The 57,671-nt window shown below is 68.0% G+C and carries 45 protein-coding genes and 5 tRNA genes (2 of these 50 cut by a window edge); 23 read left to right on the top strand and 27 right to left on the bottom strand.

The window, feature by feature from the left end; translation table 11 throughout:
- The 19 genes from rpoC to trpE all read right to left on the bottom strand — a co-directional run.
- A protein-coding gene (rpoC, locus tag N4G63_RS03020) for a DNA-directed RNA polymerase subunit beta' (RefSeq protein ID WP_314599331.1) crosses the window boundary here: on the bottom strand, positions 1-249 show its 5' end (the start). The gene continues 3,987 nt to the left of window position 1, outside the view; 249 of the gene's 4,236 nt are visible here — the first part of the coding sequence; its start codon is at positions 247-249; its stop codon lies beyond the left edge, outside the window.
- Positions 250-280: 31 nt separating this feature from the next.
- Complete coding sequence (gene rpoB / locus N4G63_RS03015) at positions 281-4,402, bottom strand: DNA-directed RNA polymerase subunit beta (protein WP_260788838.1); 4,122 nt, start codon at positions 4,400-4,402, stop codon at positions 281-283.
- 319 nt (positions 4,403-4,721) lie between these two features.
- Positions 4,722-5,099, bottom strand: a complete 378-nt coding sequence (gene rplL / locus N4G63_RS03010) for a 50S ribosomal protein L7/L12 (protein WP_260788839.1) — start codon at positions 5,097-5,099, stop codon at positions 4,722-4,724.
- A 57-nt stretch (positions 5,100-5,156) separates the two neighbouring features.
- Positions 5,157-5,681, bottom strand: a complete 525-nt coding sequence (gene rplJ, locus N4G63_RS03005) for a 50S ribosomal protein L10 (RefSeq protein WP_260788840.1) — start codon at positions 5,679-5,681, stop codon at positions 5,157-5,159.
- Between the two features lie 314 nt (positions 5,682-5,995).
- Positions 5,996-6,694, bottom strand: a complete 699-nt coding sequence (gene rplA / locus N4G63_RS03000) for a 50S ribosomal protein L1 (RefSeq protein ID WP_260788841.1) — start codon at positions 6,692-6,694, stop codon at positions 5,996-5,998.
- Position 6,695: 1 nt separating this feature from the next.
- Positions 6,696-7,127 (bottom strand): 50S ribosomal protein L11, encoded by a 432-nt coding sequence (gene rplK / locus N4G63_RS02995; protein WP_260788842.1) that lies wholly within the window; start codon positions 7,125-7,127, stop codon positions 6,696-6,698.
- 119 nt (positions 7,128-7,246) lie between these two features.
- On the bottom strand, positions 7,247-7,834 hold the full coding sequence (nusG, locus tag N4G63_RS02990; RefSeq protein WP_260788843.1) for a transcription termination/antitermination protein NusG: 588 nt from the start codon (positions 7,832-7,834) through the stop codon (positions 7,247-7,249).
- Between the two features lie 15 nt (positions 7,835-7,849).
- A complete protein-coding gene (secE, locus tag N4G63_RS02985; protein WP_260788844.1) occupies positions 7,850-8,236 on the bottom strand; it encodes a preprotein translocase subunit SecE in 387 nt (128 codons plus the stop codon).
- Between the two features lie 177 nt (positions 8,237-8,413).
- A tRNA-Trp gene (locus tag N4G63_RS02980) sits at positions 8,414-8,489 on the bottom strand.
- Between the two features lie 13 nt (positions 8,490-8,502).
- On the bottom strand, positions 8,503-9,693 hold the full coding sequence (gene tuf / locus N4G63_RS02975) for an elongation factor Tu (protein ID WP_260788834.1): 1,191 nt from the start codon (positions 9,691-9,693) through the stop codon (positions 8,503-8,505).
- 47 nt (positions 9,694-9,740) lie between these two features.
- Positions 9,741-9,815 (bottom strand) — tRNA-Thr (locus N4G63_RS02970).
- A gap of 66 nt (positions 9,816-9,881) precedes the next feature.
- A tRNA-Gly gene (locus tag N4G63_RS02965) sits at positions 9,882-9,955 on the bottom strand.
- Positions 9,956-10,016: 61 nt separating this feature from the next.
- Positions 10,017-10,102, bottom strand: a tRNA-Tyr gene (locus tag N4G63_RS02960).
- Positions 10,103-10,189: 87 nt separating this feature from the next.
- Complete coding sequence (locus tag N4G63_RS02955; RefSeq protein WP_260788845.1) at positions 10,190-10,990, bottom strand: uracil-DNA glycosylase; 801 nt, start codon at positions 10,988-10,990, stop codon at positions 10,190-10,192.
- A 53-nt stretch (positions 10,991-11,043) separates the two neighbouring features.
- Entirely contained in the window at positions 11,044-11,841 is a 798-nt protein-coding gene (trpC, locus tag N4G63_RS02950; protein WP_260788846.1) for an indole-3-glycerol phosphate synthase TrpC, read from the bottom strand.
- Positions 11,842-11,860: 19 nt separating this feature from the next.
- Positions 11,861-12,895: an anthranilate phosphoribosyltransferase gene (gene trpD, locus N4G63_RS02945; RefSeq protein WP_260788847.1), complete on the bottom strand. Its 1,035-nt coding sequence runs from the start codon at positions 12,893-12,895 to the stop codon at positions 11,861-11,863.
- Positions 12,896-12,924: 29 nt separating this feature from the next.
- Entirely contained in the window at positions 12,925-13,989 is a 1,065-nt protein-coding gene (gene ltaE / locus N4G63_RS02940; RefSeq protein ID WP_260788848.1) for a low-specificity L-threonine aldolase, read from the bottom strand.
- A complete protein-coding gene (locus N4G63_RS02935) occupies positions 13,989-14,579 on the bottom strand; it encodes an aminodeoxychorismate/anthranilate synthase component II (protein WP_260788849.1) in 591 nt (196 codons plus the stop codon). The genes ltaE and N4G63_RS02935 overlap by 1 nt, the downstream gene beginning before the upstream one ends.
- Before the next feature lie 18 nt (positions 14,580-14,597).
- Positions 14,598-16,073, bottom strand: coding sequence for an anthranilate synthase component I (gene trpE / locus N4G63_RS02930; RefSeq protein WP_260788850.1), 1,476 nt, complete (start codon positions 16,071-16,073; stop codon positions 14,598-14,600).
- 518 nt (positions 16,074-16,591) lie between these two features.
- Between trpE and N4G63_RS02925 the strand changes: the two genes are divergently transcribed.
- Positions 16,592-17,206: a chalcone isomerase family protein gene (locus N4G63_RS02925; protein ID WP_443112034.1), complete on the top strand. Its 615-nt coding sequence runs from the start codon at positions 16,592-16,594 to the stop codon at positions 17,204-17,206.
- 36 nt (positions 17,207-17,242) lie between these two features.
- On the opposite strand, the gene gph is transcribed toward N4G63_RS02925, so the two are convergent.
- Positions 17,243-17,902, bottom strand: coding sequence for a phosphoglycolate phosphatase (gene gph, locus N4G63_RS02920; RefSeq protein WP_260788852.1), 660 nt, complete (start codon positions 17,900-17,902; stop codon positions 17,243-17,245).
- Positions 17,903-18,030: 128 nt separating this feature from the next.
- Between gph and N4G63_RS02915 the strand changes: the two genes are divergently transcribed.
- Entirely contained in the window at positions 18,031-19,173 is a 1,143-nt protein-coding gene (locus N4G63_RS02915; protein WP_260788853.1) for a hypothetical protein, read from the top strand.
- A 66-nt stretch (positions 19,174-19,239) separates the two neighbouring features.
- Positions 19,240-21,786 (top strand): serine/threonine-protein kinase, encoded by a 2,547-nt coding sequence (locus N4G63_RS02910; RefSeq protein WP_314599330.1) that lies wholly within the window; start codon positions 19,240-19,242, stop codon positions 21,784-21,786.
- 65 nt (positions 21,787-21,851) lie between these two features.
- Here N4G63_RS02910 and N4G63_RS02905 read toward each other — a convergent pair whose 3' ends face one another.
- The gene (locus tag N4G63_RS02905) at positions 21,852-22,655 is read right to left on the bottom strand and encodes an alpha/beta fold hydrolase (RefSeq protein WP_260788856.1); all 804 of its coding nucleotides are present in this window, start codon (positions 22,653-22,655) and stop codon (positions 21,852-21,854) included.
- Between the two features lie 218 nt (positions 22,656-22,873).
- Here N4G63_RS02905 and N4G63_RS02900 point away from each other — a divergent pair, with 218 nt between their 5' ends.
- The 6 genes from N4G63_RS02900 (at position 22,874) to N4G63_RS02875 (ending at position 30,457) form a co-directional block, all read left to right on the top strand.
- Entirely contained in the window at positions 22,874-23,809 is a 936-nt protein-coding gene (locus N4G63_RS02900; RefSeq protein WP_443111995.1) for a helix-turn-helix transcriptional regulator, read from the top strand.
- Between the two features lie 186 nt (positions 23,810-23,995).
- Complete coding sequence (gene boxC, locus N4G63_RS02895) at positions 23,996-25,654, top strand: 2,3-epoxybenzoyl-CoA dihydrolase (protein WP_260788858.1); 1,659 nt, start codon at positions 23,996-23,998, stop codon at positions 25,652-25,654.
- A 164-nt stretch (positions 25,655-25,818) separates the two neighbouring features.
- The gene (boxB, locus tag N4G63_RS02890) at positions 25,819-27,246 is read left to right on the top strand and encodes a benzoyl-CoA 2,3-epoxidase subunit BoxB (protein WP_260788859.1); all 1,428 of its coding nucleotides are present in this window, start codon (positions 25,819-25,821) and stop codon (positions 27,244-27,246) included.
- A gap of 110 nt (positions 27,247-27,356) precedes the next feature.
- Positions 27,357-28,625 (top strand): benzoyl-CoA 2,3-epoxidase subunit BoxA, encoded by a 1,269-nt coding sequence (gene boxA / locus N4G63_RS02885; RefSeq protein WP_260789526.1) that lies wholly within the window; start codon positions 27,357-27,359, stop codon positions 28,623-28,625.
- Between the two features lie 146 nt (positions 28,626-28,771).
- On the top strand, positions 28,772-30,082 hold the full coding sequence (locus N4G63_RS02880; RefSeq protein WP_260788860.1) for a patatin-like phospholipase family protein: 1,311 nt from the start codon (positions 28,772-28,774) through the stop codon (positions 30,080-30,082).
- 6 nt (positions 30,083-30,088) lie between these two features.
- Positions 30,089-30,457 (top strand): DUF805 domain-containing protein, encoded by a 369-nt coding sequence (locus N4G63_RS02875; protein ID WP_260788861.1) that lies wholly within the window; start codon positions 30,089-30,091, stop codon positions 30,455-30,457.
- Positions 30,458-30,490: 33 nt separating this feature from the next.
- Here N4G63_RS02875 and N4G63_RS02870 read toward each other — a convergent pair whose 3' ends face one another.
- Complete coding sequence (locus N4G63_RS02870) at positions 30,491-32,530, bottom strand: protein kinase domain-containing protein (RefSeq protein ID WP_314599329.1); 2,040 nt, start codon at positions 32,528-32,530, stop codon at positions 30,491-30,493.
- A 227-nt stretch (positions 32,531-32,757) separates the two neighbouring features.
- On the opposite strand from N4G63_RS02870, the gene N4G63_RS02865 reads away from it, so the two are divergent.
- The 3 genes from N4G63_RS02865 (at position 32,758) to N4G63_RS02855 (ending at position 41,076) form a co-directional block, all read left to right on the top strand.
- Positions 32,758-34,443, top strand: coding sequence for a ShlB/FhaC/HecB family hemolysin secretion/activation protein (locus tag N4G63_RS02865; protein WP_314599328.1), 1,686 nt, complete (start codon positions 32,758-32,760; stop codon positions 34,441-34,443).
- A gap of 40 nt (positions 34,444-34,483) precedes the next feature.
- Entirely contained in the window at positions 34,484-40,348 is a 5,865-nt protein-coding gene (locus tag N4G63_RS02860; protein WP_314599327.1) for a YDG domain-containing protein, read from the top strand.
- Between the two features lie 95 nt (positions 40,349-40,443).
- Positions 40,444-41,076: an OmpA family protein gene (locus N4G63_RS02855; protein WP_260788866.1), complete on the top strand. Its 633-nt coding sequence runs from the start codon at positions 40,444-40,446 to the stop codon at positions 41,074-41,076.
- Positions 41,077-41,175: 99 nt separating this feature from the next.
- On the opposite strand, the gene N4G63_RS02850 is transcribed toward N4G63_RS02855, so the two are convergent.
- Positions 41,176-41,251 (bottom strand) — tRNA-Gly (locus N4G63_RS02850).
- A gap of 376 nt (positions 41,252-41,627) precedes the next feature.
- On the opposite strand from N4G63_RS02850, the gene N4G63_RS02845 reads away from it, so the two are divergent.
- From N4G63_RS02845 to N4G63_RS02805, 9 genes are all read left to right on the top strand, one after another.
- Positions 41,628-41,912: a type II toxin-antitoxin system HigB family toxin gene (locus N4G63_RS02845; protein ID WP_260788867.1), complete on the top strand. Its 285-nt coding sequence runs from the start codon at positions 41,628-41,630 to the stop codon at positions 41,910-41,912.
- A gap of 29 nt (positions 41,913-41,941) precedes the next feature.
- Positions 41,942-43,183, top strand: coding sequence for a transcriptional regulator (locus tag N4G63_RS02840; protein ID WP_260788868.1), 1,242 nt, complete (start codon positions 41,942-41,944; stop codon positions 43,181-43,183).
- Between the two features lie 172 nt (positions 43,184-43,355).
- The gene (locus N4G63_RS02835; protein ID WP_314599326.1) at positions 43,356-43,478 is read left to right on the top strand and encodes a hypothetical protein; all 123 of its coding nucleotides are present in this window, start codon (positions 43,356-43,358) and stop codon (positions 43,476-43,478) included.
- 352 nt (positions 43,479-43,830) lie between these two features.
- Positions 43,831-46,212: a type I restriction-modification system subunit M gene (locus N4G63_RS02830; protein WP_314599325.1), complete on the top strand. Its 2,382-nt coding sequence runs from the start codon at positions 43,831-43,833 to the stop codon at positions 46,210-46,212.
- Positions 46,212-47,648: a restriction endonuclease subunit S gene (locus N4G63_RS02825; protein ID WP_260788871.1), complete on the top strand. Its 1,437-nt coding sequence runs from the start codon at positions 46,212-46,214 to the stop codon at positions 47,646-47,648. Before N4G63_RS02830 ends, N4G63_RS02825 begins: the two co-directional genes overlap by 1 nt.
- On the top strand, positions 47,626-50,682 hold the full coding sequence (locus N4G63_RS02820; RefSeq protein WP_314599324.1) for a type I restriction endonuclease subunit R: 3,057 nt from the start codon (positions 47,626-47,628) through the stop codon (positions 50,680-50,682). The genes N4G63_RS02825 and N4G63_RS02820 overlap by 23 nt, the downstream gene beginning before the upstream one ends.
- Positions 50,683-50,689: 7 nt before the next feature.
- Positions 50,690-52,426, top strand: coding sequence for an RNA-directed DNA polymerase (locus N4G63_RS02815; protein ID WP_314599323.1), 1,737 nt, complete (start codon positions 50,690-50,692; stop codon positions 52,424-52,426).
- Positions 52,427-52,838: 412 nt separating this feature from the next.
- Positions 52,839-53,060 carry a helix-turn-helix transcriptional regulator gene (locus N4G63_RS02810; RefSeq protein WP_260788874.1) on the top strand — a complete coding sequence of 74 codons (222 nt, stop codon included), beginning with the start codon at positions 52,839-52,841 and terminating at the stop codon, positions 53,058-53,060.
- A 72-nt stretch (positions 53,061-53,132) separates the two neighbouring features.
- Positions 53,133-53,387 (top strand): hypothetical protein, encoded by a 255-nt coding sequence (locus tag N4G63_RS02805; RefSeq protein WP_260788875.1) that lies wholly within the window; start codon positions 53,133-53,135, stop codon positions 53,385-53,387.
- A gap of 43 nt (positions 53,388-53,430) precedes the next feature.
- On the opposite strand, the gene N4G63_RS02800 is transcribed toward N4G63_RS02805, so the two are convergent.
- Together N4G63_RS02800 and N4G63_RS02795 are read right to left on the bottom strand one after the other, a co-directional pair.
- Entirely contained in the window at positions 53,431-53,934 is a 504-nt protein-coding gene (locus N4G63_RS02800) for a hypothetical protein (RefSeq protein WP_260788876.1), read from the bottom strand.
- A 336-nt stretch (positions 53,935-54,270) separates the two neighbouring features.
- The gene (locus N4G63_RS02795; protein ID WP_260788877.1) at positions 54,271-55,170 is read right to left on the bottom strand and encodes a MobA/MobL family protein; all 900 of its coding nucleotides are present in this window, start codon (positions 55,168-55,170) and stop codon (positions 54,271-54,273) included.
- 178 nt (positions 55,171-55,348) lie between these two features.
- Between N4G63_RS02795 and N4G63_RS02790 the strand changes: the two genes are divergently transcribed.
- Complete coding sequence (locus tag N4G63_RS02790; protein WP_314599322.1) at positions 55,349-55,645, top strand: hypothetical protein; 297 nt, start codon at positions 55,349-55,351, stop codon at positions 55,643-55,645.
- Positions 55,638-56,231: a hypothetical protein gene (locus N4G63_RS02785; RefSeq protein ID WP_314599321.1), complete on the top strand. Its 594-nt coding sequence runs from the start codon at positions 55,638-55,640 to the stop codon at positions 56,229-56,231. The genes N4G63_RS02790 and N4G63_RS02785 overlap by 8 nt, the downstream gene beginning before the upstream one ends.
- Before the next feature lie 2 nt (positions 56,232-56,233).
- Here N4G63_RS02785 and N4G63_RS02780 read toward each other — a convergent pair whose 3' ends face one another.
- Positions 56,234-57,637: an AAA family ATPase gene (locus N4G63_RS02780; protein WP_314599320.1), complete on the bottom strand. Its 1,404-nt coding sequence runs from the start codon at positions 57,635-57,637 to the stop codon at positions 56,234-56,236.
- Positions 57,634-57,671, bottom strand: partial view of a hypothetical protein gene (locus N4G63_RS02775; RefSeq protein WP_314599319.1) — the end only. The gene runs 289 nt beyond the window's last position; only the last 38 of its 327 coding nucleotides appear in the window; its start codon lies off the right edge, out of view; its stop codon occupies positions 57,634-57,636. The genes N4G63_RS02780 and N4G63_RS02775 overlap by 4 nt, the downstream gene beginning before the upstream one ends.

Below are 57,671 nucleotides of genomic sequence, written 5' to 3'. Positions count from 1 at the left end.
CACGCCACGGTGCTTCAGGCGCTTGTACTTGCCGCACAGGCACTCGTAGTCCTTGATCGGGCCAAAGATCTTGGCGCAGAACAAGCCGTCACGCTCAGGCTTGAACGTACGGTAGTTGATGGTCTCCGGCTTCTTCACCTCGCCAAACGACCACGACCGAATCTTCTCCGGCGACGCGATGCCGATACGGATCGCGTCGAAGTGCTCGTCGGGGGTGAATTGCTTGAACAGGTCCAGCAAACCCTTCATGTGATTTCTCCTGTGTTCCTGTGTCGGCCGATCAGTTGCGCTCGAGTTCCATGTCGATGCCCAGCGAGCGGATTTCCTTCACCAGCACATTGAAGGATTCCGGCATGCCGGCCACGATGGCGTGCTCGCCCTTGACGATGTTCTCGTAGACCTTGGTACGGCCATTCACGTCGTCGGACTTCACGGTCAGCATTTCCTGCAGCACGTAGGCGGCGCCGTAGGCTTCCAGCGCCCAGACTTCCATTTCGCCGAAGCGCTGGCCGCCGAACTGCGCCTTGCCGCCCAGCGGCTGCTGGGTGACCAGGCTGTACGGGCCGGTGGAACGGGCGTGCATCTTGTCGTCGACCAGGTGGTGCAGCTTGAGCACGTGCATGTAGCCCACGGTGACCGCGCGCTCGAAGCGCTCGCCGGTGCGGCCATCGCTCAGGTAGGCCTGGGTGCGCGTGGGCGTCAGGCCCTTGCGCGCGGCGATGTCCTCGGGGTACGCCAGGTGCAGCATGGCGCGGATCTCTTCTTCCTTGGCGCCATCGAACACCGGCGTGGCAAACGGCACGCCCTTGGACAGGTTGGCGGCCATCTCCAGCACCTCGTCGTCCGACAGCTCGTCCAGGCTTTCGGTCTTGCCGCCCGACTGGTTGTAGAGCTGGTCGAAGAACTTGCGCAGCTCGGCCACGCGGGCCTGCTGCTGCAGCATGTCGCCGATGCGCTGGCCGATGCCCTTGCCGGCCCAGCCCAGATGGACCTCGAGCACCTGACCCACGTTCATCCGTGAGGGCACGCCCAGCGGGTTGAGCACGATGTCGCAAGGCGTGCCGTCGGCCATGTAGGGCATGTCCTCGACCGGCACGATCTTCGACACCACACCCTTGTTGCCGTGGCGGCCGGCCATCTTGTCGCCAGGCTGCAGGCGGCGCTTGACGGCCAGGTACACCTTCACCATCTTCAGCACGCCCGCGGGCAGCTCGTCGCCCTGGGTGAGCTTCTTGCGCTTCTCTTCGAAGGCCAGGTCGAAGTTGTGGCGGGTCTGCTCGAGCGAGTTCTTGATGCTCTCGAGCTGGTTGGCCACGTCGTCATCGGCCGGGCGCACGTCGAACCAGTGGAACTTCTCGACCGACGAGAGGTAGTCCTTGGTGATGACGGTGCCCTTGGCGATCTTCTGCGGGCCGCCGTTGGCGGTCTTGCCCACCAGCAGCTTCTCGATCCGGTCGAAGGCGTCGGCCTCGACGATGCGCAGCTGGTCGTTCAGGTCGAGGCGGAAGCGCTTGAGTTCATCGTCGATGATCTGCTGGGCGCGCTTGTCGCGCTGGATGCCTTCGCGGGTGAACACCTGCACGTCGATGACCGTGCCCTGCGTGCCCTGGTCGACGCGCAGCGAGGTGTCCTTCACGTCGCTGGCCTTCTCGCCGAAGATGGCGCGCAGCAGCTTTTCTTCCGGCGTCAGCGTGGTCTCGCCCTTGGGCGTGACCTTGCCCACCAGCACGTCGCCGGGGTTGACCTCGGCGCCGATGTAGACGATGCCCGATTCGTCCAGGCGGGCCAGTTGCTGCTCGCTCAGGTTCGGGATGTCGCGGGTGATTTCTTCCGAGCCCAGCTTGGTGTCGCGGGCCATCACCACCAGCTCCTCGATGTGGATCGAGGTGTAGCGGTCTTCGGCCACGACGCGTTCGCTGATCAGGATCGAGTCTTCGAAGTTGTAGCCGTTCCAGGGCATGAACGCGACCAGCATGTTCTGGCCCAGGGCCAGCTCACCCAGGTCGGTCGAGGCACCGTCGGCCACCACGTCGCCAGAGCCCACCACATCACCGCGGCGCACGATGGCGCGCTGGTGGATGTTGGTGTTCTGGTTCGAACGCTGGTACTTGATCAGGTTGTAGATGTCGACGCCGACTTCGCCAGCCATCGTTTCAGCGTCGTTCACGCGGATCACGATGCGGTTGGTGTCGACGTAGTCCACGATGCCGCCACGGCGGGCGGTGACCACGGTGCCCGAGTCGACCGCGGCCACGCGCTCGACGCCGGTGCCCACCAGCGCCTTTTCGGGGCGCAGGGTCGGCACGGCCTGACGCTGCATGTTGGCGCCCATCAGCGCGCGGTTCGCATCGTCGTGCTCCAGGAAGGGCACCAGCGAGGCGGCCACCGACACGATCTGCGCCGGTGCCACGTCCATGTACTGGATGCGCTCGGGCGAGGTCAGCACCGATTCGCCGTGCTCACGCGCCGAGACCAGCTCGTCGGTCAGCGCGCCATCCTCGCTGAGCGAGGCGTTGGCCTGGGCGATGACGTACTTGCCTTCCTCGATGGCCGACAGGTAGTCGATCTGGTCGGTCACGCGGCCGTCGCCCACGCGGCGGTACGGCGTCTCGAGGAAGCCGTACTCGTTCAGGCGCGCATACAGCGACAGCGAGTTGATCAGGCCGATGTTCGGGCCTTCCGGCGTCTCGATCGGGCACACGCGGCCGTAGTGGGTGGGGTGCACGTCGCGCACCTCGAAGCCGGCACGCTCGCGGGTCAGACCGCCCGGGCCCAGGGCCGAGACACGACGCTTGTGCGTGATCTCGGACAGCGGGTTGGTCTGGTCCATGAACTGCGACAGCTGCGAGGCACCGAAGAACTCCTTCAGCGCCGCGGAGATCGGCTTGGAGTTGATCAGGTCATGCGGCATCAGCGCGTCGGTCTCGGCCTGGCCCAGACGCTCCTTGACGGCCTTCTCGATGCGGGCGAGGCCCGAGCGGTACTGGTTCTCGGCCAGTTCGCCCACGCAGCGCACGCGGCGGTTGCCCAGGTGGTCGATGTCGTCGACCTCGCCGCGGCCATTGCGCAACTCGACGAGGATCTTCACCACGTCGAGGATGTCCTCGTTGCTGAGGGTCATCGGGCCTTCGGGCGCATCGCGGCCCACACGGGCGTTGAACTTCATGCGGCCCACGCGCGACAGGTCGTACGTGTCGGCGTTGTAGAACAGGCGGCCGAACAGGGCCTGCACGGCGTCTTCGGTCGGCGGCTCGCCGGGGCGCATCATGCGGTAGATGGCCACGCGGGCGGCCAGCTCGTCGGCGGTCTCGTCCGAGGCCAGCGTCTGGCTGATGTAGGCGCCCTGGTCCAGTTCATTGGTGAACAGGCACTGCAGGTCCTTGATGCCGGCCGCGCGCAGCTTCTTCATCAGCGCTTCGGTCAGCTCGTCATTGGCCTTGGCAATGATCTCGCCGGTGTCGCCGTCGACCATGTTGCGGGCAATGATGCGGCCCACCAGGAAGTCTTCGGGCACCGAGATGAACTGCGTGCCGTTGGCCTCGAGCTGCTTGACATGGCGCGCGGTGATGCGCTTGTCCTTCTCGACGATGACCTTGCCTTCCTTGTCGGTGAGGTCAAAGCGCGCCACTTCGCCCTTCAGGCGCTCGGCCACGAACTCCATCTGCGCACCCGCGTCCATCAGGCGGAAGGTGTCGAAGTCGAAGAAGTGGGCGAGGATCTGCTCCGGCTTCATGCCGATGGCCTTGAGCAGGATCGTCACCGGCATCTTGCGGCGGCGGTCGACGCGGAAGTACAGCACGTCCTTCGGGTCGAACTCGAAGTCGAGCCACGAGCCACGGTAGGGAATGATGCGGGCGCTGAACAGCAGCTTGCCGCTGGAGTGCGTCTTGCCCTTGTCGTGCTCGAAGAACACGCCCGGCGAGCGGTGCAGCTGCGACACGATCACGCGCTCGGTGCCGTTCACGATGAACGAGCCGTAGTCGGTCATCAGGGGCACCTCGCCCATGTAGACCTCCTGCTCCTTGATCTCCTTGACCACCTTGGCCGGCGAGGCCTCACGGTCATAGATGATCATCTGCAGCTTGGCGCGCACGGCGGCCGCAAACGTGAGACCACGCTGCTGGCACTCGCGCACGTCGAACGGCGGCTTGGCAATGTTGTATTCGATGAACTTCATCTCGACCATGCCGTTGTGCGACACGATCGGAAACGCCGACAGGAACGCGGCCTGCAGGCCTTCGGGCCGACGCTTTTGCGGCGGCAGATCCTTTTGCAGGAAGGCGACATACGCCTCGCGCTGCATGGTCAGCAGATAGGGAACCTTGAGCACGCTCACGCGCTTGCCGAAGCTCTTGCGGATACGCTTGCGTTCGGTGTAGCTGTAGGGGGTTGCTTGCGCCATGGAAACTCCGTGTCGACGACGCACACCGGGGCCGAAGGTGTGCGTCACGTCGGCGACTGGCTCTCGCGGGGTGGCGTCGCGACGATTGCGACGGCCCGAAAGCTTGGTGGCTGGCCACTACCAGCCGCTGGCGGACAACCCCGGCATTGCACCGGAGCCCGACCAAACCGGTTCTCTGCAGTCGGATCAGAGAACACTTGGAAAAGCCTTGCAGGATAACCTGCCCGGCGTTTCCAGGTGCTCTCCGGGGAAAACCCGGAAAGCGCGAAAAGCCGGCCCGGGTTGCCCCGGGGCCAGCCTGTCGACGGATGGGCCGTGATTACTTCACTTCGGCCTTGGCGCCGGCTTCCACCAGCTTCTTCACAGCGGCTTCGGCGTCGGCCTTCGGCACGGCTTCCTTGACGTTCTTCGGAGCGCCGTCCACCAGGTCCTTGGCTTCCTTCAGGCCCAGGCCCGTCAGTTCGCGCACGGCCTTGATGACCGAAACCTTCTGGGCGCCGGCTTCGAGCAGCACGACGTTGAATTCGGTCTTCTCTTCCACGGCAGCAGCAGCGCCACCGCCACCGCCGGCGGCCGGGGCGGCCATCGCAGCGGCGGACACGCCGAACTTCTCTTCAATGGCCTTCACCAGGTCATTGAGTTCCATGACGGTCATGCTGTCCATCGCGGCCAGGAAAGCGTCTTTGTCGAATGCCATTTTGGTCTTCCTTCAGTCGGAAAAAATTGGGTAGGTTCAGTAGCGGTGTGGCGCGATTCAGGCGGCCGGAGCTTCGGCTGCCGGCGCTTCGGCGCCGCCACCCTTCTGCTCGGCGACAGCGGCGATGACGCCGGCCATGCGCTGAATCGGCGACTTCAACAGGCCGGCCACCTGGGCGATCAGCACTTCGCGGCTCGGGATGGAAGCCAGGGACTTGAGCCCGTTGACGTCCAGTGCCTTGCCGGCGTACGCGCCGCCCTTGATGATCAGCTTGTCGTTGCCCTTGGCAAAGTCGGCGATGACTTTCGCCGCGGCCACCGGATCAGCGGAAAAACCGTAGATCAGGGGACCGGCCATGGTCTCCGCGGCCACCTCGAACGGGGTGCCGGCGACGGCGCGACGGGCCAGGGTGTTCTTCAGCACGTGAAGATACACACCCTTGGCACGCGCTTCGACGCGCAGCTTGTTCAGGTGTTCGACGGTGAGGCCACGGTACTCGGCCAGCGCGAGCGTCTGGGACTTGGCGGCCTGGGCCGACACGTCCGCGACCACGGCCGCTTTCTCGTTGCGATTGAGACTCAAAGGTCTGCTCCTCACTAAAACGCACCGGTGGCAGGGCTTGATTCGACCCACCCCCGGCGCACCCGGGTTGCAGCGACCAAACCTTCCGGCATCCGACCTTCACCTTGCCCGGGGGCATGGCCAAGACCCAATTCCTTCAGGCGGGACCGCCATCTGCGCTGGCCGCGCGGGACATGTGCCCGGCGATTAGGCAGCCGCAGTCGGCTGCACCAGCGGTCTTGGATGGCCCGCCCACGGCATTGCTGCCCCGGGCGGCCCACCAATCTTGTTCAGCCGGCGCGCAAGACCTTCGCGCCGGCCAGATTCAGCTCGCCTTAGCTGGCGGCGACCGTCTGCAGGTCGACGCGCACGCCGACGCCCATGGTCGACGACACGGCCAGCTTGCGCAGGTACACGCCCTTGCTGGTGGCCGGCTTCGACTTGGTCAGTGCGTCCAGCAGCGCAGCCAGGTTGCCCTTGAGCTTGTCGTTGTCGAACGAGCGGCGACCGATCGTGCCGTGGATGATGCCGGCCTTGTCGACGCGGTACTGCACCTGGCCGGCCTTGGCGTTCTTCACCGCGGTGGCCACATCGGGCGTCACGGTGCCGACCTTGGGGTTCGGCATCAGGCCGCGCGGACCCAGGATCTGGCCCAGGGTACCGACGATGCGCATCGTGTCCGGCGAGGCGATCACGATGTCGAAGTTCATGTTGCCGGCCTTGATGTCGGCAGCCAGGTCGTCCATGCCGACGATGTCGGCGCCAGCGGCCTTGGCTTCTTCAGCCTTGGCACCTTGGGCGAACACGGCCACGCGCTTGGTCTTGCCGGTGCCGTTGGGCATCACGACGGCGCCACGCACCACCTGGTCCGACTTCTTGGCGTCCACGCCCAGCTGGACGGCGACGTCGATGGACTCGTCGAACTTGGCGACGGCACATTCGCGGATGAGCGCCATGGCGTCATCGAAGGTGTAGAGCTTGAGGCTGTCGACCTTGCCGGCCGTCGTCTTTTGACGCTTGGTGAGCTTGGCCATGTCAGACCCCTTCCACGATCAGGCCCATCGAGCGGGCCGAGCCGGCGATCGTGCGCACGGCGGCATCCATGTCGGCGGCGGTCAAGTCCTTGACCTTCACCTTGGCGATTTCCTCGAGCTGGGCGCGGTTGATCTTGCCCACCTTGTCCAGGTGCGCGCGACCGGAACCCTTCTCGATCTTGGCGGCCTTCTTCAGCAGCACGGTCGCCGGGGGCGACTTCAGCACGAAGGTGAAGGACTTGTCCGCGTAGGCAGTGATCACCACGGGCAGCTTCAGACCCGGCTCAACGCCCTGGGTCTGGGCGTTGAACGCCTTGCAGAACTCCATGATGTTCAGACCACGCTGACCCAGCGCGGGACCGATCGGGGGCGAAGGATTGGCCTTGCCCGCCGGCACTTGCAGCTTGATGAAGCCGACGATCTTTTTTGCCATGAATGGCTCCTATCGAGTTCAAACGCCGGACACGCGGGCCCGGCTCCTCGTCGATGCGACCCTGTTGCTTTGCCGGGCTGGCGGCGCCGGGTCGCGCCACGCCATCAGCCCCGTGAGAATCAGACCTTCTCGACCTGCGCGAAGTCGAGTTCGACCGGCGTGGCACGACCGAAGATCGTGACCGACACCCGCACCTTGGACTTCTCGTAGTTGACTTCTTCGACCGCGCCATTGAAGTCGGTGAACGGGCCTTCCTTGACCCGCACCAGCTCGCCGACCTGCCACTCGACCTTGGGCCGCGGCTTCTCCAGACCTTCCTGCATCTGGTTGACGATCTTCATGACCTCGGATTCCGAGATCGGTGCCGGCTTGTTCTTGGCACCGCCCACGAAGCCGGTGACCTTGCTGGTGTGTTTGACCAGGTGCCAGGACTCGTCGTCCATCAGCATCTCGACCAGCACGTAACCGGGGAAGAAGCGCCGCTCGGTGACCGACTTCTTGCCGTTCTTCAGCTCAACCACTTCTTCAGTGGGAACCAGGATGCGACCGAACTTGTCGTGCATGCCCGCGCGCTCGATGCGCTCGCGGATGTTGCGCTCGACGGCCTTCTCCATGCCCGAGTAGGCATGCACCACATACCAGCGCATCGGGTTGACCGGGGCAGCGGGGGTCTCGGCCGATTCGGCCTGGGGCGTCAGTTCACTCATTGCTCGGCAACCTCTTCAGCGCTTCCAGCCCAGGATCAGGTCGTACAGCACCCACTCGATCGTCTTGTCGGTGGCGAACAGGAAGATCGCCATCGCAAACACGAACGCAAACACGTAACCCGTCATCTGCATGGCCTCCTTGCGCGCTGGCCAGACGACCTTCTTGGTCTCCTTGACCGAATCGCGACCGAAGGCGATCAGCTGCTTGCCGGTCTCGGCCGCGAAGAAGGTGGCCACGGCGCCAGCCAGCAGCACCAGCAGCGCCAGCACGCGCAGCCACAGATCCTGCTTGCCCAGCAGGTAGTAGGCCACCACAGCCGCCACAACCAGCACACCCGCGGCGGCCAGCTTGGCCTTGTCGGCGCCGGTGGAAACAGTTTCGATCGGAGTGTTGGTGGCCATGTGCTTCTTGCTCGCAGCACCTGCATCGGCCCAGCGGGCAGCGCGGCAGTGCGACGTATCCATCAGCAGCAAAGCCCGCCGGCCTGTTTGGGCCTGCGGGCTGCGCCGTTCAGGGCGGTATCGAAAGGGTGCCGCTGGTGCAGCGTGCCTTTGGCGACGATCAGGTCTTCAGGCGGGTGGCAGGGGCGGAGGGAATCGAACCCCCGACCTTCGGTTTTGGAAACCGGCGCTCTACCAATTGAGCTACACCCCTGCGGACGAACCTCTTACTCGATGATCTTGGCGACGACGCCGGCGCCGACGGTGCGGCCGCCTTCACGGATGGCGAAGCGCAGGCCTTCTTCCATCGCGATCGGGGCGATCAGCTTGACCGTGATGCTCACGTTGTCGCCGGGCATCACCATTTCCTTGTCCTTCGGCAGCTCCACCGCGCCGGTCACGTCCGTCGTGCGGAAGTAGAACTGGGGACGGTAGTTGTTGAAGAACGGGGTGTGGCGGCCGCCCTCTTCCTTGCTGAGCACGTAGATCTCGGCGGTGAAGTGGGTGTGCGGCTTGACCGAACCCGGCTTGCACAGCACCTGGCCGCGCTCGACGTCTTCACGCTTGGTGCCGCGCAGCAGGATGCCCACGTTGTCGCCAGCCTGGCCCTGATCGAGCAGCTTGCGGAACATTTCCACGCCGGTGCAGGTGGTCTTGACCGTGGCACGGATGCCCACGATCTCGATTTCTTCGCCGACCTTGACGATGCCGCGCTCGACGCGACCGGTCACCACCGTGCCGCGGCCCGAGATCGAGAACACGTCTTCCACCGGCATCAGGAACGCACCGTCCACGGCGCGCTCGGGCGTCGGGATGTAGCTGTCGAGTGCATCGGCCAGACGGAAGATCGCCTGCTCGCCCAGATCACCGGTGTCGCCTTCGATGGCCAGCTTGGCCGAGCCCTTGACGATCGGGGTGTCGTCGCCCGGGAAGTCGTACTTGCTGAGCAGCTCGCGCACTTCCATTTCGACCAGCTCGAGCAGCTCGGCGTCGTCGACCATGTCGCACTTGTTCAGGAAGACGATGATGTAGGGCACGCCCACCTGACGCGCCAGCAGGATGTGCTCGCGGGTCTGGGGCATCGGGCCGTCAGCGGCCGAGCACACCAGGATCGCGCCGTCCATCTGCGCCGCACCCGTGATCATGTTCTTCACGTAGTCGGCGTGGCCCGGGCAGTCCACGTGCGCGTAGTGGCGGTTGGCCGTCTCGTACTCGACGTGCGCGGTGTTGATCGTGATGCCGCGCGCCTTCTCTTCGGGCGCTGCGTCGATCTGGTCGTAGGCCTTGGCCTCGCCGCCGAACTTCTTGGCCAGAATCGTCGTGATCGCCGCCGTCAGCGTCGTCTTGCCGTGGTCAACGTGTCCAATCGTGCCCACGTTCACGTGCGGCTTGGTACGTTCGAACTTGCCCTTTGCCATGTTGCGCGCTCCTCGCGATCAAACAGGTAAATGAAGAGAATGATAGGTGGTGCCCATGGCGGGAATCGGACCCGCGACCTCTCCCTTACCAAGGGAGTGCTCTACCACTGAGCCACATGGGCAGTCGACACAGGATTGAACCCGACAAGGCGCAATCCGGTACCGACTTCAAAGAACCATCCGCACGCTGGAGCGGGAAACGGGAATCGAACCCGTGTCATTAGCTTGGAAGGCCAAGGTTCTACCATTGAACTACTCCCGCCTTGCCATACCCCGATGCACTCGCGTGCCGCGCATCAAGGCCCAACAATTTTTTCTTCGCTTGGTGGAGGAGGCTGGATTCGAACCAGCGTAGGCGTAAGCCAACAGATTTACAGTCTGCCCCCTTTAGCCACTCGGGCACCCCTCCGCGGCGAAGAACTGAGGACTATAGCAGAGTTTCCATGACACAACAATGACTGCCGGCTGGGCTGGCGTTCTGAAGCCCCGCGGCCGTTCAGCGCCGCCAGTCCAGCCGCGGCAGGTCGGCATGGCGCTCAGCCGCGAAGGCCTGGGCCGCCGCGAAATGCCCGCAGCCGATGAAGGGCACGGGCGGGCGGCGCGCCGACAAGGGCGAGGGGTGGTTGGCGCACAGCACGCGGTGCCGGCCGGCACCGGCCGCGTCGATCAAGGCCCGCTTGGCCTGCGCATGTGCGCCCCACAACAGGTAGGCCTTGTCGCCCGCGTCGGCGGCGGTGGCGCGGATCAGCGCGTCGGTCAGCGCCTCCCAGCCCTGCCGGGCGTGGCTGGCCGGCTGGCCGTCCTCGACGGTGAGGGTGGTGTTGAGCAGCAGCACGCCCTGGCGCGCCCAGCAGGACAGCTGGCCGTGCGCCGGCGGCAGCAGGCCCAGATCGCGCTGCAGCTCGACATCGATGTTGCGCAGGCTGGGCGGGATGCGCTGGCCGGCGGGCACCGAAAAGGCCAGGCCCTCGGCCTGCCCGGGGCCGTGGTAAGGGTCCTGACCCAGGATCACCACACGCACCGCGGCGCGGGGGGTCAGGCGCAGGGCGTGGAACACGTCGGCCGGGTAGATCGTGGCTCCGGCGGCCTGGCGGCCGGCAATGAAGCGGCGCAGCGCCTGGCCTTCGGCCGATGCCGCCCAGGCCGCGATCAAGGGCGCCCAGTCGCCCAGCCTGGTGGCGGCATGCGCCAGCACGGCATCGATCGGCTCGGCCAGGCGGTTGCTGGCGGCTGGCGGAGGCGCCGGGGCGGCGCCGGCCGGCGCGTCAAACAGGCTGGCCTGCGCCGATCCGGCCACTGCGCGGGTTGCCGCTGGCGCGGCCATGTCGACCGGCGCTGCCGAGCCGCGCCTCACGCGAACAGCCGGGCCAGCTCGGCACCCGGGTCGTCGGCGCGCATGAAGGCCTCGCCCACCAGAAAGGCGTGCACGTTGGCCTCGCGCATGCGGCGCACATCGGCCGGGCCCACGATGCCCGATTCGGTGACCAGCAGGCGGTCGGCAGGCACGCGCGGCAGCAGGCCCAGCGTGGTGTCGAGCGACACGTCAAAGGTGCGCAGATTGCGGTTGTTGATGCCGACCAGCGGCGTCTTCAGGCGCAGCGCGCGCTCGAGCTCGTCGCTGTCGTGCACCTCCACCAGCACATCCAGGCCCAGCTCGACAGCGCAAGCTTCCAGCTCGGCCATCTGCGCATCGGCCAGGCATGCGGCGATCAGCAGGATGGCGTCGGCACCCATTGCCCGCGCTTCCAGCACCTGGTAGGGGTCGACGAGGAAGTCCTTGCGGATCACCGGCAGCGTGCAGGCGGCGCGCGCCTGCTGCAGGTATTCGGTGCAGCCCTGGAAGAACGGCCGGTCGGTCAGCACGCTGAGGCAGGCCGCGCCGCCGCGCTGGTAGCTGGCGGCGATGTCGGCGGGGCGGAAATCGGCGCGGATCACGCCCTTGCTGGGGCTGGCCTTCTTGGCCTCGGCAATCACGGCCGGCAGGCCGGCGGCCACCTTGGCCTGCAGCGCCGCGGCAAAACCGCGTGGCGGGTTGAGTCGGTTGACCTCGTCGGCGCGGATGCGCAGCGCGGCCTCGGATTCGGCGGCGCGCGCAGCGGCCACCTCGGTCCACTTGACCTCGACGATCTTGTTCAGGATGTCGGACATGGCGAGTTCCTCTGGACGGTCAGGCAGCGCCCAGGCGCTGCGTGGCGGCGACAAACTGGTTCAGCCGGGCCACTGCCGCGCCCGAGGCCACGGCCTCGCGGGCACGCTTGACGCCTTCGGCCACGCTGGCGGCCACGCCGGCCGCATACAGCGCCGCACCGGCGTTGAGCAGCACGATGTCGCGCACCGGGCCGTCCTCGTTGGCCAGCGCGCGCTGGATGCACTGCACCGATTCGTCGCGGTTGGCCACGCGCAGCACACGGCTGTCGTAGACCGGCAGGCCGAAGTCGCTGGGGTGCACGACGTACTCGCGCACCTCGCCGTTCTTGAGCTCGCCCACCAGGGTCTCGCCCGACAGCGAGACCTCGTCCATGCCGTTCATGCCGTAGACCACCAGCGCATGCTCGGCGCCCAGGCGCTGCAGCACGCGCACCAGGATGCCCACCAGATCGGGGTGGAACACGCCCAGCAGCGTGTTGGGCGCGCCGGCCGGGTTGGTCAGCGGGCCCAGGATGTTGAACAGGGTGCGCACGCCCAGCTCCTTGCGCACCGGCGCGGCATGCTTCATCGACGCATGGTGGTTGGGCGCGAACATGAAGCCGATGCCGGTCTCGGCGATGCACGCGGCCACCTGCTCGGGCTTCAGGTCGATGCGTGCGCCCAGGGCCTCGATCACGTCGGCCGAGCCCGAGGTGGACGACACGCTGCGCCCGCCGTGCTTGGCCACGCGCGCGCCGGCCGCGGCCGCCACGAAGGTGGACGCGGTGGAGATGTTGAAGGTGTGCGAGCCGTCGCCGCCGGTGCCGACGATGTCGACCAGGTGCGTGCGGTCGGCCACCGCCACCGGCGTGGCGAACTCGCGCATCACCTGGGCGGCGGCGGCGATCTCGCCCACCGTTTCCTTCTTGACGCGCAGACCGATGGCAAAGGCCGCGATCATCACCGGCGACATCTCGCCCTGCATGATGCGGCGCATCAGCGCCAGCATCTCGTCGTGGAAGATCTCGCGGTGCTCGATGACGCGGGTCAGGGCTTCGGTGTTGGTGATCGGCATGGCGGATCTCCTGGCAGCGGTTCAGGGGGTCAGGACAGCAGAAATTCGCGCACCGCGGCAACGGCGCGGTCGATGCCGGCATCGTCGACATCGAGGTGGGTGACGAAGCGCAGGCCGATCAGGCCGGTGGCCAGCACGCCGCGCGTGGCCAGGTGGGCCAGCAGCGCCGCACCGCGGCCCTCGGCCACGCCGTGCAGGCTGGCGAAGACGATGTTGGTCTGCGGCGGCGTCACGCTCAGGCCCGGCAGGCCGCTCAGGCCGTCTGCCAGGCGACGGGCCCGGGCATGGTCGTCGGCCAGACGCGCCACATGGTGGTCCAGCGCATGCAGCGCCGCGGCGGCCAGCAGGCCCACCTGGCGCAGGCCGCCGCCGGTGACCTTGCGCCAGCGCCGCGCACGGGTGATGAACTCCGCCGGGCCGACCAGGGCCGAACCCACCGGCGCGCCCAGGCCCTTGCTGAAGCACACGCTGACCGTGTCGAAGCCGTGCGCCAGTGCGGCCGGCACTGCGCCCGAGGCCACGGCGGCGTTGAACAGGCGCGCGCCGTCCAGGTGCGTGGCCAGGCCGCGGCCATGGGCCAGCGCGGTGGCCTCGGCCACATAGGTGGCGGGCAGCACGTTGCCGTTCCAGGTGTTCTCCAGGCACAGCAGGCGACTGCGGGCGAAGTGCAGGTCGTCGGGCTTGATGGCCGCGGCGATGTCGGCCAGGTCCATCGTGCCGTCGGGGCGCATCGCCAGCGGCTGCGGCTGCAGCCCGCCCAGCACTGCGCCGCCGCCGCCCTCGTAGCGGTAGCAATGCGCCAGCTGGCCGACGATGTACTCGTCGCCGCGCGTGCCATGGGTGAGCAGCGCGCACAGGTTGCTGGCCGTGCCGCTGGGCATGAACAGCGCGGCCTCCTTGCCCAGCAGCGCGGCGATGCGGGCCTGCAGCGCATGCACCGTGGGGTCGTCGTCGAACACGTCGTCGCCCACCTCGGCGGCGGCCATGGCCGCACGCATCGCCGCGGTGGGCCGCGTCACCGTGTCGCTGCGCAGATCAACCACCGGGCCGGCGGCACGGGTGCCGATACCGGATCCGTAGGCCACGCCGCTCATCAGGCGCCTCGGCCCAAGTTGAGGAAGTTGCGCAGCATCGCGTGGCCGTGCTCCGACAGGATGCTCTCGGGGTGGAACTGCACCCCTTCCAGCGGCTGATCGGTGGCGGCCAGGTCGCGGTGGCGCACGCCCATGATCTCGCCGTCCTGGCTGGTGGCCGTGACCACCAGCTCCTTCGGGCAGCTGGCCTGCTCGATCACCAGCGAGTGGTAGCGGATCACGTTGAACTGCCTGGGCAGGCCCAGGTAGACGCCCTGCTGGTCGGTGCTCAGCACATCGGCCTTGCCGTGCATCTGGGTCTTGGCGCGTACGATGTTGCCGCCGAGCGCCGCCCCGATGCTCTGGTGGCCCAGGCACACCCCCAGGATGGGCAGCTTGCCGATGTAGGCCTGGATGGCCGGCACGCACACGCCGGCCTCGGCCGGCGAGCAGGGGCCAGGCGAGAGCACCAGGTACTGCGGCTTGAGCGCACCGATCTCGTCCACCGTGATCTCGTCGTTGCGGATCACGCGCACGTCCTGGCCCAGCTCACCGAAGTACTGCACCAGGTTGAAGGTGAAGGAATCGTAGTTGTCGATCATCAACAGCATGGTCGTTCTCCTTCGTCCTCAGAAGCCTTCTTCCACCAGCTCGGCGGCGCGCAGCAGGGCGCGCGCCTTGTGCTCGGTTTCCTTCCACTCCATCGCCGGCACCGAATCGGCCACCACGCCGGCCGCGGCCTGCACGTACAGGGTGTTGTTCTGCACGATGCCGGTGCGGATGGCGATGGCCACGTCCATGTCGCCGGCAAAGCTGAGGTAGCCACAGGCGCCGCCGTAGATGCCGCGCTTGACGGGCTCCAGCTCGTCGATGATCTCCATGGCGCGGATCTTGGGCGCGCCGCTCAGCGTGCCGGCCGGGAAGGTGGCCTTGAGCACATCCATGTTGCTCATGCCGTCCTTCAGCAGGCCTTCGACGTTGCTGACGATGTGCATCACATGCGAGTAGCGCTCGATCTCGAAGGCCTCGGTCACCTTCACCGTGCCGGTCTTGGCGATGCGGCCGATGTCATTGCGCGCCAGGTCGATCAGCATCAGGTGCTCGGCCCGCTCCTTGGGATCGGCCTGCAGCTCGGCCGCCAGCGCGGCGTCGCGCTCGGGCGTGGCACCGCGCGGGCGTGTGCCGGCCAGCGGGCGGATGGTGACCTTCTGGCCCTCGGGCGTGGCCTCCTCGCGCACCAGGATCTCGGGGCTGGCGCCCACGATCTGGAAGCTGCCCATGTCGTAGTAGTACATGTACGGGCTCGGGTTCAGCGAGCGCAGTGCGCGGTACAGGCTCAGCGGGCTTTCGGTGTAGCGCTTTTTCAGGCGCTGGCCGATCACCACCTGCATGCAGTCGCCGGCGGCGATGTAGTCCTTGGTGCGCTCGACCATGCGCTCGTATTCGGGCTGCGACAGCTCGTATTCGACGCTGTGGCTGGCACCGCGCCTGACCTGCGGCGCGGTGACCGAGTAGCGCAGCTTGTCGGCCAGTTCGGCCAGGCGGCGCTTGGCCTTGAAGTAGGCCTCGGGCTGGCCGGGGTCGGCGTAGACGATCAGGTACAGCCGGCCCGACAGGTTGTCGATGACCGCCAGCTCCTCGGTCTGCAGCAGCTGGATGTCGGGCGTGTCCAGGCCGTCGGCCTTGCGCACCTTGGCCAGCTTGGGCTCCATGAAGCGCACCGCGTCATAGCCGAAATAGCCGGCCAGGCCGCCGCAAAAACGCGGCAGGCCCGGGCGCAGCGCCACCTTGAAGCGCTGCTGGTAGGCGGCGATGAAATCGAGCGGATTGCCCTCGTGGCGCTCGACCACCTGGTCGTCGGTGACCACCTCGGTGGCAAAGCCGGTGGCGCGCAGCAGCGTGCGTGCGGGCAGGCCGATGAAGCTGTAGCGGCCGAAGCGCTCGCCGCCCACCACCGATTCGAGCAGGAAGCTGTGCTTGGCACCGCCAGCCAGCTTGAGGTAGAGCGACAGCGGGGTTTCCAGGTCGGCAAAGGCCTCGGTCAACAGCGGAATGCGGTTGTAGCCTTGCGCGGCCAGGCTCTGGAATTCAAGTTCAGTGATCACGACAACAGGCCTCCGGCGCGCCAGCCGCGGGCGCACATCGAGGCACCGGCTGCGGCATGGCAAGGGTTTGGGGCAGATCGCGGCGCGCGTGCAGCGGCTGCGACAACAGGCAAGGGGGCGGGCCGTGGGGCGCGGGGGCTGTCAGGCACCGCAGGTGCTGCAGACGCCGGCCGGCAGGCGCGTCAGACGAAGGCGGACGAGCGTCGCCAGGGCCAAGCCCCCCGGTCGGCCGACCCTTTGGTCTGAGTGCGCGCAATGAACATGGCAACGAGTGTAGCAGCGGCCATTTGACCCGCCGATGACCCACCGGTGACGGCCTTTGCCGATGGCGGCCCCGCCACGGGGCGGCGGCGCGGCGGCCAGCCACCCCATGTTCGGGGCCTGTGTCATATTTATCGAATACGCTAGATTCACAGGCCGCCTGGTAACCACAAGTACCATCGCGGGCGGCGTGCGCGATCACGCCGCCGTGCCTGCATAGGAGTGTTGTGTTGCCCCGTCCTGTTCACCCCATCGCCATGCGCCTGCTGACGACGGGACTCGCCGCGGCCGGCATCGTGGCCGGCCTGCTGCTGCCGATCACGGCCCGTGCGCAGCCTGACACGGCCGGTGTGCGCTACGAGCCGCAGGTCAGCCTGGGCGGCAGCGTGCTGCAGCTCAACGGGGCCGGCGTGCGCTACAAGGCCATGTTCAAGGTCTACACCGCCGGGCTGTACCTCGGCGCCAAGGCCGGCAGCCCCGAGGCCGTGCTGGCCCAGGGCGGGCCCAAGCGCATCCACGTGGTGATGCTGCGCGACATCGACGCCAACGAGCTCGGCCGCCTGTTCACCCGCGGCATGCAGGACAACGCGCCGCGCGAGGAGTTTTCGCGCAGCATTCCCGGCACCATCCGGCTGGCCGAAATCTTTGCGGCCAAGAAGAAGCTGGTCACCGGCGACCAGTTCAGCGTCGACTGGACCCCCGCCAGCGGCACCGTGGTGCGGGTCAACGGCAAGGCGATGAACGAGCCGATCCCCGAGCCCGAGTTCTTCAACGGCCTGCTGCGCATCTGGCTGGGCAAGTCGCCCGCCGACCACCTGCTCAAGGACGCGCTGCTGGGCCGCCAGCCCGCCACCGCCAGCCCGTTGAACTGACAGGCTGAGAGCCTTTCACCCGCGCCCGGCGCGCGCTCACAGCGGCCAGCGCAGCGCGTCGAGGCGCGAGATCACCGCATCGGGTGCGCTGGCCTGCACCGGCTGGCCATGGTTGTAGCCATAGTCCACCAGCACCACCGGGCAGCCGGCCGCGCGCGCGGCCTGGGCGTCGTTGCTCGAGTCGCCGATCATCAGCGTGCGCGCCGGCACGCTGCCCAGCGCGCGGCAGGTTTCCAGCAGCGGCAGCGGGTCGGGCTTCTTGCGGGCAAAGGCATCGCCCCCGAACACCTGGCTGAAAAAGCCATCCAGGCCCTTGGCCGCCAGCAGCGGCCGCGCAAAGGCGCCCGGCTTGTTGGTCAGGCAGGCCAGCGGCAGGCCGGCAGCGGCCAGGCGCTGCAGGCCCTCCAGCGCACCGGGATAGACCCGCGAGGCCTGGCCGTTGATGGCCAGGTAGTGGCGCTGGTAGAGCGGCCAGGCGCGGTCGGCCAGCGCCTCGGCATCGGCGCCCACGGCCAGCAGCGTGCTGCGGATCAGGTGCTCGCTGCCCTTGCCCACGGTGCGCTCGATGAAGGCCCGCGGCACCTGCGGCAGGCCCAGCTCGTCGAGCATGCGGTTGAGCGCCAGCTCGAAATCGCCCACGGTGTCGACCAGGGTGCCATCCAGGTCGACGATGGCGGCTTGCAGGGGAGCGAACATGGGCAGGGGCGGCAACAAGGGTGGAGGGCCTGCACGCAAGACGCGCGGCGGCCGGGGCGGGGGCGATCACGGCGATGGCCCGCAACGCGCGGCACTGTAGCCCAGGGGCTGACGTAGCATCGGCAGCGATGTCGGCTGTCGCCTTGATCCGCTCGCTGGTTCGCCGGTTCTGCCCACCGGCCAGTGCCCGGCCCGCGGCCGTGGCCAGCGCCCTCAACTGCGCCGCGCTGCTGGTGGGGCTGGCCGCGCCGGCAGCGCACGCGCAGGGCCCGGCCGACGGCCCGGCCCCGCCCAAGGCGCCGGCCAGGGTTCTGCAGCCCCTGAGCCTCGACACCATTGCTGCCGCGCTGCAGCGCCCGGTGGGGCTGGCCATGCCCTCGCCGCGCACCAGCGGCGCTTTGCAGCTCCAGGGCAAGCGTTTCTACATCGCCGAGTACCAGCTGCTGGTGGAGGTGGGCAGCGAGCAGCCCGCCGCGCCCGAGGCCGCGCTGGCCCTGGGCCGCCCGGTGGACAGCCCCGCGCTGCAGCTGGCCCTGCGCGCCCACCCCGACCTGGCCGCGCTGCAGGCCCTGACCGACCGCGCCTGGGCCGATCTGCAGGCCCGCCTGGCGGCCGCCGGCGTGCAGCCCGAGGCCGCGGCCACGCTGCTGGGCCAGGGCCGCGCGGTGTACGAGGCCGATGCCCCGGCCAGCACGGCCGCGGCACCGGTGATCGTGAGCGCGCGCAGCGGCGACACGCTGCGCCGCTACCTGGTGCTGGCCCCCAGCGGCATGGGCATCGTGCCGCGTGTGCCGGGTGGCCTGAACCCGGGCAATCTGGCCGCGCGCCTGGCCTTCGCGGCCCAGGGCATCGAGGGCCTGTCACTGGCCATTGCGGTGAACCTGGGCGGGCTTGACGGCGGCATGGCGCGCCGCTCGGGCTTTGCCGGCAGCGCGCCGGCGCTGTCACCGCTGATGGAGGTGGTGCCCGCGCCGCAGGCCGCCCTGGTGCTGGCCCATGGCCAGCTGGCACTGGTGAACCTGGCCGAGGCGCTGGTGCTGGCACCCGAGTTCGGCCGTCTGGTGCCGGCCGAAGCCGAGGCCGGCCGCGCCCCGGCCGATGCGCTGGCAGCCCTGCTGGCGCTGGGCCGCAAGCTGGGCGTGGCGCCGGGCGACCCGCCGCGCCTGGACACCCTGCTCGAGCTCGACGGCCCGGCCACGGCGCGCGCGCTGCTCTACGGCGCCGCGGCGGCCAACCAGGCGATTGCCGATGCGCTGAAGGCCGCCCGCTGAGCCCGGCCACAGCCCCTTGAGCGGGGCCGCCGCCCCGTGCAGGGTGGCTGCTATCCTCGTTGCACGATGTCCAGCCACGACCCCGCCGATCCACCCAGCGCGCTGCCGCGCGGCACGCGGCTGGGCGAATACGAGATCCGCCGCGTCCTGGGCGTGGGCGGCTTCGGCATCGTCTACCTGGCCTTCGACCACGCGCTCGAGCGCGAGGTGGCCATCAAGGAGTACATGCCCGGCTCGCTGGCCGGCCGCAGCCCAGCCACGCTGGAGGTGGCGGTGCTGTCGCAGGCCAACAGCGAATCGTTTGCCCTGGGCCTGCGCTCTTTCGTCAACGAGGCGCGGCTGCTGGCGCGCTTCGACCACCCCTCGCTGGTGAAGGTGCACCGCTACTGGGAGGCGCACCACACCGCCTACATGGCCATGCCCTTCTACGCCGGGCAGAACCTGCAGCAGGTGCGCCGCCTGCTGCAGCACCCGCCCGACGAGGCCTGGCTGCGCAGCATCGTCGAGCCCCTGCTGGGCGCGTTGGAGCGGCTGCACCGCGAGGGCGTGTTCCACCGCGACGTATCGCCCGACAACGTGCTGCTCGAGCCCGACGGCCGCCCGGTGCTGCTGGACTTCGGCGCCGCGCGGCGCGTCATCGGCGACAAGAGCATGGCGCTCACCGCCATCCTGAAGCCGGCCTATGCGCCGATCGAGCAGTACGGCGAGGCGGTGACGGTCAAGCAGGGCCCGTGGACCGACCTGTATGCGCTGGGCGCCACGCTGCACTTTCTGCTGCTGGGCCGTGCGCCGCCGCCGGCCACTACCCGCACCGTGCACGACGACCTGGTGCCGCTGTCGCTGCAGGCCCTGCCCGGCTGCAGCGAGCGCTTTCTGCGCTGCGTGGACTGGATGCTGCAGCCGCGCCCGGCCGACCGGCCGCAGCAGGTGGCCGAACTGGCCGAGGCCCTGGCCGGCCGCCGCGAGCCGCCGCTGCCCGCCACCCACTACGCGCGCACCCAGACCATGCGCCACGGCGTGCCCGACACCGGCGCGCCGGCGGCGGCGGCCACCACGGCGCCCGACGCCACCACCGAGCTGCTGCCCGCGGCTGGCGCCCCACCCGGCTGGGCACCCACCGCCGTGCTGGGCGACGCCGCATCGCCCGCCCACCTGGACATCGGGCTCGACGGCCCGCTGGCACCCGCGCCCGGCACCGGGCCCGCGGGCGGTGGCGCCAGCGGGCCCGCCAGCGCGGCGGCGGCGGATCGCCCGGCATCGGCCTTGGCGCAGCGCGCGTTGCCGGGTGGCCGGTCGGATGACATTGCGGGCGCCAAGCCAGGCCCGACGCCCCGCCTGGCATCGCAGGCGGCCCCGGGCCTGGCCGGCGCGAACGCACAGCCAGCGCCTGAACCGGCACATCAGCCGGCACATCAACCGGCACAGCAACCGGCACATCAGCCGGCACCTCATCTGGCCCATCCGCCGGCGCCGCCAGCCGACCGGCCCGCGGCCAATGCGCCGACAGGCCCAGCGCCATTGAGCCACGGGCCGCCCGGCCACCCGCTGCCCGCCGGTGCAGCGCCCACCCAGGCCACGGCCGCAGCGCCCACCGGGCCGGCGCCGCCGATCATCGAGCGCCTGTGGCCCACGCCGCAGCCGGCACCGCAAGCTGCGCCAGCCACCGTGCGAGCCCCGGCGCGCTGGCCGCTGCCGGTGGCGCTGAGTGCGGCGCTGGCGGTGGGCGCCGGTGTCTGGTGGAGTCTGGGCGATGGGGCCGCGCCGGTGCCGCCCCCGGCCGCGGCCGCGGCCAGCAGTGCCGCGGCGGCTGCGTCGCAGGCAGCCGTGCCCCTGCCATCGCCCATGCCGGCGGCGCCGCAGGCGCCATCGCCGCAGGCGCCATCGCCGCAAGCGTCATCGCCGCTGGTGCCCTCGCCGCGGCTGGCTGCGCCGGAAGCGGCGATGACGGCCAGCGTCGGTGCGGCCAGCCGGCCGACGCCCGACCCGGCTGGGCGGCCGCTGCCGCAGACCCGGCCAAGCTCGCCCGCCATGCCGGCCGCGCCCGCCGCGACGGGCCAGGCGGCAGCGGGCGCCACCGCCAGCAGCGCGCCGGCGCGCGCCTACCGCTGGCCCATGCTGCCCCCGCCTGCCACGGCCCCCGCCCCAGCCCCGGCGCCCACGGCGGCACCGGCGGCCGCACCGCTTGCGGCGCCCGGTGCGCAGCCCGCGCCGGCCAGCCCGCCAGCGGCGGCTGGCGCCTCGGCCGCTGCCGCGCGCCCGGCGGCCGGCACGGCCGCGCCGTCTCCGGCACCTGCACGCGCTGCAGCGGCGCTGCCGCCGGCCCCCGTGCCGGCGCCAGCCACCACCACCGTGCCAGGCAACAGCCCGCCGGCCACGCCGCCCGCGGCGGCACCGGCACGTGCAGCGGCGGCGGCCGCTGACCTCGACCCCGAGGCCGACGGCATGCTGCTGAAGGCCCGCGTGCTCAGCCCGGCCGAGCGCTGCGAGGGCCGGGTACTGATCGCGCTGTGGGCCTGCATCGAGCGCCAGTGCAACCGGGCACCCGAGCTGCGCAACCATCCCGAATGCGCCAAGGCGCGCCGCGAGGCCGAGCAACGCGGCGAGCCGCGCTGATCAGCGGCCACGGCCCGGCTCGGGCCCCTGGCGGCAGCGCCGCGCCACACCGCGCCGCGCCCCGGTCAGACCTTTGCCGCCCGGTGCGGCGCCATCCAGGCCTGCACCGCGTCGATCACCGCCTGCGGCTGGTCGCGGTGCGGCGAGTGGCCGCAGGCGGGCAGCTCGAGCAGCTGCGTCTGCGGGCAGCGCTCGGCAATGCCGTGGATCTGCGCCAGCGTGCCGTACTCGTCGTCACGCCCCTGGATGGCCAGCAGCGGGCCGCGGATGCCGCGCAGCGCGTCGCCGATGGCCCAATCGCGGAAGGCGGGGTGCAGCCAGATGTCGTTCCAGCCCCAGAAGGCGCTGTCGGGCTGCGCATGGTGGCGCGCCAGCCGGCCGCGCAGCCCGCCGTGCCGGTAGGCCTCGCGCGCCTGGGCGATGCTGTCCAGCGACAGCGGCTCGACCAGGATGTGCGGTGCCAGCACCACGGTGCCGGCCACCCGGTCGGGCCAGCGCGCGGCATGCAGCAGCGCGATCGAGCCGCCGTCGCTGTGGCCGAACAGCCAGGGCGGCTGCGCCTGCACATCCACCGCCAGCGCCGCCAGCAGTGCCGGCAGCAGCTCGTGCGCCTGGCGGTGCATGAAGTCGGGGGCCCAGGCTTCATCGGCCGCCCGCGGCGTCGAGCGGCCATAGCCGGGCCGCGAGTACACCAGTCCGCGGCAGGCCAGCGCGGCGCACAGCCGGGCCGGAAACTCGCGCCACATCGACACCGAACCCAGGCCTTCGTGCAAGAACACCAGCAGCGGCGCGGCGGCGTCGGCCACGCCCAGCCACTGATATTCGATGCACACCCGGCGCGTGGCCCAGTCGATGTCGACGAACTGCACGGGGGTGGCCGGAGCGACAGGGTGGGCCGGTGGAGCCGGTGGAGCCGGTGGAGCCGGTGGAGCCGGTGGAGCCGGTGGAGCCGGTGGAGCCGGTGGGGCCGAAACCGGCCCGGGTGCAGGGGTCATCTCACGCGCCTTGCCGCCGGTCGATTCGGGTTGCGGCGCCGAATCGGATGAATTATTGTGCGTGCCGGCAACGATAGGTTTGAGGAGTTCGGGTGTCAAGCACGATAGTTCATGAGGCGGCCATGGCCGGCGACCCCGACGCCGGCGCCGAGTCCGACGACAAAAACCCGTTCCTGGTGGCCCTGGGCGAGCGCGCGCGAGCGCTGCGGGCGCGCCGCGGCATGACCCGCAAGGCCGTGGCCCTGGCCGCGGCGGTGAGCGAGCGCCACCTGGCCAACCTCGAGTACGGCATTGGCAATGCGTCGATCCTGGTGCTGCAGCAGGTGGCCCAGGCCCTGCATTGCCCGCTGGCCGAGCTGACCGGCGACATCACCACCTCCACGCCCGAGTGGCTGCTGCTGCGCGAGCTGCTCGAGCACCGCGACGAGGCCACGCTGCGCCGCGTGCGCGTGGCCGTGGGCGAGCTGCTGGGCACCGGCGGCGGCAATGCCGGGCGCAGCCCGCGGGTGGCGCTGATCGGCCTGCGCGGGGCCGGCAAGTCCACGCTGGGCCAGCTGCTGGCCGACGACCTGGGCTTTGCCTTCGTGGAGCTGAGCCGCGAGATCGAGAAGTTTGCCGGCTGCAGCATCAGCGAGATCCAGGCGCTGTACGGCCAGAACGCCTACCGCCGCTACGAGCGCCGCGCGCTGGAAGAGGCGATCCAGATCTACCCCGAGGCGGTGATCGCCACGCCCGGCGGCCTGGTGTCCGACCCCGCCACCTTCAACCTGCTGCTGGCGCACTGCACCACGGTGTGGCTGCAGGCCAACCCCGAAGACCACATGAAACGCGTGGCCGCCCAGGGCGACATGCGACCGATGGCCGCCAGCGCCGAGGCCATGGACGACCTCAAGCGCATCCTGGCCGGCCGCGCCGCGTTCTACTCGAAGGCCGAGTTCAGCCTCGACACCAGTGCCCAGGCGCTGGAGCCCAGCTTTGCCGCACTGCGCGAGCTGGTGCGCCAGGCCCTCAGGCTGCCGCTGGCCTGACCCCGCCCGCCGGCACCCGGCCCACCGCCCCTCCCCCGCCGAGCCGGCCCCACCCCGCCACCAGCGCTGCATGCAGCGAATTGCTTGACCACGCCCATTGACATGCACGATACTGCCTGCACTGATTGCAGACCAACGCACTATCCTGCCTAAGCCGCCAGCCGCGGCACCGCCGAGGAGCCCACCGTGAGCCAAGCCGCCCGAGTCGACTACCAGACCGACCCCTCCCGCTACCGCCACTGGGCGCTGAAGGTCGAAGGCGCCATCGCCACGCTGGCGATGGGTGTCGACGAAAACGGCGGCTTGGCGCAGGGCTACAAGCTCAAGCTCAACAGCTACGACCTGGGCGTGGACATCGAGCTGAACGACGCCATCAACCGCGTGCGCTTCGAGCACCCCACGGTGCGCACCCTGGTGCTCACCAGCAGCCGCGACAAGGTGTTCTGCTCGGGCGCCAACATCTTCATGCTGGGCCTCAGCAGCCATGCCTGGAAGGTGAACTTCTGCAAGTTCACCAACGAGACGCGCAACGGCCTGGAGGATTCGTCCAGCCTCGACGGGCTGCGCACCCTGGCCGCCGTCAACGGCGCCTGCGCCGGCGGCGGCTACGAGCTGGCGCTGGCCTGCGACGAGATCATCCTGGTCGATGACCGCAGCAGCGCCGTGAGCCTGCCCGAGGTGCCGCTGCTGGGCGTCCTGCCCGGCACCGGCGGCCTGACCCGCGTGACCGACAAGCGCCGCGTGCGCCACGACCTGGCCGACATCTTCTGCACCACCACCGAGGGCGTGCGCGGGCAACGGGCCAAAGATTGGCGCCTGGTCGACGACATCGCCAAGCCCGCCGTGTTTGCGCAGAAGGTGCACGAGCGCGCCCAGCACCTGGCCGCCACCAGCCACCGCCCGGCGCATGCCGCTGGCGTACGCTTAAGCCCGCTGAACAAGACCCTGGAAGCCGACGCGCTGCGCTACGGCCACGTCACCGTGGAGATCGACCGCGCCCGCCGCACCGCCACCTTCACGGTGCGCGCCCCCAGCGGTGCCCAGCCCGCCGATGTGGCCGGCATCGAGGCCGCCGGTGCCGCCTGGTACCCGCTGGTGCTGGCGCGCGAGCTCGACGACGCCATCCTCGAGATGCGCACCAACGAGCCCGAGATCGGCACCTGGCTGCTCAAGACCCAAGGCGATGCCGCCGCCGTGCTGGCGCTGGACGAGACCCTGGCCGCGCTGGGCGACCACTGGCTGGTGCGCGCCACCATCGGCCACCTGCGCCGCACCTTCAGCCGCCTGGATGTCAGCTCGCGCAGCCTGTTCGCGCTGATCGAGCCGGGCTCGTGCTTTGCGGGCAGCTTCCTCGAGCTGGCGCTGGCCTGCGACCGCAGCTACATGCTGATGCTGCCCGACGACGCCGCGCGCACGCCCAGGCTGGCGGTGAGCGGCGCCAACTTCGGCATGTACCCGATGGCCACCGGCCAGAGCCGCCTGGGCCGGCGCTTCTACGACGAAGCCCCGGCGCTCGACGCCGTGCGCGCCACGCAGGGCCAGCGGCTGGACGCCGACGCAGCCTTCGCGCTGGGCCTGGTGACCAGCAACCCCGACGACATCGACTGGCCCGACGAGACCCGCATCGCGATCGAAGAGCGCGTGGCGATGAGCCCCGACGCCCTCACCGGCATGGAGGCCAACCTGCGCTTCAACGGCGTGGAGAGCATGGCCACCCGCGTGTTCGGCCGCCTCACCGCCTGGCAGAACTGGATCTTCCAGCGGCCCAACGCGGTGGGCGAGAAGGGGGCCCTCAAGGTCTACGGCAAGGGCGACAAGGCCCAGTTCGACTGGCATCGTGTTTGATGGCTCATCCGCCTGCTGCGCGAACCGATCTCGCGCCTGCGCTGCTCGCCGTACGGGTGTACGGCTGCGCTGCTCGACGCCAGCTCGACCCGCTCGCTACGGCGGCTGAACCATCAAACCGTGCTGAATATTCCGACCACGTCACTGTCTGACAGGAGATTTCCGTGAGCAGCATCAACTACAGCGAGAAGATCCCCAACAACGTCAACCTGGCCGAGGACCGCACGCTGCAGCGCGCGCTCGAGCAGTGGCAGCCCAACTACCTGAACTGGTGGGGCGACATGGGGCCCGATGGCAGCCAGAACTTCGATGTCTACCTGCGCACCGCGATCAGCGTCGATCCGCAGGGCTGGGCGCAGTTCGGCCACGTGAAGATGCCCGACTACCGCTGGGGCATCTTCCTGAACCCGGCCGAGCAGAACCGCAAGATCCACTTCGGCGACCACCTCGGTGAAGACGCCTGGCAGGAGGTGCCGGGCGAGCACCGCGCCAACCTGCGCCGCATCATCGTGACGCAAGGCGACACCGAGCCGGCCAGCGTGGAGCAGCAGCGCCACCTGGGCCTCACCGCGCCCAGCCAGTACGACCTGCGCAACCTGTTCCAGGTGAACGTGGAAGAGGGCCGCCACCTGTGGGCCATGGTCTACCTGCTGCACAAGTACTTCGGCCGCGATGGCCGCGAAGAGGGCGAGGCCCTGCTCGAGCGCCGCTCGGGTGACCAGGACAACCCGCGCATCCTGGGCGCCTTCAACGAGAAGACGCCCGACTGGCTGAGCTTCTTCATGTTCACCTACTTCACCGACCGCGACGGCAAGTTCCAGCTCTGTGCGCTGGCCGAAAGCGCCTTCGACCCGCTGGCCCGCACCACCAAGTTCATGCTCACCGAAGAGGCGCACCACATGTTCGTGGGCGAGTCGGGCGTGAGCCGGGTGATCCAGCGCACCTGCCAGGCCATGAACGAGCTGAAGACCGACGATCCGGCCAAGCTGCGCGCCGCCGGCGTGATCGACCTGCCCACGCTGCAGCGCTACCTGAACTTCCACTTCAGCGTCACCATCGACCTGTTCGGCGCCGATCAATCGAGCAATGCCGCCACCTTCTACTCGTCGGGCCTGAAGGGTCGCTACGAGGAGGGCAAGCGCATGGATGACCACATCCTGAAGGGCAGCAGCTACCGCGTGCTCGAGGTGCAGGGCGGGCAACTGGTCGAGAAGGAAGTGCCGATGCTCAATGCCTTGAACGAGGTGCTGCGCGACGACTACATCAAGGATTCGATCGGCGGCGTCGAGCGCTGGAACAAGGTCATCGAGAAGGCCGGCATCCCCTTCAAGCTGAAGGTGCCGCACAAGGCCTTCCACCGCCAGATCGGCACGCTGTCGGGCGTGAAGGTGGCGCCCGAGGGCCGCGTGATCAGCGAGGCCGAATGGCAGGCCAAGGTCAACGACTGGCTGCCCAGCGATGCCGACCGCGCCTTCGTGGCCAGCCTGATGGGCCGCGTGGTCGAGCCCGGCCGCTTTGCCAACTGGATCGCGCCGCCGGCGCTCGGCATCAACCGCCAGCCGGTGAATTTTGAGTACGTGCGATTCGCGTGACGACCGTGGCAGACGCAAGCATTGAACCCAGGGCGGGCGTGGATCCGGCTCTGCCGGTCCACAGCCCGAGCCCCCTCGGGGGGCAGCGACCGGAGGGAGCGTGGGGGCTCATCGTTCGGCAGCACCTGATCGACCCCGAGATCTGCATCCGCTGCAACACCTGCGAGACCATGTGCCCGGTCGGCGCGATCACGCACGACAGCCGCAACTACGTGGTCGATGCCAGCCTCTGCAACTGGTGCAACGCCTGCATCTCGCCCTGCCCCACCGGCTCGATCGACAACTACCGGCGTGTGCCCCAGACGCGTGCCTACACGCTCGACGAACAGCTGGGCTGGGACACCCTGCCGGCCGAGCTGAGCAGCGAGCAGCTGGCCGAAGCCGGTGCCGATGAGTCCGATGCGGTGGTGGCTGAAGCACCGGCACGGCAGGCCGCCGACACCGCCGGCCAGCCCGCCTTCCAGGCCGGCCGCTACGGCGCCACCCTGCCGCCCTGGAGCGCCGCGCACCCGTACACCAACCTCTACGGCCCGAACCTGCGCCACCCCGCGGCGCAGCCCTTCGTCACCGCCACCGTGGTGGGCAACCTGCGCGTCACCGAGGTCGGCACCGAGTACGACACGCACCACATCGTGCTCGATTTCGGCGCCATGCCCTTTCCGGTGCTGGAGGGTCAGAGCATCGGCATCGTGCCGCCGGGCAGCGACGCCAGCGGCCGGCCGCACCATGCGCGCCAGTACAGCGTGGCCAGCCCGCGCAATGGCGAGCGGCCGGGGCACAACAACCTGTCGCTCACCGTCAAGCGCGTGCTCGAGGATCACCAGGGCCGCCCGGTGCGCGGCGTGGCCAGCAACTACGTGTGCGACCTGCAGCTGGGCGACACGGTGCAGGTGATCGGGCCCTTCGGCAGCAGCTTCCTGATGCCCAACCACCCCAGAAGCCACATCGTGATGATCTGCACCGGCACCGGCAGCGCGCCGATGCGGGCGATGACCGAGTGGCGGCGGCGGCAGCGCAGCAGCGGCCAGTTCGAAGGCGGCCGGCTGATGCTGTTCTTCGGTGCGCGCAGCAAGGAGGAGCTGCCCTACTTCGGCCCGCTGCAAAGCCTGCCCAAAGATTTCATCGACATCCACCTGGCCTTCAGCCGCACGCCCGGGCAGCCGCGCAAGTACGTGCAGGACGCGCTGCGCGAGCGCGCCGCCGACCTGGCCGTGCTGCTGGCCGACGCCAACGCGCACTTCTACGTCTGCGGCCTGAAGGCCATGGAAGAAGGCGTGGTGCTGGCGCTGCGCGACATCGCCAGCGGCGCCGGGCTCGACTGGGACACGGTGGGCGCCACGCTGCAGCGCGAAGGCCGGCTGCAGCTCGAAACCTACTGACCGCTGCCCCCCGGGCTCACGAACAAGCGCCCCCCGCCTGGCGGCGGTGCGGACGCCCTGGCCAACGGCCCGATGCCGTCTCGCCGCCGCGCCAGGCATGCAATACGCCCTCACCTGGCGCAATGCCGCGGGATACAGTCAGGCGCATGGTCGAAACCCCGCTCACCGGCCTGGTGCTCAGTGGTGGTGGCGCGCGTGCCGCCTACCAGGTGGGCGTGCTGCGCGCCATTGCACGGCTGCGGCGCGAACGCCTGGGCCACCGCGCCCGGCTGTCCAACCCCTTCGGCGTGATCACCGGCACCTCGGCCGGCGCCATCAATGCCGCCGCGCTGGCCTGCCATGCCGACCGCTTTGAAGGCGCGGTGGAGGTACTGGGCCGGGTGTGGGAGAACTTCAGCGCCGACCAGGTCTACCGTGCCGACGCCCTGGGCGTGCTGCGCACCGGCGCGCGCTGGCTCACCATGCTGTCGGCCGGCTGGCTGATCGCCCGCTTTCGCAAGCTGCGCCCGCGCTCGCTGCTCGACAACGCGCCGCTGGGCGAGCTGCTGCAGCAGGCCGTGCCGCTGCACCGCCTGCCGATGCTGCTGCAGCAGCGCCAGCTGCACGCGCTGGCGGTCACCGCGTCCAGCTACTCCACCGGCGAGCACGTCACCTTCTACAGCGCCGCGCAGCCCATCGAGCCCTGGCTGCGCTCGCAGCGCATCGCCCTGCCCACCGAGCAGATCGGCATCGAGCACCTGCTGGCCTCGTCGGCCATCCCGTTCATCTTTCCGGCCGCACGCGTGGCCGGGCCGGGCGGCCATGCCGGCTGGTATGGCGACGGCAGCATGCGCCAGAGCGCACCGCTGTCGCCGGCCATCCACCTGGGCGCCGAACGGCTGCTGATCATCGGCGCCGGCCGCATGCACGAGCCGCCGGCCCAGGCGCCGCGCCATCCCGATGCCGACTACCCCAGCCTGGCGCAGATCGCCGGCCATGCCATGTCGAGCATCTTTCTGGATGCGCTCACGGTCGACATCGAGCGCATGCAGCGCATCAACCGCACGCTGGCCCTGCTGCCCGACAGCGTGCGCCAGGACACGCCACTGCGGCCGCTGGAGTCGCTGGTGATCTCGCCCAGCCAGCGCATCGACGACATCGCCACCCGCCACCTCGACAACCTGCCCACCCCCGTGCGTGCGCTGCTGCGCGGCGTGGGCGTGGGCGGCGTGGGGCCCGATGCGCGCGGTGCCGCGCTGGCCAGCTACCTGCTGTTCGAGGCGCCGTTCACGAAGGAGCTGATGGCGCTGGGCGAGGCCGACACCCTGGCCCGCGCCGACGAGGTCTACCAGTTCTTCGCCTGGCCGGTGCAGCGCCCCAGCCGCCCGCCCGAGCCGGCGACGCCCGCCGCGGCCTGGGCCCAGGTGACCGCGCCGCTGCCGGTGATCAGCGCGCCACCCGACATCGAACTGCCCTGAGCGCGCATGGACTGGTTCGTGCACTCGCTGCAGCGCTACGCGGTGTTCCACGGTCGCGCGGCGCGCCGCGAGTACGGCTTCTTCCTGCTGTTCTACCTGCTGATCTCGGCCTTTCTGACGGCCATCGACGGCATCACCGGGCAGCTCGATGCCAGCACCGGCATGGGCCTTTTCTCGAGCCTGTTCTCGCTGGCCGTGCTGCTGCCCGCCCTGGGCGTGGCAGTGCGCCGCCTGCACGACACCGGGCGCAGCGGCTGGTGGCTGCTGCTGGGGCTGGTGCCGGTGCTGGGCACCGCGGTGCTGCTGCTGTTTGCGCTGCAGCGCGGCCAGGCCGGGCCCAACGCCCACGGGCCGGCGCCGCCGAGCCTGCGCTGAGGCCGGCCGGTAGCGGCCGGCGCGCGCGGTGCGTCAGGGCACCACGTCGAAGGTGGTCATCGCGGCGCCAAAGGCGTCTTCGCAGGTGCCGCCCGGCGGGCACTGCGCATTGCCGGCCAGCAGCGGCAGCGGGCCGCGGTGCGCGGCCTGCTTGGCAGCCGCAGCCGCCCCGGTGGGAAAGCTGCGAAAGCCGTTGTCCTCGCGCGGGCCGTACTCGCCATGGTCGCGTGGCCAGCGGCTCACCATCACCAGCAGGCGGCTGACGCCGGCCGGGCCGGCCACGTTGAAGTCGAGCCGGCCCTGCGGCAGCTTCAGCGTGCCGCCCTTGGCGATGCGCGGTGCCGGCGTGAGGCCGTTCGGATAGAGCTGCTGCAGCTGGCCGTCGGCGCCGTTGTAGAAGACATAGACATGGCCTTCCTGCAACGAGCGCACGGTAAAGCTCAGCTTGTCGCGGTCGATGCGCAGGCTGCTTTTTTCCAGCGATACGTCCAGGCCGTAGCCCGGCGTCTGCGCCTGCATCACGCGGGCAAACTCGGCCGCGATGTCGAAGCCGGCAGCGGCGGGCGCCGCATTGGCCGCCTGTCCTGCATTGGCCGAATTGGCCGGATTTGTCGCATTGGTCGCTGCAGCGGTTGATTCAGCCCCGGCCGCCGTCGCGCCAGGTGGCGCCACGGGCGCGGCCTGCGCCGGCCCTGCCGTGCTGGCCGGCACCGCCACGGCCCCACCGGCCACCGGCGCGGCCGGCCGCAGCGCCCACCAGGCACCGCCGGCGGCCAGCAGCAGCGCGGCAGCGGCCAGGCCCGCCACCGGCAGGCGGGCGGCGGCCCTGCCGGGCGCGGGCTCGGGCTCGGCGGCGGCCTGGCCGCCGGGCCGCGCCGCGGCATGCGCCGGCGGCGGGGTCTGCATCACCACCGTGGGCGGCAGGGCCGTGACCGGCCCGGCGGCCACGGTGGGCGCCAGCGCGGCCTGGGTGGGCATGCCAGTGGCCACCCCCGGCAGCGGCACGCCCAAGCCACTGGCCGCGCCACCATCGCTGCCGCGGGCCGCATGGCCCGGCGGCAGGGCCGTGGCCGCGGCCGCCATCGGCGCCACCGGTGCCTCGCCCAGGCCCAGCTCGCGCTTGAAGGTGCCGACATCGGGCGTGCGCTGGTCGGGCCGCACCGCCAGCGCGCGGTCGATGGCCGCCAGAAAGCGCTCGCTGAAGCGGCCGGCCAGGCCCGAGGCGGCACCGGCCAGTGCCTCGTAGCTGTCGTTCAGCAGACGGCCCACCGACGGCGGCGGCGTGCGCCCGCGCACCGCAAAGTGCGCCACCGCGGCCAGCGCGTAGACATCGGTCCACGGGCCCTGCTTCATGCCCGGCACCTCGGCGTACTGCTCCACCGGGGCGTAACCGGGTTTCAGGATCACGGTCAGCGCCTGCGTCATGTCGCCGATGACCCGCCGCGCCGCGCCAAAGTCGAGCAGCAGCGGCCGGCCGGTGCCGGCCAGCAGCATGATGTTGTCGGGCGCGATGTCGCGGTGGTACCACTGCTCGGCATGGATCACCGCCAGTGCGTCGGCCACCGGGCCGATCCAGCCCAGGATGGTGGCCTCGTCGGGCCGCTCGCTGCGCGTGCGCAGCAGGTCGCGCAGCGTGACGCCTTCGTAGAACGGCATCACCATGTAGGCCGAGCCGTTGGCCTCCCAGAAGCGGTACACCTTGACCAGCGCCGGGTGGTCGAACTGCGCCAGCATCTGCGCCTCTTTGACGAAGCTCTTGAGGCCGGCGTCAAAGGTCTCGGCATGGCGCTCGCTCTTGACCTGCACCTGCGCCCCGCTGCCCACCCGCAGCGCAATGGCCGAGGGCATGTACTCCTTCACCGCCACCTGGCGCTTGAGCGAGTGGTCCCAGGCGCGGTAGACGATGCCGAAACCGCCCTCGCCCACCACGCCCAGCAGCTCGAACTCGCCCAGGTAGGTGCCCACCGGCAAGGCATTGCCCGAGCTGCCGCCCGCATCGAGCGGGCGCTGCATGAAGGGGTCGACCTGGGTGGGCGCGGACGGGCGTGACGGATCGGGGGGCGTGTTGCTCACGGCGGGCGCCCGGAGCGGGCAGTCGATGGCGGTGGGGCTGGCGCGATGGTAAGCGCTTGGCCGGCAGCGGCCGCCGGTCCGGCCCGAACCGGCCTGCAGGCCAGGGCGTGGCGGCCTGTCCACAGTGTTCGGGATTGCGCACCCCCGATCACGGGCATAAGGTGACGACCGCCGCCCCTCTCGGCCTACCATTCGCACGAATCGAAACAAATCGGAGCGGAGGCGCCATGTTGCGGCAACCCCAACCAGCCAAGCCCCAGGCCCTGCGCATGCCCCGCTGGCCGGTGGCCATGGCCTGCATCCTGGTCTGCGCCGTCGGCGGTGCGGCCAGGGTTCAGGCCCAGACCCCATCTCCAACCCAGGCGCAGGCCACCGCCGCCGGCGCGAGCCCGGCCGCCGAAGCCACCGTGCAGGTCAACGGCTTCTGGATCGAGGGCAACACGCTGCTCGATGCCGGCCTGATCAAGACCACGCTGGAGCCCTATCGCGGCCAGCGCAGCCTGAGCGAGCTCAAGCGCGCCGCCGAGGCGGTGCAGGCCTTGTACGGCGCGGCCGGCTTCGGCGCGGTGGTGGCCTACCTGCCGCCGCAACCGGTGAAGGACGGCGTGGTGACCATCGCCGTGCTCGAAGGCAAGCTGGCCAAGCTGACGGTGCAGGGCCACAAGCGCCTGTCGGCCGAGCGCGCACGCGCCGCACTGCCGGCCCTGGTGAGCGGCAGCACGCCGCGGCTGCAGCGCATCGACCGCGAACTGCAGCTGGCCAACGAGAACCCCGGCCGCCAGCTCGGCGTGCTGCTGGCCCCGGGTGCCGAACCCGGCCAGGTCGAGGCCACGCTGAAGGTCGACGAGCAGGCGGTCACGCGCTGGAACCTGGGCCTCGACAACACCGGCAACGAGCGCACCGGTGACTGGCGGGTCAGCCTGGGCTGGCAGCACAGCGACATCACCGGCCATGACGATGTGCTGAGCGTGCAGGCCCAGACCTCGCCCACCGATCCGGCCAAGGTCAAGGTGCTGAGCGGCGGCTACCGTCTGCCGCTGGTGTCGATGCTGGCGGCGCTGGACCTGTTCGGCGCCTACTCCAACGTCGATGGTGGCGTGCAGTCCACGGCCGCGGGCGGCCTGCGCTTTGCCGGCAAGGGCCGCATCGCCGGCGCGCGCACCCAGTGGTACCTGCCCCGCCTGGGCGAGTTCGACCAGCGCCTGAGCGTGGGCCTGGAGTACCGCGCCTACCTCAACAGCTGCGGCATCGACGGCCTGCCCGACGGCGCCTGCGGCACCGCCGGCCAGAGCGTGACCGTGCACCCGCTCACCGCCGAGTACAGCGTGCAGCGCTCGGGCGCGCTGAGCGCCGGCGCCAGCCTGGGCCTGGCGCACAACCTGGGCCTGGGCGGCAAGCATGGCGAAGCCGCCGCCTTCGACGCGGTGCGGCCCGGCGCCAAGCGCCGCTACACCGTGCTGCGCGCCACCGCCAACCTGAGCCTGCCGGTGTTCGAAGACTGGGCGCTGGGCGGGCGCATGTCGGCTCAGCTGGCCAACGACCCGCTGGTGCCCGGCGAGCAGTTCGGCATTGGCGGCGGCGCCTCGGTGCGTGGCTACCACGAGCGTGAGCTGTCGGGCGACAGCGGCCTGCAGGCCTCGCTCGAGCTCAGCACGCCCAAGCTCGGCTGGCTGGGCCCCGACGCCGACCTGCGCCTGCTGGGCTTTGTGGATGCCGGCCAGATCGACAACCAGGCCGACACCCTGTGCCGCCCCGGCAAGACCCGCTGCACGCTCAGCTCGGCCGGCGTGGGCCTGCGCCTGGGCTGGGGCCCGGTGCAGCTGCGCCTGGCCGCCGCCCAGGCCTTCGACGACGCCGCCAGCACCCAGCGCGGTGACTGGCGTGGCCATGTCTCGCTCGGCGCCAGCTTCTGACGCGCGCGCCGCGCCGCCCCCCATTTCGGAGTTCCCTGCGATGAACCTCCCGCTTCCATCCGCCCCCAAGCGCCGCAGCGCGCGTGCCCGCCACGCCATGCTGCCGGCCCTGCGCCCGCTGGCGCTGGCCGCCGCCGGCCTGTTTGCCACGCTGTCGCTGCAGGCCGCCGGCCCCGCCGCCGTGCTGCCCAGCGGCCTGCAGGTGGTGCAGGGCCAGGCCAGTGCCACCGTCAACGGCCAGCGCATGACCGTGACCAACAGCGCCAACGCCATCCTGAACTGGCAGCAGTTCTCGATCGGCAGCGGCCAGGCCGTGCAGTTTGTGCAGCCAAGTGCCGCCAGCCGGGTGCTCAACCGCGTGACCGGCAGCGATCCGTCGCAGATCTTCGGCAGCCTCACCAGCAATGGCCAGGTGTGGCTGCTCAATCCCAATGGCGTGTTGTTCGGCCAGGGCGCCCGGGTGGACGTGGCCGGCCTGGTGGCCTCCACGCTGGCCATGTCCGACGCCGACTGGGCCCCGCGGCGCTACAACCTGTTCGCGCCGGCCGGCTTCGGCGCCAGCGGCCAGGCCGATGTGATCAACCAGGGCGAGCTGCGCAGCAGCACCGGTGGCCAGGTGATCTTGCTGGGCGTCAGCGGTGTGCGCAACGAGGGCCTGATCGAGGCCCCGGGCGGCCAGGTGCTGCTGGCCGCGGGCGCCACCGCCACACTGGCCGACACCGGCCTGCCCAACCTGGCCATGCAGGTCAGCGCGCCGCAGGGCGAGGTATTGAACCTGGGCCAGGCCCTGGCCAGCGGCGGGCGCATCGACCTGCAGGCGGCCATCGTCAACCAGCAGGGCATCGTGCGCGCCGACAGCCTGGGCAGCGGCGGCAGCGTGCTGCTGGCCGGCACGCAGGCGGTCAACCTGTCGGCCGGCAGCCGCACCAGCGCCAGCGGCGCCAGCGGCGGCCAGATCCAGATCGACGCCGGCGCGGCCGGCACGCTGCTGGTGGCCGGCACGATCGAGGCCACCGGCAGCAGCGGCCTGGGCGGCAGCGCCACGCTGCTGGGCCACCAGGTGGGCCTGCTCGACGGCGCACGGGTGGATGTGTCGGGCCAGACCGGCGGCGGCACGGCCTTGGTGGGCGGTGGCGTGCAGGGCCAGGATGCGCGGCTGCGCAATGCCCAGGCGGTGTTCATGGCCCCCGGCGCCACGGTGGCCGCCGACGCGCTGGGCCTGGGCCAGGGCGGCAGCGTGGTGCTGTGGGGCACCCAGGCCAACCGCAGCTACGGCACGCTGAGCGCGCGCGGTGGCGCCCTGGGCGGCAATGGCGGCTTCATCGAAACCTCGGGCGGCTGGCTGGACGCCCGGCCGTTGGCGGTGCGCGCCGATGCGCCGGCCGGCCAGGCCGGCCGCTGGCTGCTCGACCCCTACGACCTGATCATCAGCGACGAGGGCAATGACACCCGGATCAGCAACGGCCCCAGCTTCACCAGCACCGGCAGCCCCGGCCTGCTGAGCACGGCCACCCTGGTGGCGGCGCTGAACGCCGGCAACAACGTGGTGGTGCAGACCGGCCAGGGCGGCGAGGACGACGGCAACATCAGCGTCATCAACGCCACCATCAAGCCGGCCGCCGGCACCGCGGTCAGCCTGACCCTGCTGGCCGACAACAACATCACCATCGACCGCAGCACCATCCGCAGCGAAGGCGCCGCGCTCAACCTGAGCCTGAGCGCCGGCCGCTCGGGCCAGGCCGGGGCCATCGCGGTGCGCTCGTCCACGCTGGTGTCGGCGGGCGGCGACATCAGCCTCGGCGGCAGCGTGACCAGCTGCGGACCGAACGCCTGCGAAAGCAGCTTCACCGGCGTGGCCGGCGCCCTGGCCACCGATGCCAGCGGCTTGCGCGACGGTGTGTCGGTGGCGGCCTCGGCGCTCGACGCCGGCAGCGGCACGATCAGCATCATCGGCCACAGCCAGGTCAGCAGCGGCGACACCAACGGCGTGGCCATCGTCGATGCCAGCACGCTGAGCGCACGCCGCATCCGGCTGCTGGGCACGGTCGATTCCGACGGCGACGGCATGCGCACCGGCGTCAAGCTGGCCGGCGGGCTGGTCAGCGCCAGCGAGCGCCTGGTGGTTGACGGCGGCGCCTATTCGGGCCGTTACCGGCTGGCCAGCCTGCCGGCTGGCGTGGACATCCTGGCGCCGGTGCAGGTGGGCACGGCCGACGGCAATGCCGAAGCCTACGCCGCGATCACCGGCGAGGTGCTGGACCGCAGCTCGTCCAACGACGACGACACGCCCACGCTCACCCGCTTTGGCCTGGGCCTGCGCGGCGCCAGCGGCAAGCTGGTGGCCCTGGGTGGCGCCCCGGTCACACTGACCGGCCGCGCGCTGTCGGGCGGCAGCGAGGACCTGGCCGTCTACCTGGCCAGCAGTGCCCCGGCGTCGCTCGACATGAGCCTGGGCGGCGCGCTGCAGATCGACGGCGACACCGGCATCAGCATCGGCGGCGAGATCGTGGCCGGCAGCGGCCGCAGCCTGGCCATCACCGCCGGCGGCACGCTGTCGATCGAGGCCGCGCACCTCAGCGGCAATGCCAGCAGCGTGAGCCTGCGCGGCAACGTGCTGACCATCGGCAGCCTGGGCCAGGCCACGCGCCTGGCCTTCGGCGAGAACACCACGCTGGACATCAGCGCCCCCACGGCCATCATCGGCAACTTCGACAGCAGCCTGATCAGCAACGACGACAACGACGACCAGCTTGAAGTGGAAGGCGGTGTGGCCCGCGGCACGCGCCGCGCCCTGGCCGCCAGCCAGGCCGATGGCCAGGCCGCCGCCGGCGCCGGCGCCACCACGCTGAGCGCCGGTGGCGCCATCACCATCCAGGCCAGCAACCTGGGCCTGGGCGCCAATGCCAGCGTGCAGTCCAGCGCCACCGGCACCGCCATCACGGTGCTGGGCTTCAGCTTCTCGCAGGGCAGCCGGGCCGACCGCTCGGCCAGCCTGGTGCAAGAGGGCACCGGCGGCAGCGTGATCGGCTTCTTCAACCAGTCGGGCAGCGAGGCGCTGTCGGCGCCCAACGGCCGCTGGCTGGTCTATGCCTGGGATTCAGCCGCCTTGGGCGACGGCTACGCCTTCCAGAACGGCGCGCTGCAGGCCAGCTTCCGCCAGTACGGGGCCAGCTATGGCGCGGCCGACCCGGCCGAAAGCGGCAACGGCTTCCTGTTCAGCAGCCAGCCGACGCTGGGCCTGAGCAGCCCGTACAGCCGCGTGTACGACGGCAGCACCGCGGTCAATCTGGCCGACGCCGGCAGCTCGCTCAGCGGCCTGCGCGACGGCCTGGCCTACACCGGCTCGCTGGTGCTTGACAGCCGCCATGTCGGCAGCGACATCCCGATGTCGCTGGTGATGACCGGCACCGGCTTTGTCGATGCGCAGGGCGCGCCGGTGTACGGCGTGTCGATCGACAGCAGCAGCCTGGTGGGCAGCATCACGCCCAAGCCGATCACCGTGGCCGCGGTCAACGCCATCGGCAAGGTCTACGACGGCAACGCCAGTGCCCTGCTGGCCGGCGGCACGCTGTCGGGCCCGGTGGAAGGCGACACCGTGGCGCTGGCCGGCATGAGCGGCAGCTTTGCCGACCGGCATGTGGGCCGCGACAAGCTGGTCACGGTCACCGGCTTCACGCTGGTCGGTGCCGACGCGGGCAACTACAGCCTGAGCACCAGCACGGCCACCACCACCGCCAGCATCACGCCGCTGGCGCTGAGCGCCGTGGGCACGGCCAGCGACAAGGTCTACGACGGCAGCACCCGCGCCACGCCGGGCCAGTCGCTCACGCTCAGCGGGGTCCTGGGTGAAGACGCGGTGATGGCCAGCGCCGGCAGCGCCGCCTTCATCGACAAGAACGTCGGCAGCGGCAAGACCGTGCAGCTCGGCAACCTGCTGCTGAGCGGCGCCGACGCCGGCAACTACACCCTCGACAGCGCCACGGCCACGGCCAGCATCAGCCCGCGCACGCTGCAGGTGGGCGCGGCCACCGCCGCCAGCAAGGTGTACGACGGCGGCACCGCCGCCAGCGCCCAGAGCGTCAGCCTGACCGGCGTGATCGAGGGCGACTCGGTCAGCGGCCTGGCCACCGGCCGCTTCGACACCGCCGGCGTGGGCAGCGCCAAGGCCGTGACGCTGAGCAGCTTCAGCCTCACCGGCAGCGACGCCGCCAACTACCGCCTCGACAGCGAGCAGGGCAGCCTGAGCAGCAGCGCCGCCATCACCCCGGCCACGCTGCGCTACGTGGCCGACCGGGTGAGCGTGGTGCAGGGCGGCACCCTGCCCGCACTGACCGGCAGCGTGAGCGGCCTGGTCGGCGAAGAAAGCCTGGCCAGCGCCACCACCGGCACGCTGCAGTTCGGCACCAGCACCGCCACCAGCGCGGCGCCGGGCCGCTACGCCATCACCGGCAGCGGCCTCAGCGCGGCCAACTACAGCTTCGAGCAGGCCGCGGGCAATGCCGTGGCGCTGGCCATCGACGCGCCGGTGGTCGTGCCCCCGGTGGTGACCGACACCCCCAAGATCGCCCAGACCGCCGTGGTGGCGGTGCTGATACCGGCCACCACCAGCTCGGCCACCGAGGGCCGCACGCTCGATGCCGTGCAGGTGGTGGCGCCGGCCGGCAGCGGCGAGCGCCGCGCCTTTGCCAGCCTCGACCTGGACAGCATGTCCAAGGACACCATTGCTGCGGTGCTGACCGCACGCGAGCAGTACAAGAAGAGCGTGTTCGCCCAGGCCATCAACCGCCTCGAGCAGAACCCGGGCCTGGCCGACGCCCCGGGTTGCGCCACCGCCGAGCAGGCGGCCTCGGGCCAGTGCCTGATGTTCTCGCCACTGGCCGGCTTGTCGCCGGCCGGCGGCGCGCCGGCGCGTGTGGTGCAGCAGCTGCCGATGCCGGTGCCGTCGGCCGCGCCGGTGGCCCCCGCCGCACCCACCGCGGGCACCGGCCCGGGTGCCGCCACAGGCGGCGCCACACCGGCGGTGGCGGCCGCAGCGCCGGCCGCCCCCGTGGCCGCAGCGGCGACGCCGGCCGGCGCCGTGACCGTGACGCCGGTGATGGCCAATGTGCCGGGCGCGCGCCTGCTGTCGGCGCGCGCGGTCAAGAGCGCCGCGCTGCCGCAGATCCGGCGCAAGATCGCCGTGCTGGTGGGCATCGACCAGTACAGCGATGCGCGCATCCCGCGGCTGTCCAACGCAGTGGGCGATGCACGGGCGGTGGCCGCCTCGCTCGAAACCAACCTGGGCTACGAGACCCTGGTGCTCGAGAACCCCAGCCGGGCCATGCTGTACCAGACGCTGAACCAGCTGCAGTTCACCGTCGGCCCCGAAGACTCGGTGGTGCTGTACTACGCCGGCCACGGCGAGCTGATCGAGAAAACCGGCCAGGGCTACTGGCAACCGGCCGATGCCGACGCCGCGCGCCCCGAGACCTGGATCTCCAACGCCGACATCGGCAAGCTGCTGCGCCAGCTGCCGGCGCAACAGGTGGCGATGATCTCCGACAGCTGCTTCTCGGGCAGCCTGGTCAGCAACGAGCGCATCCGCACCGGCACTGGCACCGGCAGCCAGGACGCCAGCGCCCTGCTGGCGCGCCGCGCCGCGGTGGTGATGTCGTCGGGCGGCAACGAGCCGGTGTTCGACTCGGGCAAGAACGGCCACTCGCCGTTTGCCTGGAGCCTGATGCAGACGCTGGGCCAGGTGTCGAGCTGGAAGCCGGGCAGCTCGCTGTTCGAGCAGATCCGCTTCGACGTGGCGCGCCAGCTGCCGCAACGCCCGCAGTACGGTGCCGCACGCGACGGCGGCCACGAAGCGGGTGCCGACTACCTGTTCGAGCAGCGTCGCCTCGAGGAGCGCCTGACCCGATGAGCCATCCACACCCCGCCGCCGCGCACGCGGCACACTGCGGCCCTGAACAACCTGCCCCACCGACCGAAAGGTCGACTTCCACCAAGGAGTCCGCGATGAACTTCGCCGCCCCCCATCGGCCCCATCGGCCCCAGCACGGCGCCAAGGCCCGCGCCGGCCTGACCGCCGCGCGCCTGGCCACGGCCGCCGCGCTGGCCCTGTGCGCCGCACTGCCTGCCACCGCCCAAACCGCGCCGGCCGCCCCGTTGCTCAAGGCCGCACAAGTGACCGAAGACGCGCTGGTCGACGCGCTCGAGATCGCGCCGGCCGCATCGGCCGCCGCCAGCGGCGCCACCCGCGCCATCCGGCCGTCGATGCGCCCTGGCGTGCCGGCCAAGCCGCCCGGCCCGGGCAAGGCCAGCCTGCTGATCACCTTTGCCACCGGCTCGTCCGACATCACGCCCGAGACCGTGGCGGTGCTCGAGAAGGTGGCCAAGGCGCTGCAGTCCGATCGCCTGGCCGGCTTCGGCTTCCGCGTGGAAGGCCATGCCGACCCGCGCGGCGGTGACGAGCTCAACCAGAAGCTCTCGGCCGAGCGCGCGCAGGCCGTGGTGAGCTACCTCACCACCAAGCTGGGCGTGCTGCCCGAGCGCCTGTCGTCGGTGGGCAAGGGTGCCAGCGAGCTGCTCAACGCACAGAAGGCCGACGCGCCCGAGAACCGCCGCGTCACGATCGTCACCACCCAGTGAGCGCCGCGCCCGGCCGCCGCCTTGCGGCACCGGGCGCACAAACCGGGCGCACAAAGCAAAACGCCAGCCCGGTTGGGGGCTGGCGTTTGCCGCAAATGCTGGAGCGGGATAAGAGGCTCGAACTCTCGACCTATACCTTGGCAAGGTATCGCTCTACCAACTGAGCTAATCCCGCATTTTCTGGTGGCCTGGGGCGGAATCGAAGGACTCGATAAACCCGCATCAGGACTACAGGATCGAGATGCTACCACACTCGCTACTGCATTTTCTACTGCAGGTCGCGCGCATGGCCGCAACACCGGATTCCCTGGCAAGCAACTGCCAGTCGCACACCCAGTGTATCAAGGTCGATGACAGCAGGCAGCTCGCACCACGGGCTACCCGTCCCAGCCGCGCGTACAGCACGAAGGTGGCGACGGACTGCGTAGCCTGCCCATAGCCAGACTTGCCGCAGACGCACCTCGACCATTCCCCACGGCGATAGATTTGACACTTTTCAATAAAGAGAAGTATCATTTGCCTAGACTGCGGGAAACAGTCATGATCTACCCATGCAGCTACTTGGCCTCATCAAGCTGGACGACTTCAAGCGCAAACATGCTGACGCACGTGGGCCGCTCGACGCGTGGCGCTCGGAGGCCGAGCGTGCTCAATGGGCCGGCCCACAGGACGTCAAGACCCGTTATCCCAACGCCAGCATCCTGGCAGACAACAAGGTCATCTTCAACATCAAGGGCAACACCTATCGACTGGTCATCAAGGCCAAGTACCAAAACGGCTTGATCCTGATCGAGTGGGTTGGCACGCATGCTGAGTACGACAAGCAGAAGTTCTAGGTCGGACGCAGCACATGAAAGGAACGGACATGAAGCAACAGGTGAAAGTGATCAAGACGCAGCGTGACTACGATGCGGCGATCGTTCGTCTGTCGGCTTTGATGGATGAAGACGTGACGCCGGGTTCCAGCAAGGAAGCCGAGTTGGAATTGCTGGCCCTGGTCATCGAGTCTTACGAGCGCAGCAAGGTCGAGCCCGTGGTGCTCGACCCGATCGAAGCCATCCTGTTTCGCATGGACCAGCTCGGCCTCAAGAAGGTGGATTTGGTGCCCTACATGGGCTCTCTGCCCAAGGTGTCCGAGGTGCTCGCGCGCAAGCGCCCGCTCAACCTTGCCATGATCCGAAAACTGCATCAGGGCCTGGGCATCGCGGCTGATGTGTTGCTGGCGCAAACCGATGATGCAGTGGATCTGGACGAGGCGCTCCCCTATGACACGGCCAAGTTCCCCTTCAAGGAGATGTTCGCCCGCGGGTACTTCGAAGGCTTCAGCGGCACCCTCCGAGAAGCCAAGGACAAGACGGAAGAATTGATCCGCGGCTTCATGCGCGGCTTCAACCTGCTGCCGATCCACCAAGCGCGGCTGCGCGCCCCGATGCACCAGAGCGGAAGCCGCCTGATGGACGAGTACGGCCTTTTGACCTGGTATGTGGCGGCGCTCAAGAAGGCCCGCCAACTCAAGCTCAAGTCGGCATACGTGAAGGGCAGCCTGACCGAGGAACGCCTGCGCGAGCTGGCTCGCCTGTCGCGGTTCGAACAAGGGCCGCGGTTGGCGCAGGAGTTCCTGGCCGACATGGGCATTGCCCTGGTGTTCGAAGAACACTTCAGCAAGACATACCTCGATGGTGCCGCCATGTTCGATGGCGATCTCCCCGTGGTGGCTCTGACCCTGAGACACGACCGGCTCGACAATTTCTGGTTCGCGTTGCTGCACGAACTGGTGCACATCCAAAGACACCTGGGTCCGGATCACTGGTTCATCGCAGACAACCTCGAAGACAAGGTCCATCAACAGACCCAGGAAGAACGCGAGGCCGACGACGGCGCTCGGGACATCTTGATCCCACAGGCCGAATGGCTTGCCTCGGGGTTGACCGCAGAGCCGACGATGGAGGCCGCGATGGCCTTGGCGGACAAGCTGCGCATTCACCCCGCCATCGTGGCCGGGCGCGTTCGCTTTGAAGCAGGCAACTGGCGCCTGCTCAGCAGCATCAAGTCAGATGTGCGTCGACTGTTTGCTGACCAACTGCAGGAGCTTGCCCAACCAGCTTGATCAACAAAGAAAAAGCCCTTGAGTGTTAGCGCACTCAAGGGCCTTGGTGAGGTGAAAAGGGGTCTACCAAACCACCCAAGCACATCACGTCTTAGCGAAGACGGCGGATCCTACCAGTTCGCAGTGCGCGGGCCAGAGTGAAAACCCCTCAACCCTTCTACGAGGAGTTGGCATGGCCTACACCCGCTGGAAGAGCGTTTTTGTGCGGGCTTACGTCCGCTTCCGGTACGGACGCCGGGAGCACGTTTGTCAGCACTGGCGTTCGCACCCCGGTCAGATGGAACTGTTCACCTGACCCGTCCCCAGCAGGCACCCTGCGTCATGCAGGGTGCCTGCTTCTCCGTCGCACTCGAAACTGAAAGGTATCCGTCATGGCAAGTAAGAAGCCCACCAACGAGCAGACCTCCGCTCGCGTTGCTTCAACGGCATCGAAGCTGTTGAGCAATCCCAAGACCCCGGCCGCAGTGAAGTCGGTGGCAGCGTCTGCACTGACCCAACGGCCCAGCGCCAAGCCCAAAGGCCGTTGATTTCACAGCAACTCTTTGAACCGGAGCCCGCGTCATGCGGGCTCTCTTTATGTGCAAGGGCTCGGCCCACGCAACAAGAATTCGGTCACCGGCAGCACCAGAACGCATCACAACAAGAACATGGACCAATCGCAACTCAAGTGGATCGCCGACTTCATCTGGAACATCGCAGACGACCGACTGCGTGACGTCTATGTGCGCGGCAAGTACCGCGACGTGATCCTGCCCTTCATCGTGCTGCGCCGTTTGGATGCGCTGCTGGAGCCCACCAAGCAAGCCGTGCTGGCGATGAAGAAGCAGCTGGATGCCGCCCAGGTCGCCAACCAGGATGGCGCGCTGCGCAGCGCAGCTGGCCAGGCCTTCTACAACACGGCAGCCACCACGCTGGCCGACCTGCAAGCCATTGCCAGTGGGCAACGCTTGCGCGACAGCTTCATCGCTTACCTGGATGGCTTCTCGCCCAACGTGCGCGAGATCCTGACCAAGTTCAAGTTCCACGATCAGATCCAGACGCTGGTGGAAGCCGACATCCTGGGCCACCTGATCAGCGACTTCATGAACACCGAAGTCAACCTGTCGCCCAAGGACGTGCTGGACGAGGATGGTCGCGTGCGCCTGCCAGGCCTGGACAACCACGGCATGGGCACGGTGTTTGAAGAGCTGATCCGGCGCTTCAACGAAGAGAACAACGAAGAGGCCGGCGAACACTTCACCCCGCGTGACGTGGTCAGCCTGATGGCCAAGCTGCTGTTCCTGCCGGTGGCCGACAAGATCCAGTCCAGCACCTACTCGCTGTACGACGGCTGCTGCGGCACGGGCGGCATGTTGACGGTGGCGGAAGAGGCTTTGCTGGAACTGGCCAAGGACCATGGCAAAGAGGTATCCATCCATCTCTTTGGGCAAGAGATCAACCCCGAGACCTACGCCATCTGCAAGGCCGATCTGCTGCTGAAGGGCGAAGGTGCAGAGGCCGAGAACATCGTCGGCGGCGCCGACAAGTCCACCCTGTCGGCCGACCAGTTCCCGTCGCGCGACTTCGACTTCATGCTGTCGAACCCGCCCTATGGCAAGAGCTGGAAGACCGACCTGGCCCGCCTGGGCGGCAAGAAGGAGTTCAGCGACCCGCGTTTCATCGTCAAGCACGGCGGTGACCCGGAATTCAAGCTGATCACGCGCTCCAGCGACGGCCAGCTGATGTTCCTGGTCAACAAGGTCCAGAAGATGGTGCACAACACCGAGCTGGGTAGCCGCATCGCGCTGGTCCATAACGGCTCGGCACTGTTCACCGGCGACGCTGGCCAGGGCGAGAGCAACGTCCGCCGCTGGGTGATCGAGAACGACTGGCTGGAAGCCATCATCGCCCTGCCGCTGAACATCTTCTACAACACCGGCATCGCCACCTACGTTTGGGTGCTCACCAACCGCAAGGCCGAGCACCGGCGCGGAAAGGTGCAGCTGATCGATGCCAGCCGCTGGCTGCAACCGCTGCGGCGCAACCTGGGCAAGAAGAACTGCGAGATGTCGAAGGACGACATCCAGCGCGTGATGGACCACTACCTGGCCCAGCCCCCTGCAGACGCTGAAGCCGCCGCCGCCAGGCCGGAATGCAAGTGGTTCAACAACGCCGACTTCGGATACTGGAAGATCACGGTCGAGCGCCCGCAGCGCCTGAAGAGCCAGCTCAGCCATCGTGCCATCGAAGCCCTGCGCTTCGCATCGGGTGACGAAGCCTTGCGCACCGAGGCCCACGGCCGCTGGGGCGAGAAGCTCTACACTGAGTTCCACAAGCTCAAGCCCGAGATGGAGGCCTGGCTAAAGGGCGACGAGGGCGGCTCGGACGACGATGACGACGAAGCCGAGGACGACGGCGAGGCCAAACCCGCGCGCAAGGCTGTGCCCGAGAAGCGTCGCAAGAAGCTGCTGGACCCGAACGCCTGGGCCCGCGACAAGCAGCTGGTGGACCTGGCGCGGCTTGCCCAGAAGGCCCTGGGTGAAGACGTGTTCGACGACCACAACGACTTTCGCGCCAAGTTCGAGGCGGCGATAAAGGCAGCAGGCCAGAAGATCAGCGCCCCCGACAAGAAGCTGATCTACCGTGCCGTGAGCTGGCGTGACGAGATGGCGCCGCCGGTCATCGCCAAGCGCACCAAGCTCAAAGCCAGCGACCATTTCGAGCCCGGCTTTGACGGTGCCTACCTGGAGCAGGATGGCAAGGGCCGCACCATGGTGGAGTACGAGCCCGACACCGACCTGCGCGACACCGAGCAGGTGCCGCTGACCGAGGTGGGCGGCATCGAGGCCTTCTTTCAGCGTGAGGTGTTGCCCCATGCATCGGATGCCTGGATCGACATGACCGCCACCAAGATCGGCTACGAGGTCTCGTTTGCGCGCTACTTCTACAAGCCGGTGCCCATGCGGACGCTGGCAGAGATCCGCGAGGACATCCTGAAGCTGGAGCGGCAGACCGAAGGCCTGCTGCAGAAAGTGGTGGGAGCCGCCTGATGGCTACCGCCTACGACAGCTACCGCCAGCCGCGCATGCGCTGGCTACCGCCCGTGCCTGCCCACTGGGTTGAGCAGCGGGCCAAGACCTTTTTTCGTGAGGTGGACGAACGCTCCCGCACCGGTCAAGAGGAACTGCTCTCGGTATCACACCTCACCGGCGTCACCCCCCGCAGCCAGAAAAAGGTAACGATGTTCAAGGCTGCGAGCTACGTCGGTGCAAAGCTGGCGCGACCTGGTGACATCGTGATCAACACCTTGTGGGCGTGGATGGCTGCGTTGGGTGCCAGCCGCCACCTGGGTATCGTGAGTCCGGCTTACGGCGTATACCGTCCGCACGACGCCAACAGCTTCAACCCCGCGTACCTGGACTACCTGCTGCGTACACGCGCCTACGTTTCGGAGTACATCGGCCGCTCAACGGGCATCCGTTCTTCGCGACTGAGGCTGTATCCCGCGCAATTTCTGGACATTCCGCTGCTGCAGCCGCCGCACGCCGAACAAGACAAGATCGTCGAATACCTGCGCGCGAAGGATGCTCTGATCGCACGCTTCATCAAGGCCAAGCGCGATCTCATAGGGCTATTGGTTGAGCAGAGGTTGGAGCTTGTAGACCGCATCGTCAGGCGTGGGCTTTCCGCTTCAACCAATCTGTGTCCATCTGGCATTGACTGGATTGGTGATGCTCCAGCCCACTGGCAGCCGGCACGTTTGAGCGACTGCATTCAGGTTTGCCGTGCTGGCGTGTGGGGCGTTGATCCCACCGATAAGAATGGGGCGGATCACTTGGTCTGTGTGCGTGTTGCCGACTTCGATACTGACCGCCTCAAGATCGCAACGTCGAAGCTGACGGTTCGTGCAATAACCAAATCAGAGCGTGCAGGGAGGATGTTGTCGCATGGGGACCTCTTGCTTGAAAAGTCAGGAGGCGGAGAGAAGACGCCTGTCGGTCGGGTTGTCGCGTTCGATCTGAATCAGCACGCCGTATGTTCAAACTTCCTATCTAGGCTCGTCCCCAACCGTGCGCGAGTCCGGTCGAACTATCTTCTGCTGTTGCTGAGTCACCTGCACGCTCGCCGTGTGGTCGCGCCCTTCATTAAGCAGACCACTGGCATCCAAAACTTGGATTCGAAGGCCTACTTCAAGCTTGGGGTCGTCTTGCCGAGCTTAGAAGAGCAAGACGAGATCCTCACAGCACTCAGCACAGCTTGCGAGCCAATTGAAAAGGCGATCGCGCAAGCTGAATCGGAGATCCGACTACTTCGCGAGTACCGCGAGAGCCAAATTGCCGATGTAATCACGGGCCAAATCGACGTACGCAGTTGGCAACCCAGCCCCGAAGACCAGATCACCGAGGAAGACCTGACGGCGCTCGGCGATGATGACGACAACGACACCACGGAAGAGGAAACCGATGGCGACGACGGACACGACTGAAAAGGGGCTGGAAAGCCTGATCGTGCGGCACCTGACCGGGCAGCCCCCGGCGCAGGCCGTGCCCGCCGACACCGTGCAGGCTGGCACGGGCCACTATGCGGTGGGCCGCTACGTGCAGGGCGCCCCGGCCGACTACAACCGCGACCTGGCACTGGATGTGCCCAAGCTGCTGGCCTTCCTGCAGGACTCGCAGCCCAAGCTCTTCGCCGCCCTCGGCCTGGCGGAGGAAGGCACCAAGCGAACCCAGTTCCTGCACCGCCTGCAGGGCGAGATCGCCAAGCGGGGCGTGGTGGACGTGCTGCGCAAGGGCGTGAGCCACGGGCCGGCACATGTGGACCTGTACAAGGTGCTGCCCACGCCCACCGACCCGGCCTCGGCCGAGAACTTCAAGAAGAACGTCTTCAGCGTCACGCGCCAGCTGCGCTACAGCAACGACGAAGCCCAGCGTTCGCTGGACATGGTGATCTTCCTGAACGGCCTGCCGCTGATCACCTTCGAGCTGAAGAACTCGCTGACCAAGCAGACGGTGCAGGACGCGGTGGTGCAGTACCAGACCACGCGGCCGCCGCATGAGCTGCTGTTCCAGCTCGGCCGCTGCATGGTGCACTTCGCGGTGGACGACGCCGAGGTGCGCTTCTGCACGCACCTGACGGGCAAGAGTTCGTGGTTCCTGCCCTTCAACAAAGGCCACAACGATGGCGCCGGCAACCCGCCCAACCCGCAGGGCCTGAAGACCGACTACCTGTGGAAGCAGGTGCTGGCCAAGGAGTCGCTGGCCAACATCATCGAGAATTTCGCCCAGGTCGTCGAGGAAGAGGACGAGAAGGGCAAGAATAAGCGCAAACAGGTCTTCCCGCGCTTCCACCAGCTGCGCTCGGTGCGGGCGCTGCTGCAGGCGGCGCGACATGAAGGGGTAGGCCGCCGCTACCTGATCCAGCACTCTGCCGGCAGCGGCAAGAGCAACACCATCGCGTGGCTGGCGCACCAGCTGGTGGAGCTGAAGGCATCCGGCGATCTGCTGAAGCCGTTGTTCGACACGGTGGTGGTCATCACCGATCGCCGCGCACTGGACACCGCCATCGCCCGCACCATCAAGGGCTTCGACCATGTGTCGTCGATCTTCGGCCACTCCGACAGCGCCGATGAGCTGCGCGGCTACCTGAGCCAGGGCAGGAAGATCATCGTCACCACGGTGCAGAAGTTCCCGTGGGTGTTGGATGAGCTGGGCGGCATGGCGGCCAAACGCTTTGCGCTGCTGATCGACGAGGCGCATTCCAGTCAGGGCGGCAAAACGACCGCCAAGATGCATCTGGCCCTGTCGGGCGCCGATGGGGACGAGGAAGGCGACGAGGAGTCGGTGGAGGACAAGGTCAACCACTTGATCGAGTCGCGCAAGATGCTGGGCAACGCCAGCTACTTCGCCTTCACCGCCACGCCAAAGAACAAGACACTGGAACTGTTTGGCGAGCGCGAAGAGGAAGGCGGCAAGGTTCATTTCCGCGCGCGGCCGGAGTTGACCTACACCACCAAGCAGGCGATCGCGGAGGGCTTCATCCTCGATGTGATCAAGAACTACACGCCGGTGGACAGCTTCTACCGCGTGGCCAAGACGGTCGAGGACGATCCAGACTTCGACAAGAAGAAGGCGCTGAAGAAGATGCGCGCCTACGTCGAGTCCCATGAAAAGGCGATCCGCAAGAAGGCCGAGATCATGGTGGACCACTTCACGGTGCAGGTGGCGGGCAAACGCAAGATTGGCGGTCATGCGCGCGCCATGATCGTGTGCAGCGGTATCGCGCGTGCGGTGGACTACTACTTCACCGTCAGCGACTACCTGAAGGAGATGAAGAGCCCGTTCAAGGCCATCGTGGCGTACTCGGGTGAGCACGAGGTCAACGGCGAGAAGCGCACCGAGGCCGACCTGAACGACTTCCCCAGCAAGGACATCCCCGCCAAGCTGAAGCAGGACCCGTATCGCTTTCTGATCGTGGCCAACAAGTACGTCACGGGCTTCGACGAACCGTTGTTGCACACGATGTACGTCGACAAACCGCTGGCCGGCGTGCTGGCGGTGCAGACACTGTCGCGGTTGAACCGGGCACACCCGCAAAAGCACGACACCTTCGTGCTGGACTTCGCCGACAACGAGGAGGCGGTGAAGGCGGCGTTCCAGGATTACTACCGCGCCACGGTCCAGGTGGGCGAGACCGACCCGAACAAGCTACACGATCTGAAGGCCGATCTGGACGGCCACCAGGTCTATGCCTGGGCGCAGGTGGAGCAGCTGGTGGCGTTGTTCGTGAGCGGCGCCGAGCGCGACACCCTTGATCCGATCCTGGATACCTGCGTGGCGGTCTACACCGAGCAGCTCAACGAAGAGCAGCAGGTGGAGTTCAAGGGCAAGGCCAAGGGCTTCGTGCGCAGCTACGGCTTCCTGGGCGCCATCCTGCCCTACGGCCACCCGGCGTGGGAGAAGCTGTCGATCTTCCTGAACTTCCTGATTCCGAAGCTGCCCGCTCCGAAGGAGGAGGACCTGTCCAAAGGCGTGCTCGAAGCCATTGACATGGACAGCTACCGCCCTGAGGTGAACGCCTCACTGGCGATGGCCATGGACGAAGCCGACGGCACGCTGGAGCCAGCGCCGATGGGTGCCGGTGGCGGGCTGCCCGAGCCTGAAGTGGACAAGCTGTCCAACATCATCAAGACCTTCAACGATCTGTTCGGCAACATCGACTGGAAGGACGCCGACAAGATCCGGCAGGTGATCGCCGAAGAGATTCCGGCCAAGGTCGCGCAAGACACGGCCTATCAGAACGCCCAGAAGAACTCCAGCAAGCAGAACGCCAAGCTGGAGCACGACAAGGCGTTGGGGCGCGTGGTGCTGGAGCTGCTGACCGACCACACTGAGCTGTTCAAGCAGTTCAGCGATAACGCGAACTTCAAGCGCTGGCTGACGGATTCGGTATTTGATGCGACGTACAAGATGTTGCCACCGAAACCCTCGGTTGACAGTGGTGGCGCGGCGCGGGCCTGAGGACGTCATGGCAAAGGACCGCGCCACCCTTCTCCTAGGCAAGGGCTACTTTCCATCCCAGTTGCCCCCGGCATTCACCACCCAGCAGCTGGCCGCACATGCGGCCGATCTGCAGGCGGTTTGGGCCGTGAACGACGAGAAGCCCACGTGGCCTGCTTGCAAGGCAGAGCTCTTCAGCGTGGCTCGGGCGGGGCATCAGCGCAGAACGACGAGCATCACCAACCCCGTGCCACAGCTATTCTTGGCGACCTTCGTGGCGCGGCACTGGCGGGACTTTCTTCGGCACTATCGAAAGTCACGACTGAGCAGAAGCCACCCCAGGTTTTTGAACGATGGTGGTCGGGCGGCGTGCATCCCGTCAATGCAGAGGTTGCATGACCTCAAGGTTCTCGAGTCGGCGGGTTACCGCTACATGCTCAGAACCGACATCTCCCGGTTCTTTCCGACGATCTACACGCACTCGGTGCCGTGGGCACTCCATACCAAGGAGGCCGCCAAGGCAAAAGAGAACCGCTACAAGACGACGCCAGACTTCTTCGGCAACCTCATCGACAAAGCGCTCCGGCAGGGTCAAGACGAGCAGACCATGGGGCTGCCGATCGGGCCAGATACATCGCATGTAGTGGCCGAAGCGATTTCGACTTCGGTCGACCTGCTCTTTGCGACGTCGCTTGGCTGCTGGCCTGCTGGGTTTCGCTACGTTGACGACTACTTCCTGTTCTTCCCGAACGTGGCGGCAGCCGAAGCCGCGCTGGCTGCTCTCTCGTCCGCTCTCAAGGAGTTCGAGCTTCAGATCAACTTCGAGAAGACCAAGATCTGCTCGGTGGCAGAAATCGTGGATGACTATTGGACGCACCAGCTACGGAGCTTCCAGATCGATAAGCACGGCCGGCGGCAGCGGTCCGACATTCATCACTTCTTCGAGCTTGCCAACGATCTTGCCAGGACGAACGCAGACGAAAACGTCATGGCGTATGCGCTGAAGCGCGCGTCGTCGGTTCTGATCAGGCATGAGAACTGGGAGCTCTTCGAGGCGCGCCTGTGCCATGTCGCGTTGTCCCATCCGAACACGCTTCAGACGATCGCGCAGGTCCTGGCGACCTACAAGTTTTACGGCTACCCGCTCAACGTCACGCGTATCACTCGAACCGTTGTGGCCTTGATCCAAGAGCATGCCGGGCTGGGTCATCACAGCGAGGTCGCCTGGTGCCTTTGGATGTGCAAAGAGTTGGAAATCCAGCTTGACCCCGCGTGCGTGGGTCTGGTTTCTGTGATGCCAAGTTCCGTCTGCGCGCTGCTTCTTATGGACTTGTCAGCATCAGGCTTCCTAGCCGTGGCGCCGAAGGAAAACTTCTGGCGCACAGTCGATGGGGCTGAGTCACTGCGCGAAGAGCTCTGGTTGATGTGCTACGAGGCCGGTGTTCGAGGTTGGGGCGGTTTCACCTCCGCACACGCTTTGGCTGATAGTCGCTTCAAGGATCTGGCTGAACGGGGCATCCGCTTTTACGACCCGGCCGCAAGATCGAAGCTGCTCTTCAAGATCCGAGAAGCTGTTCTGAAGGAACTGACACCCGAGGACATCGACAAATTCTTTGATCGCGACGACGCCGACGACTTCCTTGAATATGACGAAAGCGACGGGGGCTACGAAGGTGTGATCTTCGACGAAGAGCCGGAGAGTATGCCAGCCCCCGAAGACGACTTGGACGAGGCCCCAGCCGGCAAGGCTCCCTACGAGTTCTAGACAAGCCGCTCCCGCCCCGCCGGACGAAGCCGCCGCACCACCAGACCGCGGCGCATAGCCGCGCACTGCGCCCCGGCGCAGGTGGTCGGCGGCCGGCGCTGATGACGCCTCGCCGCCCGGAACGCGCTGCCTGAAGGTCCGCCGCGCGGATCCGAGCTGGCGCAAGGTTGCCGCTTGCACAAGGCATGCGCCACGGATTCGTCGGCGATCTGGTTTCAAACCAGTTTCTCGCAGACGGACGAAACCAACGAAACGTTCGAAGCGAATGCACAGGGCATTAGCGACCGCTCCGCTCGCACAACCCTGCATTTACCTGGAAGAATTTGAATCACTTGGTTGCCACTTGGATGAGAAAAATAATCATCCTGAACGGTGGCAGCAAGTTTTCCTCATCCAACTTCGAAAGTCTTCCATGAGCAAGTCTGACAAGCCCATTCGCCGCGGCGAGTACCTCATCCGCATCAACGACGTTCTGAAGCGAATTCCTGTGAGCCGCTCCAGTTTTTATGCAGGAATCAGGGCCGGGCATTACCCCCAACCCGTCCGCGTTGGAAAACGCACGGTCGCGTGGCGTGAGCCTGAAATCGATCAAATGATCGCCGACCTCAAGCCTTCGCTCATCCTGCCGCAATAAATCAAGCCTGCAATCAAGCGGGCCGCCGCGCCTTCGGTGTGCGACGGCCCAATTTTCAGTTGAGATTCAAAAATGAGATTCAGCATCGACGCATCCCAGATCAAGGATCAGCCTGGTACGGTGATGATTGCCCCTTGGGGCACAGAAAGCGAGCCCTTGCCCTGCCTGGTTTGGCTGGACCCCAATCCCGGGGCCATGATTCCACACAGCATCATCACCAACCAAAAAGGCAAAGTCGTTACGGCGCGGAGCGAGCGGGGCCTGATCGCAGCCGGCAAAAGATTGGGGCTGCGCTTTCCGCAACTGCCCAACTACTACGTTCCCTGATGCACTCTGAATTGGAAGGCCCTCCAGCCTTCCAATCAGTTCTTCATGGCGCAGCCTTGCCTCGTTTCACATCGACTTTGGCAACCACCGTCTTGCTCGTCAGCCGCTGGGATTTGATGGGCTTGTCTTTGTCCGGGATGAGCAATGCGTCCGAGAAACTGCCGGACCGATAGGCTTTCTTGGAGGACCAAAAAACCCGCGAGTTGACACGGTAGTGCGTCCCCACCGAGCTGGAGCACTTCTGGATCCACTTCTCGTTCTCCAGCAATCTCAGCGCATCGAAGACCGAACTGCGCGAGGCGTCAGCGTCGCGCATCAAGGCTTCGACGCTGTAGCCGATGTCATTGGAAAACGACATCTCCTGCGCCAGGCACAGCAGAACACGTGCCGACACGTTTGACCGAGCCATCAGGCCGCGAAACGGCTTGAACGACTCCCGGTGAAACTGCAGGAAGTTGTGGTTCTTGGACTCTTGCTCGGCCGCCGCGTCGGCGGCGTCCAACTCCTTGAGTCGCTGATCGGCGTTGTGCTCGTTGACAAGTTGCATGATTGAGTAGCTGCGGTGCGCCGGGCCTGGATCGGACTGAAAGTCCAGCCCACTGGACATTTCAACCTCACACTTGGCCCTTCAAGTGCTTGAAGTAACTGAGGTTTTCGGCAAATCTCAGAATCGCCTGCTTCTAAGTAATCTTATGCCGCGGCGAATACATCCCGGACATTTCAAGGAGATCTGTTCCATGGCATTCAAGGAGGCAGGCACGGTGTTCAAGGAGGACGGCCAATCAGGCCACGAGGTGGAGCTGTGTACTTTTTAGCTGGGTGCAACGCTGCGATCTTTCAACTGCGAAGCCGAAGAATTTCGCGCCAACATCAGCACCGGTATTCACGGACGCACCTTCCCTGCCTTTGAAGCCGATCGTGACGATGGTTTCATCGCGCGGGATGGGCTACCGGACGCTGCAAGGCGTTTCCCGCCCAGCCTTGCACACCGGGCATCAATCTCGGCTTGTCGCTGCAGCAGCTTGTTCTTCAGCGTGCGCAAGCGCCGGATGGATTGGTCAATTTGCTCGCACTCGATGTTCCGCTGCCGGTTCATCTCGTTGCGGTAGCGGCGCTGCGGAGCGCCGGGGCCGATGCCGTTGTGAATCGTTGGCCGACGATGGATGCCGCGCACGGCGTGACTGCGGTGGTCGATGCGCGCCCGAGATCCCACTTCTGCGAGCGCGTCGTTGACCGCGCGCTCCCATGCCGGCCTCAGCCAGCTCACGGAATCACCCACGCGCGCCTTTCGGCAATGGATCGGATCCAGCAGGAGTGCCTTGCTGCCGAGCGCACCCGTCCCATCCACATGGCAAGCGCTGATCAGCAAATGTGCGTGGTGATTTCGATCATCGCCACGGCCCGACGGCAGGTGGATCGCACAGTCGACGGCGACACCGTAGCGCGCTGAGATCGCCATGGCGAAGGTGTTGGCCACCCGCGCGCGGTCCACCTCCGCCAGTTCAGCGGGCAAGCCGATCACCACCTCCCTGGCGAGGACGGCGTCCTTGCGGCGGTGGTGGTGTTCAAGCGCGTTCCAGAACGCCGCCCGATCGGTCAGTTCAGCGCCGCCGGGCAAGTGCAGCCGCGCGCACACGACACCATGGCGACGGCGGTAGTCGTGACGGGTGCCGGTGCGCTCGTCCACGATCGCGCAGCCGGCTCGATACGCCGCGGCCGCGGTCGCACAGCGGCCATCGGCCCGGCGAATCGGCGGTTTCGCGCTCAGATGGTAGATCGCCACACTGACAGTCCATTCATGGGGTATCGGGGCCACCCGATCGCACGTATTCGACGCAGTCGAATACTCTAAGTGCGCCCTGCCGGGAGAGGGCCAAATATACGGGGCAGCAAACGCAGCCATCGGCACCAACTGCCGAGACAAACCCAATATACTGAATTTTCAGATAAAGGGATGGCGTATGAGCCAAGAAGACATCGACTCAATTGAGCGACAAATTCAGCGACTGAAGAACCGCAAAGCTACCGTACTGGCCAAAGACGCCGACGCCGAGCGGCGCCGACGCACACGGCAGAACATCATCATCGGCGCCTGGGTTCAGCGACACCAGCCAGACATGATTGAGATAATCAAGTCGACACTGACCCGGCCACAAGACATTTCCGCGTTTCAAGCGTCACAGCCAAGGGCAAAGGCCATGTCGGTGGACATTATTCTTCCATCCGACGACGAATACTCCGGGGACCACGATGCTTGAAGTTTTCAAACCCGTTCCATGGGCAGAGTTCTGCGGCGACCACATCGATCGCCTGTCATCAAACGACCTGGCCCGCGGCTTCACCCTCCGGTTTCGCTGGGTCCTTCAACGGCTGTGCGTGACGGCCGTGTACGCACCAGCTCAGACCGAACTGCCCCCGGCGCCGGGCGAGGCGATGGACCTGCACGTCGCACCGGGCAGCATGGCGGACGTGTGGGGCCAGATCCGCGGTTTTGCGGAAACGGAAGTGCAGCGCCAGCATGCGCTGCACCCGTTCTATGAACGCGTGGCGGAACACGGCCGCGTGCATCTGGCCCGCCCGTTTCGCAGCACCGCGCTCTGCAAGAAGCGGGCGGCGCACTGGGACAGCGCAGCCGGCCGCGACATGACCTGCCGGATCTGCATACGCCGGGCATCGGTCAGCACCCGCATGCAGGACCCCGCCTTCAAGCACATCACCGTGTCACACGCAGAGCGCGTGCGGGCGCGCCTGAGGCTGACGCCAGATCCCATGTTCGAGCTGCTGTTCAGCGCGTTGGACGACACCCTGGCGCGCCAGCGTGGCGGTCGCCCCGGAGGGCGTTGAATTCACCCCGCCCCGTTGATGAAGCCGATCCTGGCCCGCTGGGGCGCCCCAAGCCCCAGATTGGCCAGCGCCCAGTCGCAGCCTTGAACCTCTGTGCGCCCGGCCAGCAGCGCGTGGCCGATGCACGTCTCCAGGCGGCTCTTGATCACCCGCGGGCTCAACACCACGGCCTGCCGCACCACCTCGTCGGGCAGATCTTGCTGCATGGCGATGTTCATGCCCGCAACGAGCGCCCGGTAGATGTTCCGGACGATCTCGGCCAACTGCTGTTCCGTCGGCGGCTCGATCGTGAAGATGGCCAGACGTGACCGCAAGGGCTCGGGAAGCGCATCGATGTCATTTGCGGTGGCGATCAACCGGACATGGCTGGCGTCGATGGTGATGTCCGGGACGGACTGGTCGGTGAAGCACTTGGCGGTGTCCACCTCCAGCAGGCTGTACAGGGCCGACAGCGGATCGAAGGTGTGGCCGGCCCGCTTGTCCAGTTCGTCCACCACCACGAGGGGATTCGCAACGGGGTCCCTGCCCTGGCTGCCCCAAGCCAAATGCTCGAAGAGCTTGCCCGGAGAACTGTTGGACCAGAAGGTGGATGAGCCCGCCAGCGCCGCAGCGTTCGTCTCTTCAGCGAACGACACCACCAAGGGTGGCGGCACGCCGAGAAGGCGCGCAAGCGCGTGCGCAAACTTGGTCTTGCCGACGCCGGGCGGGCCCACCAACAGGATGGGCGGCAGGCGGTGCCGGATGCCCAGTTGGCACATGGCGAGGTGCGGCCGAACCATGGCCTGCAACACGGCCGCGAAGTTGGGCGCCTCACGCTGCAATTGCTCAAGCTGGCCGGCCCAATCGCCGGCAGGCTTGGCCAGCGGCCTGGTCGCCCCTGTTTCGTTCAGGCGTGCCATGGCCTGGGCCACCCGCCGCGCGTGCGCTTCGTCGCGCGCCGATGCGCGCTTCTCAAGCTGCGCCATCGAGTCCCACTCGAACACGGTGACTTCCTGAGGCTTCAAGGCACGATCAATCCGATCCTCGATGTACTCGTCGAGGTCGAAGTTCGCCACGTTGTGCGGCGCTGCGGATGGTCGGTAGCCCCACACCGGGGAACTCGGCAAGGCGTGCTCGGCGCCATACTGGTAGCGAGACAGCTGGCATAGCCGAAGTGCGATCCCATGCAGCACTTCCTGCTCTCGGACGGACGGCGCAGGACGGCAGCGCAGGCGAAGCTGCAGTTGCCCATCGGCATGGCCTGCCTGCAGCACACCAGCAGCGGGCGGGCAGTCTCTGAACATCTGGTCGACCAGGCCGATGAACTCATACACCAGGTCCACCCAGGCATCCGGAATGCGCTGAAGGTATTTCAGCCGCAGCCACGGCGGCACCAGACACCGGTTGCGCAGAGGCTCGTGTTTCATGCGTCCTCCGCGGTGTTGCCAGAGTCCACAACAG

The organism is Aquabacterium sp. OR-4 (genome assembly GCF_025290835.2).
GTDB lineage: Bacteria > Pseudomonadota > Gammaproteobacteria > Burkholderiales > Burkholderiaceae_C > Pseudaquabacterium.
Note: the sequence above shows the minus strand (reverse complement) of the source record. Positions and strands in the feature narration are given on the sequence as shown.

What these genes read in the sequence shown, in the direction of transcription:
- N4G63_RS02860 (WP_314599327.1), top strand. Translation starts at nt 34,484, where the DNA reads ATGAACCTCCCGCTTCCATCCGCCCCCAAGCGCCGCAGCGCGCGTGCC.
- N4G63_RS02935 (WP_260788849.1), bottom strand. Translation starts at nt 14,579, where the DNA reads ATGCTGTTGATGATCGACAACTACGATTCCTTCACCTTCAACCTGGTG.
- rpoB (WP_260788838.1), bottom strand. Translation starts at nt 4,402, where the DNA reads ATGGCGCAAGCAACCCCCTACAGCTACACCGAACGCAAGCGTATCCGC.
- N4G63_RS02780 (WP_314599320.1), bottom strand. Translation starts at nt 57,637, where the DNA reads ATGAAACACGAGCCTCTGCGCAACCGGTGTCTGGTGCCGCCGTGGCTG.
- trpC (WP_260788846.1), bottom strand. Translation starts at nt 11,841, where the DNA reads ATGTCCGACATCCTGAACAAGATCGTCGAGGTCAAGTGGACCGAGGTG.
- N4G63_RS02880 (WP_260788860.1), top strand. Translation starts at nt 28,772, where the DNA reads ATGGTCGAAACCCCGCTCACCGGCCTGGTGCTCAGTGGTGGTGGCGCG.
- N4G63_RS02830 (WP_314599325.1), top strand. Translation starts at nt 43,831, where the DNA reads ATGGACCAATCGCAACTCAAGTGGATCGCCGACTTCATCTGGAACATC.
- N4G63_RS02805 (WP_260788875.1), top strand. Translation starts at nt 53,133, where the DNA reads ATGAGATTCAGCATCGACGCATCCCAGATCAAGGATCAGCCTGGTACG.
- N4G63_RS02835 (WP_314599326.1), top strand. Translation starts at nt 43,356, where the DNA reads ATGGCCTACACCCGCTGGAAGAGCGTTTTTGTGCGGGCTTACGTCCGC.
- N4G63_RS02840 (WP_260788868.1), top strand. Translation starts at nt 41,942, where the DNA reads ATGAAGCAACAGGTGAAAGTGATCAAGACGCAGCGTGACTACGATGCG.
- N4G63_RS02925 (WP_443112034.1), top strand. Translation starts at nt 16,592, where the DNA reads ATGCGCCTGCTGACGACGGGACTCGCCGCGGCCGGCATCGTGGCCGGC.
- N4G63_RS02810 (WP_260788874.1), top strand. Translation starts at nt 52,839, where the DNA reads ATGAGCAAGTCTGACAAGCCCATTCGCCGCGGCGAGTACCTCATCCGC.
- rplA (WP_260788841.1), bottom strand. Translation starts at nt 6,694, where the DNA reads ATGGCCAAGCTCACCAAGCGTCAAAAGACGACGGCCGGCAAGGTCGAC.
- secE (WP_260788844.1), bottom strand. Translation starts at nt 8,236, where the DNA reads ATGGCCACCAACACTCCGATCGAAACTGTTTCCACCGGCGCCGACAAG.
- N4G63_RS02800 (WP_260788876.1), bottom strand. Translation starts at nt 53,934, where the DNA reads ATGCAACTTGTCAACGAGCACAACGCCGATCAGCGACTCAAGGAGTTG.
- rplL (WP_260788839.1), bottom strand. Translation starts at nt 5,099, where the DNA reads ATGGCATTCGACAAAGACGCTTTCCTGGCCGCGATGGACAGCATGACC.
- trpD (WP_260788847.1), bottom strand. Translation starts at nt 12,895, where the DNA reads ATGCCGATCACCAACACCGAAGCCCTGACCCGCGTCATCGAGCACCGC.
- N4G63_RS02790 (WP_314599322.1), top strand. Translation starts at nt 55,349, where the DNA reads ATGAGCCAAGAAGACATCGACTCAATTGAGCGACAAATTCAGCGACTG.
- N4G63_RS02820 (WP_314599324.1), top strand. Translation starts at nt 47,626, where the DNA reads ATGGCGACGACGGACACGACTGAAAAGGGGCTGGAAAGCCTGATCGTG.
- N4G63_RS02865 (WP_314599328.1), top strand. Translation starts at nt 32,758, where the DNA reads ATGTTGCGGCAACCCCAACCAGCCAAGCCCCAGGCCCTGCGCATGCCC.
- nusG (WP_260788843.1), bottom strand. Translation starts at nt 7,834, where the DNA reads ATGAGTGAACTGACGCCCCAGGCCGAATCGGCCGAGACCCCCGCTGCC.
- N4G63_RS02785 (WP_314599321.1), top strand. Translation starts at nt 55,638, where the DNA reads ATGCTTGAAGTTTTCAAACCCGTTCCATGGGCAGAGTTCTGCGGCGAC.
- N4G63_RS02845 (WP_260788867.1), top strand. Translation starts at nt 41,628, where the DNA reads ATGCAGCTACTTGGCCTCATCAAGCTGGACGACTTCAAGCGCAAACAT.
- gph (WP_260788852.1), bottom strand. Translation starts at nt 17,902, where the DNA reads ATGTTCGCTCCCCTGCAAGCCGCCATCGTCGACCTGGATGGCACCCTG.
- N4G63_RS02910 (WP_314599330.1), top strand. Translation starts at nt 19,240, where the DNA reads ATGTCCAGCCACGACCCCGCCGATCCACCCAGCGCGCTGCCGCGCGGC.
- N4G63_RS02815 (WP_314599323.1), top strand. Translation starts at nt 50,690, where the DNA reads ATGGCAAAGGACCGCGCCACCCTTCTCCTAGGCAAGGGCTACTTTCCA.
- rplK (WP_260788842.1), bottom strand. Translation starts at nt 7,127, where the DNA reads ATGGCAAAAAAGATCGTCGGCTTCATCAAGCTGCAAGTGCCGGCGGGC.
- N4G63_RS02825 (WP_260788871.1), top strand. Translation starts at nt 46,212, where the DNA reads ATGGCTACCGCCTACGACAGCTACCGCCAGCCGCGCATGCGCTGGCTA.
- N4G63_RS02855 (WP_260788866.1), top strand. Translation starts at nt 40,444, where the DNA reads ATGAACTTCGCCGCCCCCCATCGGCCCCATCGGCCCCAGCACGGCGCC.
- N4G63_RS02915 (WP_260788853.1), top strand. Translation starts at nt 18,031, where the DNA reads ATGTCGGCTGTCGCCTTGATCCGCTCGCTGGTTCGCCGGTTCTGCCCA.
- tuf (WP_260788834.1), bottom strand. Translation starts at nt 9,693, where the DNA reads ATGGCAAAGGGCAAGTTCGAACGTACCAAGCCGCACGTGAACGTGGGC.
- ltaE (WP_260788848.1), bottom strand. Translation starts at nt 13,989, where the DNA reads ATGAGCGGCGTGGCCTACGGATCCGGTATCGGCACCCGTGCCGCCGGC.
- N4G63_RS02875 (WP_260788861.1), top strand. Translation starts at nt 30,089, where the DNA reads ATGGACTGGTTCGTGCACTCGCTGCAGCGCTACGCGGTGTTCCACGGT.